Origin of the sequence: Paenibacillus spiritus (assembly GCF_008710135.1) — a bacterium.
In the GTDB taxonomy this organism is placed as follows: Bacteria; Bacillota; Bacilli; order Paenibacillales; family Paenibacillaceae; genus Paenibacillus_AQ; species Paenibacillus_AQ glufosinatiresistens.
On record NZ_VYKK01000013.1, the window covers coordinates 1 to 57,671 of the forward strand.

Here is a 57,671-nt window from a genome sequence, read left to right on the forward strand (position 1 = left end):
GGGCTGTCTCTCAGGTCATTTTATGACCCTTTTGAGACAGCCCCTTGTAGGTATGCCGCTATAGGAAGCGGCAGGGCGAATCAGCCCAGATAAGCATTCAGCATCCATACATGCTTCTCGACGTTCGTCCGAATGCCGATCAGCAGATCTCCGGTCGGCTGGTCGCCGGACTCTTCCGCAAGTGCAATCAGCGTCTTCGCTTCTTCGGCAATCTGAGAGAAGTCCTTGATGAGCTGGGATACCATAGCGGCGGCATCTTCGCTTCCCTTGGCTTCTTCCAGGGTCGACAGTTCCAGATATTCCTTCATCGTCGAGGCCGGACGGCCACCGATGGCCAACAGGCGCTCCGCCAGCTCGTCCACATAGCCTGCGGCTTCGTTGTAGTATTCCTCGAATTTCTCATGCAGGGTGAAGAAGTGGCTGCCTTTGACAAACCAGTGATAGTGATGCAGCTTGACGCCCAGCAGGCTCCAATTCGCGGTCTGGCGGTTCAACCCGGCGTGCAGTTCGGTCTGGCTCTTCAGTTCGGTACTCATTATAATTTCCTCCCAACTATTTAATTTAGACTTATTCTAAATATATATTTAATTTAGCATACTTCCGCCGCATTTACAATGCCGCGAATGAATTTCGCATAGTTTATCATGCCCGTTAAGCTCCAGGCTATTAGGTCGGTCACAATTTCTTAAGATTCTCGTTCTCTTCCCCCAGCGTCTGAACCGAGCCAAGCGGCGACGCTTGAAGCGGAAGCTGTCCGCCGGCCGCCGAACGCCCTTTCTCGGCGCGGAACAAAGCCCGCATTTCTTCCCGCTTCGATTTGGGACTCAGCACATAGAGAACATCGCCAGGCTCGATCACCGTTCCTCCTAGCGGAGTGACAATCCGGTCACCGCGGATAATCGCCGTGAACAGGATATCCTCCGGCAGCTCCATCTCGGCAATCTGCAGGCCGGCAATCGGCATATGGGGCTGAATGACGACATGGTTGAATTCGGAGCTTGTTCGGCCCAGGGCGACCAGTTCCATCAGCGAAGGCGCTTCTCCCTCCTTGCCGACCAGCTTGAGCCGGAAGGCCAGCGCGGAAATCGTCGTACCCTGAATGACCGCGGAGGTCAGCACGACGAAGAAGACGACATTGAAGAACATCCGCCCATGGGGAAGATTCGCCATCAGCGGATAGGTTGCCAGTACGATCGGCACCGCGCCCCGAAGTCCCGACCAGGCAATCAGCGTCTTCTCCCTGACATTGAATTTGGCGAACAGGAGACTCAGGAAGACGCCGGCGGGCCGGGCCACCACCATCAGGATCAGCGACAGCAGCAGGCCCTGCCAGGCGATATCGGCCAGATCCTGGGGGAATACGAGCAGCCCGAGGAGCATGAACATGGCGATCTGCATCATCCAGGCAAAGCCGTGGTTGAAGTTCATAATGGTCCGGTGATAGACCACTTCCGAGTTGCCGAGCACCAGCCCGGCTACATAGACCGCCAGCAGGCCGCTGCTGTGAAACATCGCCGCCAGTCCATAGGTCAGCACGGCCGCGCCGACCGCAAGCACCGGATACAGACCGGTGGAATCCAGGTTGATCCGGTTGATCAGCCAGACGGCTCCTTTGCCCACGACCAGACCGGTAACCAGGCCCATGCCCATCTCCCAGATGAACAGCAGGATCAGCATCCAGATTGCAGTATCGGGGTGCTGAATCCATTCAATGAGCGTCACGGTCAGGAAGACCGCCATCGGATCATTGCTGCCTGACTCCGCTTCCAGCGTGGAGGTCAGCCGTTTGTCGATATTCTTGCCGCCCAGCACGGCGAAGACGGCCGCCGCATCGGTCGAGCCGACAATGGCGCCGAACAGCAGACTATCGGCCCAAGGAACATCCAGAACAAGCCGGGCAAAAAAACCGACGATGACGGTCGATACGATCACGCCTACGGTGGCCAGCGAGAGCGCCGGGCGGATGATCGGGCGAATCTCCCGGAAGCTGGTCTGCATGCCGCCTTCAAACAGGATAATGACAAGCGCAAAAATCCCCGCAAGCTGGGTCAGCTTGATGTTGTCGTAATAAACGAATTGGTTCAATACCATCCCGGCCGCGATGAAGAGCACCAGCGAAGGCATGCCGAAACGCGAGGAGAATTTGGTGGAGAATACGCCAATCAGCAGGAGAACGGCCAAGAGAAGAATCATGGTGTCGGAAAAATGCGTCATGTGCATCAATCACGCCTTTCCATTTGGACTGGTTTTGTTATGTTCGTTATTACCCATGTTATACTGGGTTGTGCCAAGAAATTTTACTCATTGGGAGGCTACACGCAGATGCAATACCGGCTTATTCGCCCAGAAGAGCTGCCGCAGGCGGCCGCGCTCGCCGACTCCGTATTCCGCAAGGAGGGCGACCGCTCGATGGGCGAACTCTTCCCCTCTATATTCCGTCCGGGTCTTGTCCACTCTTACGCAGCCTGGGACGAGGACGGCACGCTGGCCGCCTTCATGGGCTTGGTCCCTTCCACGGTCCAGGCCGGCCCTGTCGCGCTCCGCGCCTTCTCGATCGGCTCGGTCTGCACGGCGCCCGCCTACCGCAACCGGGGGCTTGCCGGAACGCTTCTGGCGCTCTGCCAGAAGCACGCCCGCCGGGCAGGGGCGGCGCTGATCTTTGTCTCCGGCGAACGTTCGCTCTATGAGCGCGCCGGATGTGTGCCGTTTGGCCGCGCCGCCCGCGTGCGGCTGCATCCGGAGGCGGCTGCGTCCCTTGCGGCGGCCGCCGAGGACGAAGACCGGCTGCTGCGGCCGATGCAGCCGGAGGATCTGCACGCCGTCTGCGAACTGCTGACGGCGCGGGAGGCGGGGTTCGCCGCCTCGGCGGGCGAACTGGCGGCGGAGCTTGGGGCCGGAGCCCTGGCGGGTGCGATGGGTCTGACCCCGCGCACCCTGGTGGCCGTCCGCGAGGGCCGCGTGGAGGGCTTCCTCGCCGCCGCGCTGCCGGCGGCGGTTCCGGGCGCGCCGGCTGACCCGGCGCGCGGCGATGCCGCCCCTTCGGACGGGGCGGCTGTGGAGTGGGCGGGCCGCCCCGAAGCGGTGGCGGCCCTGCTGGCGAAGGCCGCGCTGTGCAGCGGCGCGGCGTTGGAAGTGCCGGTGCCGTGGCACGAGCACCGGCTGCTTGCGCTGCTCCGCGAAGCGGGCGCAGCGGCCGCCTTCGGCGGCAACGCCGGCACGGTCTGCGCAGCCAGCCGTGCCGAGCTGCTCCGCCAGGCCGTGCCGGCGGAGGCGGACCGCGCCGCAGTGGAGGCGGCGGCGCCCGGTGACCGCGAGCTGCTGTCGGTGCTGTTTGACCCGGACAGCCCCCTGCGGGCAGCTGCGGACGGACTGCCGCCCGCGCTCCCGCTGCCTTACCTGTACGGCCTGCATTTTGTATAGCGGCCGGCCCCGGCCGCAGCAGCGTCTCCTTCGACAACAAAGCCGTCCCTCGGCATCGGGACGGCTTGTTTTTTGGGATAAGAAATTCAGGGTTGGAAGACCGGGCGGATAGAATGCGCGGCCCGTCCCGTCCTTGGCCTATTCTCTGGAATAGACCTGCAGTTCATAGATGGACCAGTAGTTGCCGCCCGAGCCGGTCTGGCGGATGCGGATATATCGGCCGCGGGTCTCCCCAAGCGGATACAGGCTCTGTCCCTTCCGGCCCAGGCCGGACTGGATCGTCCTCCAGCTTGAACCGTCGTCGGAGACCGAGATTTCATAGCGTCGCGGGTAATCGTAGGGGGCTGGCGAGAGACTCATCTCCAGCGCTTCGAAGCTGTGCACAGCGCCGAGATCAATCTCGTATCTCTCGTCGGGCTTCTGGTTGACGCCGGTATCCCAGCGGGTCTGGCTGTCGCCGTCAATCGCTTTGCCGGGATACCCGTTCTCGCCGTTGACGTTCGCGCTCACCTTCCATTCCGAGCGGTCCAGAGGAACCAGTCCGGTAGCGGTAATCTGCACGGTCTTGGACATCTGCTCCGAACCGGTCCGCCGGACCGCGTACGTGTACAGCGTTCCTTCCCGAACCGAACGGTCGGTGTAGGACGTAGCCGTCACTCCTTTGGCAATCGCCTTGAAGGCCGTGCTGGAGCCGTCGGCCCGGAGCACTTCGTAGGAAATGCCCGGCACCTCCTTCCAGTTCAGCCGTATGGCCGACCCTCTGACGGCTTCCGCCGTCAGCCCGGCGGGAGCCGTATCCTTCACCCGGGCAGAGGGCTCCAGGATATATTGCACCGCCTCTCCCGGAGCCAGCTTTTCCCGGAAGGTGATCGACGGGGAAGCCTTGAGGCTGCCGACATACCGGCGGGCCGTCTCATAGGTGTCGCCGCTGCCGAAGCGTTCGCCTTCATAGACAACCGCTTCCGGCATTGTGACCGCGACCTCCACCGTCTGCTCCGTGGATTCAAAATTCACCAGGTTGACCAGCACCTTGTCGGACGTCGCGCCGCTGACCGGAAGCGGGTCCAGCTTCGAGGTATCCACGGCCCGGACATACACTTTCTTGTCGGCCAGCTCATCCCGGTTGGCAAGGACATAGGTCAGAGGCGCGCCGTGTGTGGCATAGGCCAGCGTAAGCCGGCGCATGATGCTGACCCGGGATTCTTCGCCTTTCTTGGTGTAGTAAATTCGGGTCTTCGCAGGGTCATGATCGTTCAGATTGAAATTGTACTCGAACAGACTGAAGTTCTTAAAGAAGGCGGCATGCTGGACGAACATATCGGCATAGCCGATATGAGCCCGCATAATCCGGTCAAAGACGGCCGAAGTCTTCTGATCGGCCCCGTACTGCCAGGCATCGACATGGCTGTCGGAGGTGCCGAACTCGGTGGTCAGCATTTGTTTGGGCAGTCCGTCTGCCGATCCCCCGAACGTCTTCAGGTTCTCGGTGAAGCTGCCGCCATCCCTGGACACATAGGATTCTCCGTAGGAATGGCCGTTCGTCAGATCGGTAACCTCCTCCAGTTCCATTCGCTGCTTCGGATCGCGCTCCCAGCCGTCCGGATCGCCGCATTGCTTGGCGCTGCCGCGCTGGTTGCCGCAGGATTTGGCGCTGTAGCCCGGCCAGTACGCCCACCCCGGAGCCACGCTCTTCATCTCCGGCGAGATAGTCTTGCCTTGCTTGTTCAGCCACTGGGCAATGGCCAGATCGACCGCTTGCGAACGGTTGAACAGGCCCGGTTCGTTGTCCACCTCGAAATACTGGAAGTAGGAACCGTATTTCTTGAAATAATCGGACAGCTTCCCCGCGGCCTCATCCGAGAGGCTGCCGTCCTTCTTCAGCTTGATGTCGGCCGTGTAGAGATACAGCACAACCGACTGCATGTTGTAATCCTTGAGAACCTTGTAATATTCCTCCATCTTGGAGCAAGCGTTCCCGACATCGCTGGCGCAGCTGGCCCGCATGACGTTGCCGCTGTAAGCCAGACCCAGCCATTTCAGAATATAGGGCAGGTGATCCACGGCGCCTTGATCGTAATAGAACTGCTTGTTCGCCACCATCGTTCCCGTCTCGATATAGCTTCCGTGGATCGGCTCGCTGATCGGCGCATTCAGGGCGCTGAGCGACAGGTCATCCCAGGTCCACCACAGATAAGCGTCTTCCTCCGAAGAACAATAGAGACAGCGCTCGGTGCGAAGCTTCAATTCATTGCTTCCGGCCCGAAGCTGCTCCTTCGGTATGTAGAGCTCATACGTCTTGACAAAATTATAGTCGATGCCCGTTCCGGCCACGCCGGCGATCTGAATGATCCCCGACAGCTGCCGGTTCGAGAAGACGCTCATCTGCGGAACGGATTTGTACGCATCCAGGATGCTCACCCGGAACAGCACGCCATGCTCCGGCACCCGGTTCAGGTTGTATTGAATCTTCAATTCGGGACGCTTCTTGCCGTCCAGACCCGAAGGTACCCGGCTAAGCGTATCCGCCGTCAGCGCCTCTCTGCCAACCGCAAGCTCCGCCGCTCCAGCGGCGGGCTTGGCGAATTCGGCAGCGGAGCCGTTATGGGTCCCCAGCTTCCAGATCGTCGTTCCCTTCGGGATATCCGCCCGGGTTACGCTCGGAGCAGACAGCTTGCTCATATCGACTGTCGTCCTCCCTTTCTCGTCCTTGGGCCCTCCCAGAAAGGAAAGGGTCATCAGAACCAAGAGCCCCAACCCTGCAAGCTTGGCAATCAGAAGGAAGTAGCGGTTCATGTTTCGGCTGGTTCTCATTTCGTCGCCCTCGCTTTCTGCCGGTTATTGGTCTCGAACGAAACGGTTCTTCTCACCGGGGAACGAACGAGATGGTAGAGGGCGCTGCGCTCTCTTTCTGGCCCGCGCTCTTCCAGGTCAGGGAGAAACTTGCATTGCCTCTGTTCTCAAAATACTCGACGGTCAGATTGTATTTCTGCCCCGGCTTGAGGTAGATGGTTCCCTTCCGGCTCTTGCTGCTCTGTTTGATCCAAGCGTCAATGACGGTCGTCCCGCCGATCTTCACCCGGCTTCCGTCATCCGAAGACGCCTTGATCTCGTAGAGGCCGCCCTTCGCCGAAACGATCGTCCCGCTCCAGCGGATGGAGAACAGATCCTTGGAGACCCCCGCCGCCGGGGAACCGGTGTGCCAGTTGTGCTCCAGCTTCTGCTCCTTGCGCGTCAGCACGGGCTTCCCGGAGAGTGTCGCATTGTTGAAGTATTCGGCAGTCAGCCCCTTCTCCGCCACCGCCGGCGCCCCATTGCGGATCAGTTCGGTTGCCGACTTCACATCCTCGCGCGACAGCGTGAACGGATTGCTCATGAACTTCCGGATGGCCTGTGAACTGTTGTTCTCGGTCAGCATCTTGCCCCATGTCATCATGTAGACCCAGCGGCTCTGCGTCTTTGCCAGCATGCCCGGATCCGGCAGCTCGCCGTTCTCGCCGATGGCGATCGGTTTGTCTCCCGCGAGTTCCAGAAGACTGTCATAGTAATATTGACGGAAATCGTTGTTATAGATATCTGCGGCCAGGATATCGACCTTATCCGCTCCCGGATAATAATCTTTATACGCCCCCGAAGACTCGTTCGGGGCGTTCGGATTCCAGACCCACAGCAGATTGTTCAGACCATGCGTTACGGTGAAACGTTCATACATGAGGTCCCAGAGCTTGGAGAATTGCTCTTTCTGACCCCACCAGAACCAGCCGCCGTTCATTTCGTGGTATGGACGCCATAAGACCGGAACGCCTTCATCGCGAAGTTCTTCCAAGTATCCGGCGACATCGTCAAGCTCTGCGATCAGGTTCTTGTATTCCGCGGTTCCCGGCGTGATATAAGCATTGAACTTATCCGGGTCGAGCGTCATATGTACATTCGTCCACTCCGGCGAGGTGCCGGGCAGATTCTGGTGAAAGGTCATGACGACAATGCCGCCGCTCTTATACCAATTCTCGGCACTCTCCACGACAGCCTGCCGCTGCTTGCGGATCGTGGCGGTGGACTGGTTGCCGATCGCACCCAGCTCATAGCCGTGAATGACCGCCGATTCACCGGTGTACATACGCAGCTTGCGGTTGAACTCATCGGGACTCTCCAGATAATCATGCTGGCCGGACAGAATGCCCTTGCCTCCAAGGTTCACCAGATAGTCGTAGAGCCGCTTCGCTTCCGGCGAAATATTCGCATTGACCGGAGACGGAGAAGGCGCCGCGGGAACGGCAGACTTACTGGTCACCTCATTGCGGCCCAGCAGCACCAGCAGCAGAATAGCGGGCAACAGCGCAGTGAATAACCGATATTTCCGACTCGTTCTCAAATCCCATCTTCCTCTCAGGTGCATATAGCTCAGTAGCCCTGCCGGTGAGAGCAGGGCATACCTGGCGGTTAAGATTTCATGCGGTCGATTGCAGGAGGATGAAATTCGACGCCCGAGAGTCCAAGAGAGGACAATCGCTTACGGCAGGAACAGCGCGCCTGCCGGAACCACTTCTTTCTTCTGGCTTGCGCTGCTCCACATCAGCGTCGCTTTGGCATCCCCCTGATTCTCATAGTATTCCACTTTCAAGTCGTACATCCGTCCTGCTTCCAGCGTAATGGTGCCATTGCGTTCCGTTCCGCTCTGTTTGACCCAGCTGTCGATTACGGCCACGCCGTTCACAAAGACGCGGATGCCGTCATCGGACCAAGTGGAGAACGTATAGGTTTCACCGTACTTCGGCTTGATCTTCCCTGTCCATCGAACGGAGAAGAAGTCCGCCGGTACGGCCGCATCCGGAGATTTCAGGCGCCAGTTGTAATCCAGAACGCTCTCCTGTCTGGACATTACAGGCGCGCCGGAAAGATTCATGTTGTTGAAATACTCGCCGAGAAGTCCGTTAACCTCCGCCGCTTCCTTCCCGTCCGCTACCGTTAATTCCCCCGCAGAGGCCGGTTTTGAAACAACTGTCACCGGTTGTTCGATTATCGAAGCCGCGAGAGCAGGGAGGGCGGCAGGAGCAGGAGCCGCCGACTGTGCCGGCGCAGGCGTACTTGTCGGCGCAGGTGTGCTTACCGGTGCAGGCGTACTTGTCGGCACAGGTGTGCTTACCGGCGCAGGCGTGCTTGTCGGCACAGGCGTGCTTGCCGGTGCAGGCGTGCTTGCCGGCGCAGGCGTGCTTGCCGGTGACGATGCCGCCGGCGCGGCCAGAGAGGCAGGAGCGGCGGTCTGTACGGTAAAGAATGCGCCGGACGGAACGCTCTGCTTCGCCTGCTTGGCGCTCTGCCACATCAGGCGGAGTTTCGCATCGCCCGTATTGTCATAGTATTCCACTGTAAGATCATACAGCCGTCCCGCTTGAAGCGCGATCGTGCCGGAACGTTCCGTTCCGCTCTGGTTGTACCAGCTGTCGATTACCGTCTTGCCGTCGATACAGACTCGGATACCGTCGTCCGAGGCAGTGTAGAAGGTATACGTCTCGGAGTAGTTCGGCTTGATCTTACCCGTCCACCGGGCCGAGAAGTAATCGGACGGAACGCTGCCGCTCGCCGGGGACAGCTTGCCCCAGTTCATATCGATCTTGTCTTCGCTGCGAACCAGCACCGGCGATCCGGACAAGGTCATATTGGCATAGTACTGGGCTTGAAGACCATTGACCGTCACCGGATTCGCAATGCTCTCCGGAGCCGGTACAGCTGTCGGTGTAGCCGACGGCTTCGGGGTCGCGGTCGGTGCGGGCGCGGCAAGTGCAGGCGTTGCTGCCGGTGTCGGCGTGACTGTTGGTGTCGGCATTGCTGCCGGTGTCGGCGTGGCTGCCGGTTTTGCAGCCAGCGCGGCCTCGGCCACATTTATATATTCGTCCCGCGTCAGCGTATAGCTGTGATTCATAAAGTTCTTGATCGTTGACGCAGTGTTTTTTTCGTTCAGCAATTTGCCCCAGTTCATCATGAATACATATTTGTTCTGGGAGGCGGACAGTACGGACGGATCGGGCATTTCCCCGTTCTCGCCAATGGCAACCGGCTTGCCGTTCGCCAGGCTGACCAGACTGTTGTAGTAGCTCTGCTTGAAATCATTGTCGTAAATATCAAGGGCCAGAATATCGACCTTGTCCGCGCCCGGATAGGTCTTCTCGATCGGATCGGACCAGGCGTTCGGTGCGTTCGGGCTCCAGACCCACAGCAGATTGTTCAGGCCGTGGTAATTAACGAAACGGTCATACATGATATTCCACAGGGCGGCAAAGTTGCTCTTCTGTCCCCACCAGAACCAGCCTCCGTTCATCTCATGATACGGACGCCACAGGACAGGAACGCCGGCATCGCGGAGGCTCTTCAGCGATACGGCTGCTGTGTCCAGGTCGGCGATCAGGCTGTTGTACTGACTCGTGCCTGGCGTTACATATTTATTGAATTCGGTCTGGCTGATCGACTTCTGGACATTGCCCCAGTCATTGCTGGTGCCCGGAAGCTTCTCGTGAAAGGTCATGGCGACAATGCCGCCCTTCTTATACGTCTGTGTCGCGCTCCAGACGATGTTCTTGCGCTGGGCCGCCGCCGCGGCTTCGCTCTGGCCGGAAATGGCGCCGAGCTCATAGCCGTGCAGCGCGGCGAACTGGCCGCTGCTGCTCTGCAGCTTGTTCAGGTATTCATCGGGGCTCTCGAAATAATCGTGCTGGCCGCTCAGAATTCCTTTGCCGGAGATGGCGTTCAGGTAGCTGAGCAGTTTCACTGCGGCGGGGGATGCAGCGGAGTTGACCGGGTCCTGCGACGATGCGGCCCAGGCTCTTCCCGGGCTTGCCGGCGAGACCGGCAGCATGGACAGCAGCAGGACGATCGACAGCAGGGCAACGGACAGACGACGAGTACGGTAAGACTTCATTTCACTCTTCCTTTCGGTAACCAGGCTGTCTTCTTATAGAGAAGACCCTTGGCTTTGCGTCCCTACCTCGCGATAGGTTTGCCTTTTCGTTGTGGAAGGAGAATCCCTTCTTACCGTACTTATCGACAATCTTTTCGACCGCTTGAACCCTTCACGAACATACCAAGCCAAAATTGAATCTTAAGCCCTGTTTGAACGTTCTCCAAATCGGTTAAATTAGTTAGTTTGGTCTAAGAGATGAACTGTTGGAGTTCAATGTCTTCCCAGTCCAGCGTAATCCGGATATTGTCTTCTTCGACAAGCTCCGAGCCTCTCTGCACCTCGATCAGCTCGACGTCGGTCAGAGCCAGAATGCTGTGCTTGGTCCCCTCCGGGATGCGGACGACATCGCCTGCGCGGACCGTATGCATCCGCTCGTTGAGAATCACGCTCGCTTCTCCGCTGACAATCGTCCAGATCTCGCTCCGTTTGCGGTGCAGCTGGTAGCTGATGTTCTTGCCTTCCCCGATAAAAATCCGCTTCGTCAGCACTTCGCTGCCTTCGTCGTATTTGACATAATCAATGACGCGGTAGTGTCCCCAGCGCCGCTCTTCGTACATGGGACGCTGCTCGCTGCCCTTCAGCACTTCCTTGATTCGCGGACTCTCGGACTTGGAAGTGACCAGAATACCATCGGGGCTTGCCGCTACAATCAGGTCCTTGGCGCCGATCACGGTGATCGGGATATCCAGTTCATTGATGAGGCAGCTGGATGCGGAATCCTCCGTCAGCAGGCCCCGGCCAAGCTGATTGCTCGCCATCTCCTCAGTCAGCGTATTCCAGGTGCCGAGATCCTTCCAGAAGCCGTCGTACGGGCGAACCACGATATTCTCTTCCTTCTCGACCACTTCGTAATCGAAGCTGATGGACGGCAGCAGCTTATACTGCTTCTGCATCTCCTCGTAGTTGAGCGGAAGGCCCTTGCTCTGGAGGATATCCAGCAGATACCCGAGTTTAAAAGCAAAGACGCCGCAGTTCCACAGCGCGCCCTGCCCGATCAGCTCTTCGGCCTGCGCGCGTTCCGGCTTCTCCTGGAAGTGGCTAACTCTCCGGTAGGCGTCGTCGGCCGCGCCCTCGGATACGGGGATAATGTAGCCGTATTTCTCGGAGGCGAGCTCCGGAACAACCCCCATCAGCGCCAGGTTGGCTCCGCTGGTGTCCATCGTCTGCTGGAGACTTGCCACCGTCTCGAAGAAGGAAGCCTCGACGTAAGGGTCCACGGGAAGAATCGCCACGGTCTCATCCGGCATCACGCCGGCCACCGAGTACAGATAAGAAGCGGTCAATGCGATGGCAGGGAAGGTATCCCGGCGCTCCGGTTCGACTATGATCGGCACCTCCGGCCCGAGCTGGCTCTGAATCATCTCCACCTGCCCGCGCCCCGTCGCCAGGAAGGAATGCTCTGCGAGTCCCGTCTCGGCAAGCTGGCGCCAGACGCGCTGCACCATCGATTCGGGCTCGCCCTGCGGACTGCGCAGCACCTTAAGGAATTGTTTGGACCTGGAGTCGTTGGACAGGGGCCACAGCCGTTTTCCCGAACCGCCAGACAAAAGTACCAGTTTCATAAGTGAACCCTCCCCTTGGAATATGTGAATGCGGATAAATTACAGCGCGGTTGCCATCGGCGAGTAGCCGCTAAGACCGCCGAGCGACGGACGGCCGACGGAATGATACTCCAGGCCGGTGCCTTCGATCTGCGCTTTGGTATACAGGTTGCGGCCGTCGATCAGGATCGGGCGGCGCATGGTGGAGGCCATCTTGGCCAGGTCAATATCCTTGAAGACACTCCAGTCGGTCAGCAGCGTTACGGCATCGCTGCCCTCCGCCGCTTCTTCCGGAAGGGTGCACCAGCGGATCTGCGGGTGGTCATACTGCTTGCGGAAGTTGTCCGCGGCGATCGGGTCGAACACCTTGACGATGGCGCCTTCCTTGACCAGCGCTTCGACAATCTCGCGGGCCGGCGATTCGCGCACGTCGTCGGTGTTCGGCTTGAAGGCCAGCCCCCAGACGCCGACCATGGCGCCCGCCAGGGAGCCGATGGATTCGTGCAGCTTGTCAAGGATCATGAACCGCTGGTCCGTATTGACCTCGACGACCGATTTCAGCAGCTTGAATTCATAATCCACGTTGCCGGCGATCTGTATGAGCGCCTTCGTGTCCTTCGGGAAGCAGGAACCGCCGTAGCCGATGCCCGCCTGGAGGAAGGAAGAGCCGATGCGCTTGTCGAGCCCCATGCCCTCGGCGACTTCGGTTACATCGGCGCCGACCTTCTCGCAAATATTCGCGATCTCGTTGATGAATGAGATCTTCGTCGCGAGGAAGGCGTTCGACGCGTACTTAATCATCTCCGCGCTGCGGATGTCGGTAACGACGATCTTGTCCGTGAAGCCTTGGTGCAATTCGCGCATCACCGGCTCCACTTTCGGATTGTCGATGCCGATGATAATACGGTCAGGATGGAGCGTGTCGCGGATCGCGGAGCCTTCCCGCAGGAATTCCGGCGCGGAGACGATATCGAACGGATGCGGCGTATTGGCGGCGATGATCTGCCGGATCTTCTCGTTCGTGCCGACCGGCACGGTCGATTTGGTCATAATGATTTTGTAGCCGTCCATGGCCTGCCCGACTTCCGCCGCGGCGTTCTCGATGTATTCCAGATTCGCTTCCCCGCTCGGCAGGGAAGGCGTTCCGACTGCCAGAATGACGATATCGGAACGGCGAACCGACTCTCCGAGATCGGAAGAGAAGGCCAGGCGCCCTTCGCGGAGATTCATTTCGATCAAGGCCTCGATGCCCGGCTCATAGATGGGGGACTCCATCTGATTGAGCTTGGCGATCTTCTCCTCGTCCTTATCGACACACACCACATGATTGCCATTGAGCGTAAAGCATACGCCGGACACGAGTCCTACATAACCGGTACCGATCACCGTCAGCTTCATACCCTCATCCTCCTTTTAGAAAGTTCACATAAGCCTGCTCGACGTACTGCTTGAACCGGACCCGGAAGGCCCCTTCGTCGAATTTGCGGGCATGATTGATGATTCCACCGATATCCCACGGATACCGCTCCACCTCTTGAATGGCCTCGAGCAGATCCTCCACTTCCTGGCGCTTGAAGAATACGCCGTTGACATGGGGAACAATGGTGTCCAGCGCCCCTCCCGCCTGGTAGGCGATTACCGGACGTCCGGCTGCGTTCGCTTCCAGCGGCGTAATGCCGAAATCCTCTTCGCCCGGGAAAATAAAGGCGCGGCACTGGGCCATCAGCCCGGTTACCTGCTCATCCTCCAGCCGGCCCAGGAAGGAGACATTGCCTTTGGCCATGCCTTCCAGTCGCTTACGGTCCGGCCCGTCTCCGACGATGTACAGCTTCAGCCCGTTGCGGTTGAATGCTTCTACCGCAAGGTCGATCCGCTTGTAGGACACCAGCCGCGAGACGATCAGATAGTAGTCTCCGATGGACGAAGAGCTGCTGAACCGCGAGGTGTTGATCGGCGGGAAGATGACATCGGCGTCGCGGTGATAGTAATTGCGGATCCGGGTCTTGACGACCGAGGAGTTCGCGACGAACTGGTTGACGTTCTTGGAGGTCCGCTGATCCCACATTTTGAGCTGCTGCATGTAGAGCTTCAGCACTCTTTTGAACAATCCGGAATTGGACTGGCGCTCCATGTACGTGTCATAGTCCCAGGCAAAGCGCATCGGAGTATGACAGTAGCAGAGATGGAAGGTGTGCTTGGGCACCTGAATGCTCTTCATGAAGGCGCTGCTGGAGCTCAGAACGATATCGAATCCGCTGAAGTCCAGGTCCTTGATGGCCATCGGGTACAGCGGCAGCACATTCTTGAAATTGCTCTTCACGCCCGGAATCTTCTGCAGCCAGGAGGCCCGGATATCCGCGTCCTTCAGGTTCTCGGTGAGGCGGCTTCCGTTGAAGACGGTCGTATAGATCGGAGCCTCCGGGTACATGTGATGGAAGACCTCCACCACCCGTTCCGCTCCGCCCATCTGGATTAAATAGTCATGCGCGATCGCTATTTTCATGTAAATCATCCTCAATGTTTGATGGAGCAATGGGCTTAAGAAGATGCCGCCAGCAAACCTTTGTAGTAGTCGACGATATCCCGGACCGTATTCTCAATGACAAAATGCTCCTTCACCCGCTTCATGCCGTTCTCCGCCATGACCTGCCGTTCTGCCGGATGGTCCAGCATCCAGCGGATCGACTGCGCCAGCACCTGCGGATCGCCGGGGGTAATCAGCATTCCCGTCTCGCCGGGCACGACGGTCTCCCGCGGCCCGCCTTCATTGGAGGCGATGACCGGCAGGCCGGCCGCCATGCCCTCGACAATCACCTGGCCGAACGGCTCCGGCGTGATCGAGGTGTGCACGAGCAGATCGGCCTTCTGCATCAGCCCCTGGATGTCTTCGACATGGCCCAGGAGCCGGACATTGCTCAGGCCGTCCCGCTCGATCTGGTCGAGCAGCCGCTGCTTGTAGGCGTCCTCGCCGAACAGCGCATCCCCGGCCAGCCAGAAATGCACCTCCGGCCGGTCTTTGAACGATTGGGCCGCTTCCAGCAGAACGTGCTGGCCTTTCCATTCGGCGAGCCGCCCTACGAGCAGGACGTTGAAGTTCTCGCCGCTGCGGCTTGGCACGGCCGCGCCGATTGCCTTGGCGAAGGCGGAGTAGACGACCAGCGTCTTCTTCGTCTTCGGCAGCTCAAGCGCGCTGAGCGTGGACTGGCTGTTCGCGATGACGCCGTTCGGAAGCATTCTCGACATCAGCCGGATGCCCTTGGCGACTGCGGGCTTCAAATACGGAGCGCCGATATGATCCCGGATATGCCAGATCAGCGGCAGTCCCGCGGTCTTCGCTGCGACGGCTCCGTAAATGGCTGATTTCAGCGAGTTGGTATGCACGGCCGCCACTCCCTCCTGCTTCAGCAGCGGAGCCAGCCGGCGTCCGTAGGCGAGCAGCTTCAGCGCAGCCGCCGGCGCTCCGAAATTAACCGCATTGCGGTTCCGGTTGCGGATCTCGTCGTCCAGCGGAACGATGCGGACGTCGATGCCTTTCTCCCGCAGCCGGTCGGCGAGCGCGCCTTCCTCCGCCAGAATGACCAGCGGATCTACCTGACTGCCGATATGGGTCAGGATGTTGAACAGCGCGACTTCCCCGCCGCTCCATCTAGCCGTGTGATCGATATACGCGATCCTCATCATCCTGCATCCCTCCTTTTCCCAGAACTTCTGCGAATATTTCTTCCACACCGTCGGCCACATGCGGCCAGGTGTATCTCTCCAGCACATGCTCCCGGCATTCGTCCCGGCTCGGGAGCTGCTTGCGGTTGCCGAGCATCTTCAAGATGCCGGCCGCCATGTCTTCCGCCTTCAATCCGTCGAAGAGAAGCTCCGGCCGGAAATTCCGCAGAATCTCCTTGTTGCCGCCGATCGGCGTCGCCATGACCGGCAGTCCGCTCGACAGCGCCTCGACGGTGATGAGTCCGAAGCCTTCCAGCGCCTGGGAAGGGACAACGAACAGGTCGGCTGCCTGGTAATACGCCGGCAGCTCATGGTCCGGCACATAGCCGAGCAGCCGAACCTTCCCTCTAAGACCGTAATCGGCGATGCGCTCTTCCAGCTCTCCCCGAAGCGGCCCCTTGCCGCCAATCAGGAGAATGGTATTGGGGAAGCGCTCCGATACGGTGCGCCAGGCTTCGAGCAGTTGCAGCAGCCCCATCCGGTTGACAAGCCTTCTTACGGTCAGCACCGTAGTGGCGCCTTCCGGCAGGTTCAGCATGCGGCGGGCCGCCAGCCGGTTCGTCCCGGGTATGAAGCGGTCCACATTGGCTGCGCCCGGTATAATCGTAATCCGGTCGAGCGGAATGCCGTGCAGGCGGTGGAGAATGTCCCGGAAGGTCTCGCTCAGCACGATAAAATGATCCGCCAGCTTGTAAGCCTTCCGTTCGATACTCTTCGCGATGGTCGTCTTGACCCGGTGCTTGATGCCCTGGCCTTCAATCTTCATCTCTTCATTCCAGGGGCCGTGGAACGTCATCACCACCGGAATGCCGCGCTTCTTCGCTTCAATCGCCGGTCCGATGCCGTAAGGGGCAAAATGCGAATACAGGATGTCGATCTGTCCCGCGTTCATCAGGTCCGCCGCTTTGCGCTGAAAGGAATCTCTGCGCTTCCAGATGCTCTCCCGGGGATCGCCGGCATTATGGATGGTCAGACCCTCCGGCGTAGACGGCGTCTCCGGACTGCAGATCAAGGCGTGGACACGGGCCCGCGTAGAGAGCTCTTCGCAGATGGACTTGAAATAGGTATTCAGTCCGCCCGGCTGCACCGAGGGCCAGCTCAGTCCGGTTGCCATGATGTTCAGTTCATCTTTGTACGGCATAGCTTCCCTCTCCCTTCTGTTCGGTCCCGGCCGTCTGCGCCGCGCCCTGCGGAAGCAGCCGCTGGTTCCGGGTCCTTTCGTAGTGCTTAAAGCCGACCATGAATTCATACATCACCCAAAATACGGATACCGCGAAGCCTGCCAGGCCTTTGCGGTACAGCCGGTGAACAAAGTACTTCTGGACGAACCGGGCCGGAGCCCGCAGCAGCATGCGGCTGAGCTTGAACGGCCGTCCGCTCTCGAACGCGGCCTGCGCCTCGAGATCGGTGTACTTGTTGAAGCGGGCGACATGGTCCTGGATGCTGCGGAAGCCGTAATGCCAGAGCGTTCCGTTCAGCCGGACAATCTTCTCTTCCGGCACTTCCGGGATCTCATGCACCAGACTGTCCTTCACCCGGTAGGCCCGGCGGTTGTAGAGCCGGACGAGATACTCGCCCCGGTCCAGCCAGCGTCCCAGAAAATCGCCGATCCGGTACAGCGAGTACGCCATCGTCACATCGGCCAGATTCGGCTTGCGGGCCAGGAGATCGGCGGCAAGCTCGTCGCTGACCACCTCATCTGTATCCAGCAGGAACACCCAGTCGTGGGCAGCATGGGTCACGCCGAAATCCCTCTGCTTCGCGTAGCCGGGCCAGGGATTCTCATAGACCGCGCAGCCTAGGCTCCGGGACAGCGCCACCGTGCCGTCCTTGCTGCCCCCGTCCACGACGACGACTTCGTCGGCGAAGAGACGGCAGGACTCAATCGCCTTGGCAATCCGGACTTCATCGTCCTGAGCGATAATCACCGCGGAGATCGGGTAGCTTCCGGGACCTCCAAGTACGTTAGTTATTGAATCCATGCGGGTTCCTCCTTTTAATCTGCCGCCCGCTTCCAGGGCATGCGTTACTTGCGGATGTAAGAATTCATCGTCGTCTTCACCCAGCGGATGTCTCCGCCGTTAATGAGCAGGCTGGGAATTCGGACTTTCAGGTTGAATCGGATGTTCAGCAGAATGAAGCTGAACCGGAGCAGCGCCGAGCCGACCATGGCCGCGCCTGCGCCGAGCAGTCCGTAGGTTGGAACCAGCAGGAACAGCAGCGGAATGACGAGCAGCAGGCCGACGCCCTGAAGCATGGAGACGAATTTCGGCTTCCCGAGCGCCATGAACGCCTGCGCCAGAATCAGGGTGCCGCCGCTAATCGTGACTTCCAGCAGCAGAAGCCGGAATACCGTCAGCGCCTCGCTGAAGTCCTTGCCGTAGAGCAGCGGAATGACCAGCGGCGCAAGAGCCATAAGCAGGGCCGCGCCGATCAACGTGCAGGTCGTGCTGATCCGGAACGCCCGGAAGGTAAGTTCCAGCGCTTCTTCCTTGCTCAGCTCCGAGGCTTTTGGAAAGAGCACAATCTTGATGGAGCTGGAGAAGAAATTCACCATTCGCGCCAGACTCACGGCCACCGCGTATAATCCGAGCTCCGCCGGCTTCAGCAGCGCCGCGATCAGAATCTGGTCGATGTAGCCGGAGAACTGGCCCAGCAGATCGTTCCCGTAGGAGCCGAGGCCGTAATTGAACAGCCGCTTGAACTGCTTGCCGCGTTCCCGGATGCGGCCCGGGTACGTCCGCAGAAGCTGCACGGTCATCCAGATGAACAGCGGAACCGCCGGCAGCAGATACGCCAGCGCCGTCGTATACGGATTGACAGTGTGGGTGGCGATCAAAATTCCGATGACGGCCAGCGTCAGCAGCGGAACGAGGTACCGCTGCCAGTTGAACTTCTGGTACTCGCCGCGGAATTGAAAGGCGGCGTTGTTGACCTGGGAGATCACCACCAAGGGACAGAGCAGCATGGACACCTGGGCGAACAGGACGACCTGGTCGTTGAAGGATTTCAGCCACATCGGCAGGAGCACGATGCCGATCACAGTCGCGGCGATGCCGGAGACCAGGCCGATCAGCAGCGACATCCGGTAGAGCGAACCGGCGTCCTCCGGATTCTTCTTGGCGTGATAGATCAGCGCCGACGGAATGCCGAGGCTCATGCTGAACGCCATGAACTGCGACCAGTTGACCATGGCCGTCTGCTCGCCCCGGCCGGTGGGACCGAGATAGCGGGCGGTCAGGATGCCCGTAAGCATGTTGAGCACGAGGATCAGAATGCTGACCGCCATCGTCTTAACGGCGGCGGAACTGTTGTCCTTTGCTCTGGCGAAGCGCAGGATGGATGCGCGGAGCGAGCCCCGTGAAATCGAATTAGCGCTCTGTGGCTGCATGGGCCGCTCCTTCCTTTCTGTCAATGGCTTGTGTGATGCCGAGTCCGAGTCCGACCAGCATCCAGACGAGATAGCCTTTCATTCCCGGGAAGCCGTTGTCCGAGATCAGACTCGCTACCGCCCCGGCCCAGGCCGCCAGCGCCAGCCGGGCATAAATGCCGTTCTCGCCGCCGCGCCGGGCGCCCTTGTAGACCGACCGGAGCGCCGCGCCGAGACCGCCGAAGAAGAGCAGCCCTCCGGCCAGGCCGAAGGTCAGGAACAAGGCGATAAAGCCGTTGTCCATAATGCCGTATTCGCCGAGCTCGCCGCCGTTGCCGAGCTTCGTGCTCTGCCCGACGCTGCCGATGCCCTGGCCAACCGGGTTGCCCATGACGGCCGGCACCATCGTATTCAGCAGGTTCAGCCGGTCATTGTAGGAGCGGTCCTCCTTGATGGAACCGAGCGTCTCCATCCGGGCCGTCAGCCCTTCCGCTCCCGGCAGCTTCGGAACGATATAGAAGAGCGCTGCGGCTACGAACAGAATCTGCAGCAGCGTCTTCCATTTGCCCTTCGAGCTGGAGGAGCCGATGTAGACCAGGAGCATCACGATCAGGATGAGCCAGGATGCCCGGACCAGCGTCGTCAGAAGCGCAACGACCACGAGCAGTACGCCTAACCAGCCGAGCGCTCCCCGCCAGCGCTTCTCCAAAATCATGGGCACCAGCGCGAAGGTCAGGAAGGTCGCCGCAGGACCCGGAGAGTTCAGCGAGGAGAACACCCGGATTTCCAGCGGAATCGGCTTGCCGATGGACATCATGCCCGCGCTGTCCATCCAGAAGGCGTCCCAGGCGGGAACGGTCAGATACTGGATGATTCCGTAGGCCGCCACCAGAACGGCCAGATTGGCGAATGCCCTCAGCATCCGGTCCAGATCGGACCGGGAGAACCGCAGCACCGCGAAATACGGAATCAGCAGCAGCGGGATGATGTAATTCATCAGATCATAGATGGAGCCCATGCCGTTCTTCGCCAGCCCGATCAACGAACCGTAGCCGAGCGCCGCTATGAAGAACATCATCACCCTGGAGGAGACCCGATGGATCTTGTGGATCTCCGCCATCACCGGAATCGCCGCCGCCGCTCCCGCCAGAAGCGGAGCCAGACTGACCAGCGAGACGGAATGATAGGTTCCTTCCGACCAGTCAATCAGCCGCCGCAGCTCCGGCGACACCGCCCAGACGAGCAGGGTATAGGCGACGAGCAGCTTCGGTCTCAAGACGGCAATCAGAAAAGCCGGGAACACGAGGCCGCAGAGGACCGCCCCCTGCAGGCTGACGCTCGGGCTGAGCGTCGCGCTGATGAAGCCGATCATCAGCGGCAGAACCATGCCCGCCGCCGCGGCCAGCGCCAGCAGAGCCGGCCGCACCGGGCGCCGTATAGAGAGATAGAGATTCGGATTACGGCTGCTCATGGTCTCCTCCTTGCCTTGTTCCAGAATGGTCGGCCGTCTATTCCAGCCTTGTCTTCGCCTTATCCCGGTCCCGCTTGCGCAGCTCCTTCAAGAGCAGCAGCAGGAACTGGGCATCGTCGACCAGATACCTCTTCCAGAGCCGGCCCGGCTCCTGGCTGAGCCGCCAGAACCATTCCAGCCCGGAGCGCTGCATGAAATCGGGCGCCCGCTTGACCGAGCCGGACAGGAAATCAAAGGTCGCTCCTACACCGATGGACACCGGGGCCCCGTAGGACAGGTAGTGGCGGTAGATCCACTTCTCCTGCTTCGGCGCGCCTACGCCGACGAACACGATATCCGGCTTGGTCTCGTTCAGCATCTGGATAATCCGCCGGTTCTCCTCCTCGTTGTGCTCGAATCCGTAGGACGGCGAGTAGCAGCCGACGACATTGATGTCCGGGTACGCCGCCTTCAGGTTGGCGGTCGCTTTCTCCGGAACCCCCTGGGCCGAACCGAGGAAGAACAGCCGGTACTTGCGCTGCTGGAACGCATGGCCGAGACGGTGGAACAGATCGGCTCCCGATACCTTCTGCTTCAGCGGCTTGCCGAGCATCCGGGACGCCCAGATCAGCGGCATTCCGTCGGCTACCACCGCTCCCGCCTGGGAATACACGGTCTGAAATTCCTTGTCCTTGCGCAGCTTGATCACATGATCGACGTTGCAGGTCAGGATGTAGGAATGGTTCTGCTCCCGGATGGCGGTATCGATATAGTCCAGCAGATCCATAAAGTCATAATTGTTGAAATTGACATCGAACATATTCACTTGATTCATCGTATCACTTCTTTTTGTGGAGAATCGGTTGGCTGAGCAGATCGATACAGGCAGTTCAGGTACCAGCAGAACGGAATGATGAGCTGAACCGTTGAGAGCGTGTTGTCCGAGAACGAATAAATCATGAATGCAGCGATGAAGAGTACGTAATACGGCCTCACCCCCCGCGGCAGAACCCGGTAGACCAGGACAAAGACCGTCAGCATGGACAGCAGCAGCAGAATTCCTCCGATATACCCGCCGTCGAAGTAGAAGCGGATGTATTCATTGTGAGGAACGACGAACCCCGCGTAGAGCGTACCGTCATTGGCAATGGTGACCGAACCCAGGCCTCTGCCGGTCCAGGGCGAGACGGAAGCGAGCTTCAGGAAATACGCCCACGCCTCCGCCCGTCCCGAGAGGTCAATCCCGGTATCGGTCGTTCGCTCGAACGAGCGCTTGGCGAGATTGTCGAGCTGCATATAGACGGCGACGGCAATGACGGCGAAGGACCCGAGCAGCACCAGAAGATAGCGGTTCTTGCCCTTCAGATACTGCCGGGCGATATCGAACAAGTAGTACAGCACCAGCAGCGAGAGGGCCAGCAGAGGACCCCGGGTCCCGGTCGCGAACAGAATGAACAGGTTGACGGCCAGCACGGTATAGAAAAACCGCGCCTGCGCCGGACGGCGCTTCAGCTCGATAAAGGGAATCGCCACGCCCAGAAAAGCCAGCATGGCCAGATGCGGCGGAATGTTCGCGCCTTGCAGCCGGACCGCCCCGTTGAACTCCACGTTCGTCATCGGGTGAAGCCCGGCGGCCTGAAGCAGCAGACCCGCCGCCAGACTGAAGGCCGGAAGAAGGCAGATCAGCCGGATGTGCATCTCGGCGACTTCCTTTTTCCAGTTGATCAGCATGAACATGAACGGCAGCGACAATCCGATAAACGCCTTGACCGCAAGCGACGAGCTCATTCCGGGCAGCCAGTCGGACCAGCCGAAGGTAATGATCAGCATCGCGGCCATGGCCCATACCGGAGGGCTGAGGCGAAGCCGCACCCCGTTGACCAGAATGCACGGCACCAGCAGCATCAGGACGGCCAGCTTGTAGAGAGACAGGATCTCAATCCCGAAGAAGCTGCCGGGGAACAGAAAGTTGATCGAGATGGACGTCGTCAGCAGTGCGAAGTAGCTGATCCATTCCGGCCGCGTCAGCGAGACGGCGAGCAGAAGGATGAAGCAGACCAGGCCCACCGCAACGATCGGCTGATAAATCACCGTCGTCCCGATGAAGAGCGCCGACAGCAGGAAGACAAGCGCGGCGGCCGGCAATAATGTGAATCTGGAACTCCAGTGATTAGTCATCGCTTCTTCACCCCGTTGCCGACTCCCGCTTGCGGCCCGACAGCATATGGAGAGTTCCCCGGATGCTCTCCAGCCGGCAGCGGTTCAGCAATCGTCTGCCTTGGCTTCGGGATACGGCCGCAATGGCCGAGTCAACGATAATGTAGACCATCTTGGCGGCTGTCTTGCCCAGCAGCAGCAGCCGGTCTTTGCCGCTCTGGCGGCCAATCGCATTGGTGATGCCCTGGCTGTAATACCGCTTCAGAATCCAGTCCTCCGTCAGCCGGCTGGCCGGAACGAAATGATCGACCGCCATCCGGGGGTGATACAGGATCTTCTGCCCCCGGCTGCGAATCTGGTCGAACAGCCAGGTCTCTTCGCCCGACAGCAGCGATTCGCCCTTGCGTCCGAGGTCCAGCGGGAACAGCCGCTCGTCGAACACCGATTTGCGCATCGCCATGTTGGCGCCGCACGGATGCAGCCGGCCGGGGTACTCGCGCACCCGGTCGCCCAGATCGACGATGGTGTACGGAAGCTCGAACGGCTTGATCAGCCACTCGGGACGCGAGCTCTCGAAGTTCGGAGCGACCTTCCCGCCCATGGCCATCACATCCGGCCGGCTCTCGAAGGTCGAGAGAATTGTCGTAATCCAGGGCCGTTCCGGCAGTGCGTCATCGTCGAGAAAAGCGATCAAACCCGATTTGGCGGCCAGAATGCCGGCGTTCCGGGCGGCCGAAAGGCCCTGTACCGGCTCCAGCATATAACTGACCCGGAGAAGATGTCCGCTGGTCTCGATGAAGCGCTTGGCGACCGCTGCCGTATCGTCCGTCGATTGGTTGTCGACCACAATAATCTCCGCCTCGTCCAGATCGTCCAGCGCGAGGAGGGAATCCAAGGTTTTGGACAGCAGCCGGGCGCGATTGTAGGTACAGATTACAACGGAAACCTTGGGAACATCTCCGTATCTACCCATTCGCATTCACCCATTTTCCATAAATGATTAATAAGCGTTCTTGGAGCCCAGCAGCATCAGCCCTGTCTTCAGAATAATCTTCAGATCCAGTCCAATGCTCCGCATCCGGATGTAGGCCAGATCCAGCTCGACCATTTCCTCGAATCCGACGCTGTTGCGGGCGCTGACCTGCCAGTATCCGGTGCAGCCCGGTGTTACCGTCAGGCGCTGCTTGTCATACTCGGAGTAGAGCGCCACTTCCTCGGGAAGCGGCGGCCGGGGACCGACCAGGCTCATGCTTCCGTTCAGCACGTTCCACAGCTGAGGCAGTTCGTCGATGCTGGTCTTCCGCAGAAAACGGCCCACGCGCGTGATGCGCGGGTCGTTTTTGATTTTGAACATGGCGCCGCTGACCTCGTTGTAGGCCATCAGGTCCTTCTTCAGCTCCTCGGCGTTGTGCACCATGGATCTGAACTTGTAGATGTAGAACGGCTTTTCGTCCTTGCCGATCCGGATTTGCCGGAAGAATACTTTGCCCTTCGGGTCTTCCAGCTTAATCAGCACCGCAACGAGCGTGAACAGGGGAAGCAGCACCAGGAGACCGACCGCGGAGAAGAAGACGTCGATCATCCGTTTGACCAGCAGATAGGAGTCGGATTCGTTTCCTTCGCCCGCGTGAAGCGTGTAGGGATTCGGCATTGCATACTCGCCGTCTTCCGGCAGATTGGGCATGCTCATTTCCTCCTCATCCTCCTTCGCTTGTATAGTGTCTTAACCGGCCGTCTGTTCGGCCTTGCTGAGCCATTCCGACATTGCGTCCATCAGCGGATAACGCAGATCCTTGTTCTGAAGAGCGAATTCCAGGGTAGTAAGAATATATCCGAGGCGTTCGCCGACATCGTATCGGGTGCCGTCGAAGTTGTAGGCGTATACCCGCTCGCTCTGGTTGAGCTTCTGAATGGCGTCCGTAAGCTGAATCTCGCCGCCGGCGCCGGTCTCTTGCAGATCGAGGTACTTGAAGATCTTCGGCGTGAACACGTAGCGGCCCATGATGGCCAGGTTCGACGGCGCCGTGCCGGGAGCCGGCTTCTCGACGAAGTTGTTGACCCGGTAGAGTCTGCCGTCCTGCATGTCCGGCTCGATGATGCCGTAACGGTTCGTGAACTCGTCCGGCACTTCCTGAACGCCGATGACGGAGTTCTGGGTCTCTTCATACTGCTCGATGAGCTGCTTCAGGCAGGGCGTTCCGCCCGCGACGATGTCGTCGCCCAGCATGACGCCGAACGGCTCGTCGCCGATGAAGCGGCGGGCGCACCAGACCGCGTGGCCCAGGCCTTTGGGTTCTTTTTGCCGGATGTAGTGAATTTCCACCTTCGAGGAGCGCTGAACTTCCTTGAGCAGCTCCAGCTTGCCGTCCTCCAGGAGACGCGATTCCAGTTCGAACGCATTGTCAAAATGGTCCTCGATCGCGCGCTTGCCCTTACCGGTTACGATGATGATGTCCTCAATGCCGGAAGCGATCGCTTCCTCCACGATGTACTGGATGGTCGGCTTGTTGATAATGGGGAGCATCTCTTTCGGCATGGCTTTCGTCGCCGGGAGAAAGCGAGTGCCAAGACCCGCTGCGGGAATAATGACCTTCTTTACTGTTTTCATCGCACTAGCCTCCTTGGAATGATGGTTGGTTCTACTTGGCCTGGTTCAGGGTGATGCCGAGAATAGGCGTTCCGGTCTTCTCGATCAGCGTCTTGACCTTCTTCAGGGCATCGCGCTTGGATTTGCCGTAGCGGGCAACGAGGATCACGCCGTCGCATTGCGGCGCAAGCACCCGGGCGTCGCTGTAGTCGACGGCCGGCGGTGAATCGACGAAGACGAGATCATGCGTGCTTCGCAGTTCTTCCAGCAGTTCGGCCATCTTCTCTCCGCCGAGCAGATCGGGCGGGCTGGCCGTTGCCGTAGAGCCGGCCGTAATGACGGTCAGATTGGCAAGTTCGCCGTACACGCTGATCTTCCCCGCTTCCTTGCGTCCGGACAGATAGGAAGCCAGTCCTTCGCCTTCATCGACTCCAAATACGCTGTGAAGTCCGGGAGACCGAAGATCGGCGTCGACGACCGCCACCCGCTTGCCGTCCTGTACGAACGAGACGGCCAGATTGGCGAGCACCGTCGTCTTGCCCGCGCCGCTCTCACCCGAAGTGAAGAGCAGCACGCGTCCGCTCCCCTGCATAAGGTCGAGCTGGCGGATATAGGTACGCAGCGAACGGAACGATTCCGATACATGGGAGCCCGGGTTGCGGTCTGCAACCAGACTGTTACTCAACCGTAGCATAAGCGCCCTCCCCTACTCTGGCTTTGGAGCCTGCGCTTCCGACATCGCGGCCCCGGATAACCGGAATGCTGCCGATGACCGGCAATCCGAGCAGCGCTTCGGCCTCTTTCTCGGTGCGCAGCGTCTGATTGAGGCTCTCCATCAGCAGAATGACAGCCAGAGCCGCCATCAGCGAGACTACGAAGCTAATGACCAGATTCATGGCGTACCCGCCGGTTGCGGGAGCCGGATTGGCCTGCGGATCGGCCGGCGTCAGGAAGGTGACGTTATCCATCTTCATGAGAGCCGGCAGACTGCGGATAAACGTCTGCGAGACGGCGTTGACGATTCCGGCCGCCGTCGGATAACTCTCGTCGGTGACGCTCAGGTTGATTACCTGGCTCTTCTCCGAAGTCTTCAGTTCAATCTTGCCGGCCAGCTCGCCTTCCGTCAGTCCAAATTCGGGATGCGCATCCACCACGGCTTTCATGATGGTCGGCGACAGCAGGATGTCTTTGTAGCTCTCGATCAGGTTCAGGCTGAAGTTCAGGTCGTTGAGGCTGTTGCCCGCCACGGGTGTCGAGGCGTTCACCAGGAGTTGTCCGCTCGCCCGATACTCCGGCACCACCACATTCTTGCTTACGTAGTACGTCGTGGCGCAGGAGATCAAGACGAACAGCACAACGAGCCACAGCCGTTTCTTGATGAGGTTGAGATAATCCAGAATCGTCCTTTCCACAGCGATCCTCCTTCCGGAAATGTTGTTCTTTGAAAGAAAGTTTTGAAACTTTCAGCTTCTTACTTGTATTCTAGCAATCCCTTTCACCGCTCACATGCCACCTCCCTTTACTTTCCCTTTCACTTTGGTAGCCACTTCAGTAACGCTGCGGGTGCAGGCGATGGTATACTTTTGTACCAGAGGTTCCCTTGAGAGCGTTTCCATCAATTCCCGGGCTGCCTGAACGCCGCAAAGCCGCTTCCGGGCAGGAGCAATTCCTGTCCGAAAGCGGCTTTGCGGGCCGTGCAAGCTGTTCAATTCGCAATCAATCGTAAGACATTTCGTATTTCGTCAGGCCGACTGCATTCGCATAGAGCGCCGCCTGGGTGCGGTCCGCCACCTGCAGCTTCGCCAGGATCTGGCTCACATGCTTCTTGACCGTAAATTCGCTGATGAACAGTCTGGAAGCAATCTCCCGGTTGCTGGAGCCCTGTCCCAGCTCTATCAGCACTTCCTTCTCCTTCGGCGTCAGTTCGTCGGTCGGACTGCTGCCGCTCATCCGCATTTTGTCCTCCATCAGCCCGGGATCGTAATATTTGCGTCCCTTATGTACAAGCTGGATGGCAAACAGCAGCTCCTCCGGCAACGCCTCCTTCAGCACATAGCCGTCGACCATGACCTCTTCCGCCTTCAGAAAGTCTTCCCGGCTTGCGGAAGAAGTCAGCAGGATGAACCGGCTGTCAATGCCGCGGGCCCGTGCGGCCTTCACGACGTCAAGACCGGACTCATCGGCCAGCTTGAGGTCCATCAGCGTCAGATCGGGACGAATCTCCTCCAGAACGCGCAGCGCTTCTTCTCCGTTCGTAGCCTCTCCCGCAAATTGCATGTGGGGCTGCATTGAAATGACGGCCGCCAGACCTCTTCTTACCAAGGGATGATCATCCACAATGACAATTTTCAAGTTCAACGCCTCCTGTCCTGAATGTTATGCGTTCTTTAACTCCGCTACGCCGACCGGTATCGTAATCAGAATCCGTGTCCCTTCGTTCAACCCGCTCGAGAGCTGAAAGTCTCCCCCAAGCGATTGGGCTAAATACTGCATATTCTTCATTCCAAGACCGCCCGCTCCGTCCTCCGACGGGGATACAAGCCGCGCGGTATCGAAGCCTTTCCCGTTATCGACGATAGACAGCCGAATCCACCGGGGCTTCAGAGAGAGCTCCACCTGGATGCTGCGCGCCGCCCCATGCCGAATGGCATTGCCCGTCGCTTCGGAAATAATGCGAAACAGCGCTTTATGATACGGATACGGGAGACTGAAGTCGTCTCCGGTAATCTGAAGCTGAATTTCCACGTTGTTCAATCTCGACAGGCTGTTCAGATGGGAACGGACCATGCCGAGCCAGGTCGGGCCGCCGCTCTTCTTGGAGCTGAGACTGTAGATGGTGATCCGCAGTTCCTTGGCGACGTTCGTCGCCGACTCATGGATCAGACCGATCTGCTCTTCCAGCTCCGAGTCGCTCATCTTCCGCCACAGCTGCTTCAGCGAATGGGTCGCATAGACGATGCCGAACAAGCTCTGCGAGACGCTGTCGTGCATCTCGTCGGCAATGCGGTTCTGCTCGTTCGTGATGATGAGCCGGTTCTCGATAACCCCGAGTTCGTGCCGCTCCAGAATAATGGCGCTCAGCTCCGCCAGGAACGCAAGCTGCTGAATGTACCACCTCCGGCCTTCAAGCCCTTCTGAAGCATCGAGCCGAACGCCGATCAGTCCGACGAACCGGGTGCTCATCCGCACTGGCATCAGCAGAAAATCGCCGAGACCCGGCAGGCTTCGAAACAAGGGGTCGCGCTGACCCCGCCACTCATCCTCCCGGCTCTCCAGCTCGGTGAAGAGAAAGGTCTCCTGTTCCGGCAGCCAGCCCGTCTGGCGGCTCTCCGGAGCCGGCTCGCCGCTCTTCTTGGCGAACCAGAACAGCGCTTTGTCCAGCTCGGTCAGCTTCACCACATAATCGGTAATGACCTGGCCGATATTCCGGAAATCATGCTGGCTTGAGGTTTCGACGATGTGGTACAGCGATTTGATATGCTCCAGCGTCTCGTCCGTCCGGGCCTCCGCTTCTTCGCTGCGGCTTCTGTAGCAGGCGACCGTCCGGACAAAGGTTGCCGCCAGTACGAGAACGAGCAGCAGATTCCCGCTGTCGTTCAGATCCAGGGAAGGCGACTCGCCCGAAGAAGCATAGAACGCGTAGCAGCAGCCGATGAAGGCGGCCGCATACCCGAACAGCAGACTCCAGCTGAACATCAGGGTCAGCGATCCTGCGGCCACCAGCACCGGATTCAAGGCATACAGCTTGAAGGGACTTTCATACCCTCCGGTAGCGACGGTCAACAGCAGAATCAGTGCCGCTTCCGCTCCGATTGCTGCCAGGAGCAGCCCTGGACGGTGTTTGCAGCGGCGGTACATTCGCAAAAACATCCACGCACTCACGCATAAGACGGCAACTACCGGAAGCTTGCGGACCCAGGACAGCCCGTCGTACGACAATAAGAACATCAAAGACGTCAACCCTAAGGAGAACCAACGGTAAAAGAATTGCATCCTGTCTTCCGCAGTTTTGATACCCATCCCACCACCCTATTCCCCAAGTTTTGTGGAAAAAAAGCGAATGTGACTGACCCGAGGATCGGCAAGACATTCCGTGAAAAAAGTATTTGACAAACCGGTTGCCTATATGAAATCGAGAATTAATACCAGCAATGATACATGAGAATAAGGCTTTTCTCAAGTTAACTGCCGCCTTGTGAACGGTTACACCCAGAAAAAGGTTAAATTTTAGGACTTTGGAACTCCTTTTCCCCTGCCATTAGCCTGAATAAATCCACACTAAGTGGAAGCTAAGCTGACAGTACCCTGCAACGGAACGTAAGACAGCCCGTCCGCACGCGGCGGCGTGCAGAACGGGCTGTCTTTGACAGAGGGCCGGCAGGGACAATGACGGCCGGGGCGGCCGGGAGACGGTCAGCGGGACGGAGGCTCGGCCCACGGCTGCCTTGCCGTAATGACCGCCCGGTCCTCGGCCGCCGCCCGGCGCATCGCAAGCGCCAGGTACTGGTCCTGGCAGCCTTCGGCCAGACTGTAGAACGGCGGGCCGCCTGCGGTGTAGCTTGCCATGCGCCTGAGGCTCTCGGCTACGGCAAGCTCATCGTCGGACAGGCGGGCCGGTCCGAACGGATTGCGATACAGCCACTCGGACCCGCCGACGATGCCCTGGAGGAAGAAGCCCTCCAGATTGCCGCCATGCCCGGCATCAATCCGGCGCAGTTCGGCATAAGCGGGAGCGTCGAAGGCCTCCAGCCAGACGGCCCGTTCGTCCGTAATTTCGCCCCGGTCGCCCCGGATCAGCATCCGGTTCCCCCGGACCCAGGAGAAGTACTGATCCTTGGCAAAATCATATACGCCCAGCCGGTCCCCGAAATCCAGCGTCGCGAGAAGCTGCTTCGAGAGAACTTGCGTCTCCGAGCGGGGCGGGCCCGAACGGTCCGGACCCTGAATGAGGGGGAACGCAAATTCCCTTGCCCGGATTTCGGCGTCCTCGAACCCGATGCCAAGCAACCTTCGGATCAAGCTGACGCCATGGTAATCATGGGCCGCCGAAATCTGGGCCTGCGTGACTGCTCCCAGCCGCCCCGATCCGGCAAGCGCGAGACGGGCGGCATGCATCGGCTGGTAAGCATACTGCTCCGCCACCTGAATCCTTGCCGCCGGTCCGGTGCGGGACCACAGCTCCAGCAGTCCCGCCAAATCCGGAGCAGGCGGAGTCTCCGCAAGCGCAGGATGCCCCGCTTCGGCGAGAGCCGCCAGCAGCCCGCCGGAGGCATCCCGGCTGACGCAGACGACGCTGAAGGCGCAGCCCGCAGCCCCGGCGCGCTCCAGATAGGCCGAAAGCTCCGACACCGCCGGAACGCCCCACCGTTCCGTGAACGCCCGCGCTTTGGCCGGTTCCCTCAGCAGAGCAGCCCCCACAGCAAAATGCCCGGGGAGCGCCCGGGCAATCCGCATATAAAATTCGGCGCGCCAGCCTCCGCCGATGATCCCGAATACCGTCCGATTCATCTCGTCTTCCTCCCCTGCCGGTCTGCATCACGGCCAAGCCTTAGCCTTAAGGCTCCTCCGATGCTTCCCGGCGCTTCTGTTCCCGGTAATCCGCCAGCCATTCCTCGTACTGGTTCACAATCATTTCCCGTTCGCGGGCCCAGGCCGCTCTTGAGTCCCGGGACGTGCGCGAACGGCTGTCTTCCTCCCCGGAGAAGGTCCAGAGGTCGGAGAACAGCGGATCGCGCAGCTCCACGAGCCGGCCGTTCTCCCGGCCGCCGGACCATTCCAGCCCGCGGTCGGTCCTGACCACGGTCCGGCCGTCCGGCGTCGAGGCCTTCTGCCCCGGACGCATCACCGCAAGCAGCTGTCCCAGCGTATACCACTGCATCCCGGCTCCGCCTCTCCCTTCCCGTCCTTGGGTTTCTGCGCCTGCCCCTCAGGCTCTTGCCGCCGGAAGCTTGACGATGACCTCCGTGCCTTCTCCCTTGGTGCTCATGTACTTGATGGTTCCGCCCATGGCTTCGATAATTCGGAACGTGACCATAAGTCCCAGACCGGTGCCCTTGGTCTTGTTCGAGTAGTACGGCTCTCCCAGCCGGGCCACCTCGCCCGGCTCCATTCCTTCCCCATTGTCCTTGATGCTGACCACGACATGGTTCCCGGAACGCCAGGCGATGATGCTGACCAGGCCTCCGGCGCGCAGCGCCTCGATACTGTTCTTGACGATATTGATGAACGCCTGCTTGAATTTCGGCGAGCTGCACGTAATCATCAGATCGGGTTCAAGATGCAGCTCCAGCCGTCCGCCCTGGAGATTGGCCATCGGCAGCAGGATGCCGGCCACATGCTTCAGTTCGCCCGAGGCGTCCAGCACCTCGACCTTATCCATCTCCGGCTTCGCGAACGTCAGGAAGTCGTTGATGATCAGAGAAGCCCTGTCGAGCTCGGACATGGCAAGCTTGAGGTACTCCTTCTCTTTGTCGGTGGTCCCTTCTCCGAGCAGCTGGATGAATCCGCGGGTCACCTGGAGCGGGTTGCGGACTTCATGCGCGACCGAGGCCGCAAGGTCGCTGATCATCTCCATTTTCTCGGAACGCTGCAATTCGTTGTTGAATTTCTCGAGCTCTCTGGAATACATGACCACCTGTTCGTGGTTCTGCGCGAATCTCCGGCCCAGAATGACGATCAGAGAGACCAGGAACAGTACGATTCCCCATTTCCACCAGTAGAGATGGTAGATGCCGGACGTCAGGTAGAAGAGCAGCAGCTCGGCAACGACGATCAAGGTCAGAATCGCCAGTCCTGCCGTGAAGATAATGGCTTCTGTATTGCCTTTGGCGACATCTCTCACCGCCACCGCCAGCAGAGTGACGAACAAGGTAATGATGAGCAGACCCACCATGTAGACGGTGAACAGGACATAGATCCGGTCCCATCGCCCGTCCATCAGCAGATGGGCTGTGCTCAGCATAACGGCAAGCACGGCGTAGACGGTCAGGAAGCGCCGCAGCCGGAGAACGATCCGCATCGGTCCCGGGCCGAACAGCTGCTCGAAGTACGAAGCGAACGCCGGAAGCAGCGTGAAGATCCCCAGATCAAACACATAATTGACCCAGGGGCCTTTCTCCACAAGGACCGGCAGATAGGACGAATGAATGATAATCAGAATGCCTGACGAGAGGATAACCAGAACCAGCAGAAAGGCGCTGGAGAACATGTCTTTTCGCAGAAAAAGCGAGCACACCGCCAGTACGGTGGCCGTGAACACCAGGGCTCCGCCCAGAATCAGGTCAATCAATCCCTGCTTGGTGTAATTGGCGAGCAGATCGACATAGCTGCCAATCTCCATGCCGCCGAATACGCCGTATTGATCCTCTTGTCCGCCGATATAGATTAGCAGCGGCTCGCCCGAGAGGCGGTCGTTCAGAGGCACAATGAGGTTCCCGCCTCCGATGATGCGGTCAGGCGAGCGGAACACAAGCGTCCGGTCGGCATAGGCGGCTACCTCGCTGCCGTATGTCTTCTCCAGCAGCAGCGCGCTGCTGCCTTCAAGCCGGGGCAGCCGGACGCGCAGCCAGACGCCGGTGACCTCATCGGGCTTGGGCGGAATCGTGTCCGGCGTGACATCCAGCCAGCCCGTATCGGAGAGCGCCCGGTCCAGCTCTATGCCGTGCGCAGCCGGATCGGCCCATTTCATTTCCCACTCGGGCAAGCTTTCGCCGCCGTGCTTCCCCCATTCCATTTCAATGCCGATTGGCACAATCACCGCCAGGAGCAGAAGGATGAGCAGGACTGCGGATGTTTTTTGCAAAGGACCTTTCATGAGTGCACCTCGGCAGATCTACAGGATAAACATACAGGTTGGAAATTAATTCATACCCTACCTTACTTATTTCGACATCATTCGCGTTCTTCCCTTTCCGGGCTTGGCCCTGAACACAAAAAAAGCCTCCGGCTCGCGGATAGAGCCGAATCTCCGGAAGAACACTAGCTCTGGCGGACTCTCCCCCGGCCGGACCTGCCGATGCCGGAATTGCAGGACGATCGGATTCGCCCTGCGCTCAGGCGGGTAAACTTTATTAGACATGCACTATGGCGGCGCAGCCGACCCTAAGGAGGCTGGATTCCATGAGCACACAGAAAGAACCGGAAGACGACGGCTTGGTCACGGAACGCGATATCGACGAGGAGTTCGGTCTCTTCCGGGAAGGAAGCTATGAAGACAGCTTATCCGATGAGGATCAGCGCGATGCGATCCGACACGGACTGCCGGACGAGCAGAAACTCCGGCGAGAAGACCGGCTTTAGGGCCTGGGCCATCCGGATCAAAAAAGGAGCTGAACAACATGTCCGATTCTTTTAATAAAACGACGGCGGATTTCGCCTATGAACGTTATGTGACGCTGGGCGACACGGATCCCGACAGCGGGATTCCGGCTGACGATCTGCGCCCCGCCGGCACGATTACCGCGCAGAGCGCAAGCGGAACCGGAAATACGGAGGCTGCTGTCGAATCGCCGTTCACACGCCACGAATCGGCGGGCGCCGCTTCGATCGGCATTGACGGCGTGCCGGAACCCGGCACCGATCCCGCGCTGGTCGGCGACCCCCATCTGGCCGCCGATACAGGACTCGGCATTGCCGGTACCGGACCGGCCCCGGCCGGCACCGCTTACGGAAGCGGCGCCGATCCGGCCGAGCCTTCTGCCGAGGAGCTGGACTCGCCCGGCCTACTCTCCGGTCCGCCCGCTTACCGCGATGAGTTGGCGCATTCGGATGCGGCGCTGGCCGCAGACGCTTCGGGCCTGACCATCGGCGCAATTGACTATGCCGACGAGGAGGAAGAAGGCGTGACCGGCGGCCTGAACGAAGAAGATCCGCTGCCCGATGTCCCGGACGCGGACGAAATATCGGCGGACTCGCCGGTGGACCCTGCGGCTCCTCCGGTGGACGTCATGCCGGGTACGGATATTCTGAACGGCTCCACGGGAGAAGAAGACTAGGCTGCCCCTGCAAAAACCGGGCGGCAGGCTTGTTTTGCAAGAGCCGGCTCTGCCGGGTTATGATGATTCGGGAAGCATCCGACTGATTCTGACCCATAAGGAGAGACTGAAACGTGAAATTCAAGCTTCAACCCCTGCCGCTGATGCTGGTCGTGCTGGCCCTGCTGATGCTGGCGGGCTGCGGCAACAAGCCTGACGGCGGCGGCAAGGCCGCGAGCGCGGCCCCTTCCGCAGCCGCCTCCGGCGCCGACGCGGAGCAGGGTCTGCCTTCCGCAGATGCAAGCCATCCGGTCGTCACCATTGAGATGGAAGACGGAGGCGTGATCCGGGCCGAACTGTATCCGGAGGTCGCCCCCAACACGGTGAACAACTTCATCTCGCTGATTCGCCAGGGCTTCTATGACGGAACGATCTTCCATCGGGTCATCCCCGGATTCATGATCCAGGGCGGCGATCCCGACGGAACCGGCGCGGGCGGACCCGTCTACACAATTGCCGGTGAATTCGCGAACAACGGGTTCGCCAATTATTTGCCGCATACCGAAGGCGTTCTGTCGATGGCCCGCTCGGGCGATCCCGATTCGGCCGGCTCCCAGTTCTTCATTATGACCGATGCGGCGCCCCATCTGGACGGCGATTATGCAGCCTTCGGCAAGGTAACCGAAGGCATGGATGTCGTCCGCCGCATTGTCAGTCTGGAACGGGACGACAATGACCGGCCGCTGAAGCCGCCGGTCATGAAGAAGGTGACGGTAGACACGCTTGGCGTAACCTATCCGGACCCGGTCAAGAAGCAGTAGCAGCCAAGGAAGCCCCTCTCCGGGAAGAGCCCAGTCTCTTCTCCCGGGAGCGGGCTTCTTGGTCCTGTGTTCAGGCGCGCGGCCGCGGCCGGCTCATTACGTGATGTTCGCTGCGCAGGAAAGTGCTCCGGGCATTCTTCAGCTGGGCGATCCGTTCCTGGGCCATACGGTCGGCGGCTGCATAAGACGGAATGTCTTCCGTCCGGGAAATCTCCAGAATGCGGGCCACGCTGTCATAGATTCGGGCAATTTGCTTGTAGGCCCGCTCCTTGTTGTAGCCGTGCAGCTCGTCGGCCACGTTAATGACGCCCCCGGCGTTGATGACATAATCGGGCGCATAGAGAATTCCCCTCCGGTGAAGCTCGTCTCCATGCCGCGGTTCCTTCAATTGATTATTCGCCGCCCCTGCGATTACCTTGGCCTTCAGCTGCGGCAGCGTCTCATCGTTGAGGGTCGCGCCGAGCGCGCAAGGCGCGTAGATGTCGCATGCCGCCGCTGTAATCTCTTCCGGATCGGCCAAGGCCGCGCCGCAGGCATCCGCCACCCGCTGCGCCGCTTCCCGGTTGATGTCCGCCACCTGCAGCAGGGCACCCTCCTCCTTCAAATATCCGCATAAATGGAAGGCTACATTGCCTGCCCCCTGGACCGCAATCGTCCGTCCCTTCAAGGAATCGGAACCGAAAGCTTCCCCGGCCGCCGCCTTCATCCCCCGGTAGACGCCGTAAGCCGTTGCCGGAGAAGGATTGCCCGATGATCCGTATGACGGGGACGTCCCCGTAACAAAATCGGTCTCCTGATAGATAAGGTCCATATCCTCAACCGTCGTTCCGACATCCTCTGCCGTTATGTACCTTCCGTTCAATCCCTGCACGAACCGTCCGAACGCCCGGAACATCGCTTCATTCTTGTCCGTCCGGGGATTGCCGATAATGACCGTCTTGCCTCCCCCGAGGTTGAGTCCCGAAATCGCGTTCTTATACGTCATTCCCTTGGCCAGCCGCAGCGCGTCGGTCAGCGCCTCTTGTTCGGAGCCATACGTCCACATCCGGGTGCCCCCAAGCGCCGGGCCCAGCGTCGTATCATGAATCGCAATAATCGCCTTCAGCCCGGAATCCCGGTCCTGGCAGAACAGCACCTGCTCATAGTCATCCATCGCCATTGCTTCAAAAAGCTTCATACTCTCCGGCTCCCGTCTTCTATATTGGATAGAGTGTTTTTCTTGCTCTTATTTCTGCTCTTATTATAGAGGAAAAGCAAATTTAATTTCCAATGACAGGAAAACTTTTTGATGTTCATTCCGCATGTTTATGAGAATTGTCATAAATTGGGCACGATCCGATGGCTTATAGTGTGGACAATCTCCTTCTCCAAGGAGCACTCCTGCAAGAAAGGTGTGTTGAGAATTATGGAACCTGCATCGCTGGTCAGTTCCGCCTTCGCTCTGTTCGAAAAGGAGGCCCCCGCTCACCGCAAAGCCTGGCTGGAGGCCGTTCAGGGTCTCGAAGCCGCCAGCCGGCTGGACCCGAAGACGGAAGCGCTGGCCTATCTTGCCGTTCTGGCGGCCGCCCGGCTGGATAGCGGCCTGCCCTTCCACGTGAAGCAGGCGCAGCACGCCGGCGCTACCCGCGAAGAGATTATCAGCGCAGTCCTGGTGGGCCTGCCCGCCGTCGGCAACGGCGTCATCTCGGCGCTTCCGGCCGTGATCGCCTCGCTGGAGGAGTCCTAGACCTCCGGCATCCTGTCGTTCCCCCGGGCCATGAGGTCCGGGGTCTTTTTTTGCGATGAAGAAATAAGGGGATGGGAAACGCTGCATCTCTAATTCTCCGGGGAATCCGGTTCCTAAATGATGACAAAGTGGAATTTATAGGGGAAAAGAGGTGAAATCCTGGGGGTGGAACGCTGATTTTGTCAACTATATGATAATGTAAGCGCTGACATTAGTCGCGCTGGATATCCCATTCTTTCTATACGAGGAGGAAAAGGAATGAAGAAGAAGTCCAAGTACATCTCGGTTCTGCTTGCCGCCGTCGTCGGTGTGTTCGCCTCTGTATCCGTCGCTTTTGCAGCGACCTGGTCATCGTCCGACCAGTACGGCAATTGGGCGAACGGCGGGTATACGGTCTATAACAATGTATGGGGAAGCGGCGCAGGAGCCCAATCTATCTGGGCGAATTCCTACAGCAACTGGGGGGTATGGGCGCAGCATCCTTCCACGGGAGGCATCAAATCCTACCCGAACAGCACCCGGGAAATCAATCTGAAGCTCAGTGCGCTGAAGAGCGTAACCAGCAGCTTCAATGTAAGCGTACCTGCAAGCGGAGCCGCCTACGAATCCGCCTACGATATCTGGGCAGGCACGAACAATGCCTATGAAATTATGCTCTGGATGAACTATTACGGCGGCGTGAAGCCGATTGCGGAGAACTGGAGCGCTGCCGGCGATCCCGTGGCGGCTTATACCAATGTAAGCGTAGGCGGCCATACGTGGAATGTATATAAAGGCAGCAACGGTTCCAACGCCGTCTATTCCTTCGTGCGCACAAGCAATACCAATTCCGGCACGGTGGATGTGCTGGCGATTATGAACTGGATCAAGGGCAAGGGCTGGTTCTCCGATGTGACCCTGAACCGCGTACAGTTCGGGTACGAAATTACCTCGTCCCCGGCGGGGCTGAACTTTACTACGAACAGCTACTCGGTCAGCTACTCGAAGTAGACGTCCCAGGGGTACCGGAGCCCTCTACCCGGAATCTGAACTCTGCCCGCTTCGTCGGCGCGGGACGGTATTCAAAGAGAGAGCGCTTCGCCTGGCGGCGAAGCGCTCTTGATTCGTATTCGCAGACTTTGGGATTACCGCTTCGCCATTGTCTCGGTCAGTACCGGAACGATCTGCGATTTGCGGGATACAACGCCCTTCAGCACAGCCTTGTTGGCGTCCAGCTTGACGTTATAGGCTTCTTCGACCGCCTGGGCTTGCCGGCCCAGGGCTACGCCTACGGAGTCGTTGTTCAGAATGTCGGTGACGACGAACAGGAACAGATCGAGACCCTTCTCGTCGATAATCGCGTTCAGCGCCTGTTCCAGTTCCGTCTGGCGGCTCAGCACATCATTCGTATCCACCGCGTTGACTTGGGCAATCTCCACCTTGTAGCTGCCCATGGCGAATTCCTTCGCATCCAGGGAGACGAGCTGGGCAATGCTCTTGTCGCTGAGGTCGGCCCCGGCCTTCAGCATATCCAGGCCGTAAGTGTCCGGATCGACGCCGGCGATCTCCGCCAGTTCCTTGGCGGCGGCGATATCTTCCTCGGTGCAGGTCGGCGATTTGAAGAGAAGAGAATCGGAAATGATAGCGGACAGCATCAGACCGGCGATATTCTTCGGGATCTCGACGCCGTTCTCCTTGTACAGCTTCTTCAGAATCGTCGCGGTGCAGCCGACCGGCTCGGCTCTGTAGTACAGCGGAGCAGCCGTCTGGAAGTTGGCGATCCGGTGATGGTCGATGACCTCCACGACCCGAACCTGATCAATGTCGGAAGCGCTCTGCTGGCTCTCGTTATGGTCGACGAGAATAACCTGCTTCGCTTCTCCGGCGACCGTCTCTACCAGGCGCGGAGCAGCCGCGCCGAATTGGTCCAGCGCGTACTGGGTTTCGCCGCTGATCTCTCCGAGGCGGACCGCTTCCACATCCCAGCCCAGTTCCTTCTTCAGGTGAGCATAGGCGATTGCCGAGCAGATCGTGTCGGTATCCGGATTCTTGTGTCCAAAGATCAAAGTTTTTTCCATATCCAAGCTCCTTAGTGTGGTTTATTTGTGTTACCAATATAACACACTTGGACAGGGGCCGCCAGCCGCGGGAGAGGTACGGCGGAAGCGGACACCGGCTTAGGGAAGAGGCAGCGGAATTCGGAAGAAACGGCCGCTGTCCGAGCCCAGATACAGGCGGTCGCCCTGTGTGTTCACCAGTCCGCGGCGGACAGCGGCTTCGCGCCCTTCCGGAATGCCGGCGGAGACGCCGGAGACGCGGTACAGCGTCTCGCCGTCATCAGCCCGAGTGATCCGAATACCGCCGCCGGTTCGAACTTCAAGCAGCCGGTTCCCCGGCAGGGCGTAGACCGCCAGTCCTGCCGATTCCGCATAGCCTTCCGGATTATAGAACGCCCGGTCCAGCGGCTGGCTCCAGCGGATTTCTCCATCAGCGGCATCCACCGCAGCCAGCGGGCCGTTCAGATACAGATACAGCGTATTGCCCGCAAAGACGGCCGGTCCCCCGCTTCCCTTAAGCCGCCAGCGCTCCCGGCCGGTCGCCGCATCGGTCAGCACGATCTCCGGCCGTGTCCGGTCCGAGGCAAAGGGACCGGAAAATTCCCGGGTCAGCAGCAGGTTCCCGCTACTGCCGATCAGGTCGCCGCGCGCCTGGATCCGCGCCTGTACCTCTCCGGAGGACAGATCGATCCGCAGCCGCTCGCCTCCAAGGCGGAACCAGCGGACCGGCTCTGCCCCCGCTGCCGGATCGGCCGGAAGCGGCGCCGGCTCCAGCAAGGGATCGTACGGGGCTGTCTCCAAGGCGGAGTCCGGCTCGTCCTTTCCGGTCAGGCTCCAGCGCAGGCTCCCCGTTCCTGGTTCCAGCCCGGTCAGCTTCGGGCCGCTCTTCAGCAGGACCACGTCTTCTCCGCCCTCATTTACTACCGCCCGGTCGCCCTTCAGCGCTTTCTTCCACAGCGTCCTGCCGTCCTTCTCGTTCAGGGCGAGCAGTCTGGCCGTCTGCGAATCCGGCTCATAGCCGTACAGCAGAATGATTCCCTTGGCAGCGTACATCTCGGTGTAATCGCTCCGCCCGTCCGCCTTACCCAGCTTCTGTTCCCAGATCGTTCGGCCTGTAGCGGCGTTCAGGTGGCGCAGCCGGTACTCATAGCCTTGCCCCGGTGTATAGGGATTCAAGACGGTCAGTTCCTGACGGCTGCGGTCGAGGGCCGTTCGGCTTCCGCCGAACCCGCCGTCGATCTGCCACAGCGTACGGCCCGTCTCCGGACTGACCGCATAGAGATTATCGTTCATATGCATCCCGCTCAGACCTCCGTCGTCTCCGAACAGTATCAGCGCTTTTGGGGTCACGTACCGGAGATACATATAGGCCAGGCTGCCCCGGTTGACCCAATCCGGCTCCAGGCGGCGGACTGCCGCCGGCTTCTCCGTTACTGGCGCGCACCGGACGGGAGCGGAGCCGTAACAGGAAGTGAAGGACCGGAGCGGCGCGGCGGCCGCCGGCGGTGTCCGCGCCCCGGCTTCGGCTGACGACGCGCCGCTCTCCCCGGTTCCGCGCGGATCTGCGCCATCCTGTCCGCCGGCTGCTTCGCAGCCGGACACCAGGGCAGCCAGCAGCAAGGCGGCAATTCCCTTGCGAAGACGAATAGACATGCCAACCCCTCCTCTTGTTCCCGCAGGCGAAGCAGCGGGAATTCTCAAGCATTCTAAGGGGTTAGACGTTTTTGCCAGCAAGAAGTTTCCATATTCACCAGCACCTTACCGCCGAACGGCGGCTTAGGCGCGTTCTCCCCTGATGATCGGCGGCAGCTCTGCCAGTTCCCGGATCTCATAAGTGGGCGCGATATCGCTGCGCCCCGGCTTGCCGAGCGGATTGAACCAGCAGGTGTCGATGCCGTAGCCGTTGCCGCCTTTGATATCGGAAGTCAGCGAATCGCCGACCATCAGCGTCCTTGGCTTGTCCGCCGCCGTCAGACCCAGTTCGCGGAACGCATAATCGAAGATGCCGGGTTCGGGCTTCTGGCTTCCGGCCAGTTCGGAAATAATCACCTGCCGGAACGTGCTGTGGAGCGGAGATCCCTGAATACGGGAGCGCTGAACCTCGGTAATTCCGTTCGTGATGACGGCCAGCGTACAGCCTTCCAGCTCGCGACACAGCTCCTCCGCTCCCTGGATCAAATACGTTCCGGCTCCCAGGTGCCGCAGATAAGCCTCGCTGAAAGCCGCAGGGTCCAGCTCCAGCCGATGCTCGGTGAACAGCCGCTGGAACCGCTCGACCCGCAGCGCCGCCGATGTGATGATCCCTTGCTCCAGGTCTCGCCACAGCGCCGAATTGATGGTCTTGTAGCTCTCTCCGTATTCCTGCGCGCCTGCGGGCAGGCCGAATTGAAGAAAGGCGTTCTCCAGAGCCCGGCTCTCCGCCAGTCCGTAATCGAACAACGTATCGTCCGCATCCAATAGAATAATGTCGTATTTCATCCTTGTCGCTCTCCTTTTGATTTCACTTGAACTGCGCCCAGCCTTCACTTCAGCATACCTTCTTCCGCCCGGCTGCGCCAACGGGCTCTTCCTTTCTCTTCCGTGCCCCAAGTTCCCCAGTGCGCGGCTGCCGGGCTGCGGCTGTCGACAGAACTCCCTCTGCGGCGTTATAATCGGAGGAAGAGAGACAGACAGCATATCCTCTCCACACCAATTTAATGGCGGTGATTTTCATTCTTTACGTATTGGCTTTTCTGTTGTCTTACGCAATTGTCTATTTCCTGATTCCTCCACTTCGCCGCCTGGCTTTCCGGCTTGATTTTGTAGACAAGCCCCGTCAGGATGTCGAACGCAAAATACACAGGGAGCCGATCCCGCTGACGGCCAGCTACGCCATTTTTGCCGGATTCTTCATCGTCTATCTGCTGTTCTCCCGCGACTTCTCGCTGGAGACGCTGGCGCTGTTCGCCGGCGGCATTCTGCTGCTCACAATCGGTACGGTCGACGACTGGTACAAGACAAAGGGCAAAGAATTTCCGGCGCTGCCGAAGATGGTGGTTCAAATGTCGGCTGCGGTTCTCGTCTACGCTGCGGGAATTTCATTTACCGGCTTCTATAACCCTTTCTCGGGCGAGTATTTCACCCTGCCGGTCGTTCTGCAATTCCTTCTGACGATCCTCTGGATCTTCGGCGTCACAACCGTCATCAACTTCACCGACGGAATGGACGGTCTTGCCGCCAGCCTGACGGCCATTTCCGGCACAACCCTGTTCATCGTCGCCTTGGTCAAGAACCAGTCGCCGTCTGCGATGATGGCCATTATTCTGATCGGCGTCACGCTGGCCTACTTCCATTTCAACAAGCCGCCGGCCAAAGTCTTCATGGGCGACGCGGGAGCGACCTTTCTCGGCTTCATCCTGTCCGTTATCGCGCTGGACGGCGCCTTCAAGCAGGCGACCCTGCTGTCGCTGTTCATTCCGATACTCGCCCTGGGCGTGCCGATCTTCGACAATCTGTTCGTCATCATCCGCCGCTTCATGCAGGGCAAGGCCATCTATCAGGCCGATGCCAGCCAGGCCCATTACCGGCTGCTCCGGTCGGGGCTGAACCACAAGCAGGTCGTGCTTGTCCTCAGCCTCATCAGCGTCTGCCTGTCGCTGTCCTCGATTATTCTGCTGCTGATGCAGAGCTAGCGCGCGGACGCCGGGCCGCAGGGCTAACCGGGAAGCAGCCGGGTGCTTCTCATGGCAAAAAGCGTTCTTCCTCCTTCAAGGGGAAGAACGCTTTTTTTGATTCGGGCCCCTTTAGGCCCCGGATGGGCGCTTCACTCAGGATGCGCGCCGGTTCAGTCCGCTTCCAGCCCCTCGCGGAGCTGCCGGTAGATGCCGACAATCTCTTCCATCGGCATCCGGACCAGCCCGCTGGACGAAGGCGCGACGAACTCCCGGACGCCGTCGACCGCCGGCTCGAAGCCGTCCTGGAATCCCCACTCCGCCTTCGGCTTGCGGGTAAACTCCGTATAGACGCCCTTGCCGACAAAACAGGCCACCTGCGGCCGGTACCGCTCCAGCTTCTCCTTCAGCGCCCGCCGGCCTTCGGCGTACTCCGGCCGGGCGATATCCTCGATTCCGCGCGTCGGGCGCGCCACAATATTCGTGAAGCCGTACCCCAGCTTCAAGAGTTCGCCGTCCTCCGAAGCCTCGTAGAGCCGGGGCGTCAGACCGGCCCGGTGCAGAATCCGCCAGAAGCGATTCCGCGGATTGGCATAGTGATGCCCGAGTTCGCCGGACCGAAGGCTCGGATTGAAGCCGATGAAGACGACCTGGAGCCCCCGCTCCAGATGGTCGGGAACCGGCGGAAGCTCCGCCTGCCGCTCCTTCTCCGCTCTTCCGGTTACCTCTGCCATGCCGCTTCCTCCTTTCGATCTGCTGTTCTTCTCTCTCCAGCCTGTCCTCTCTCTTCCTTAACCGGCACTGAAGCGGGCCAACCATCGCGAATGCTAGGGAAGCAGCGCTTTGACGCGGGACGTCAGATCGCCGGCCTTCAGACGATAATAATTGCTGTCGCCGTTCTTCAGCTTCATCAGCACGAGGCAGGAGCCGGCTTCGGGCTTATAATCGCGGTAATGATCCAGAATATCGCTGAACACCGCCTCGCTCTGGCTGGTGACGGTCTTGCCCTGGCTTCGGGCCTGCCCGAAGTAGGCAGCCGGGTCGTAGGCGTTCCCGGCCGGAAGAGCGGACGAATCAGACTGCCGGACCAGCTCCACCGATTCGATGTCCGCAGGCTGAATGCGGACCCGGTCGCCATAGCCCTTTTGCTTCAGCCAGGCTTCCAGCTTCCCGTAAGACGGCTTCCAAGCCACATTGGAGAAGAACTGGTACGGCTTGCCGACCGATTCTTCGGGAATAAGTTGAATTAGCGCCCTGTCCACACGGTCGTCGGTCTCTTCCGCCAGACTCATCTCCAGGACCTCTTCCTTCAGCAGGGCAGTGAACTCCCGGATATCCTGCGGGTTCCAGATCGATACGCTCTTCTGGTTCGCCGACAATTGAACGCTGGCCAGCTGCTTGTCCAGCTCGGGAAGCATATATTCCAGTGTCTTGAACGGCACGGCTTCCATCACAGCGGCAAGCTCCGGCTCAAAGCCCTTCAGCGGAATCCAGTAGCTGCGGACGAGCGTTCTGCCGTTCTTGAGCTTGTAGGCAATCTTATAATTGAAATTGCGGTCTCCCGCCGAATAAGTCCCGTTCTGTTCTCTGTCCGGCCGCGTATTGACGAGGGCCGCATGCAGGCGGCGAACGGCTTCGATGTAGACCGGGTCGTCCGAGAACGGACTTACGTCCTCGAAGGGACTTCCCATCTCCGTGCCGGAAGCGGCATGATAATTGCTCCGTCCGTCCGTGAGGTAATCTTCATAATAACTGCCCGCATAGACGGCTTCGATCCGGTTCATATCCGGGATGCGGTTCTCATAGCCGTTCAGCGGAGACACACAGAAGTATAATAGCCCGCCGATGACGGCGGTATACCCGGCAAAACGCAGCAGAAGCTTCCGGCCAAAAACCTGAAAGGACCGCTGAAGCAGCATTTCTGCCGCGATGCAGCCGAGTGCGGCGCCGATGCCGAATCCGGCGATCGTCCATCCCGCTCCTCCCTGGCGCTGATCTCCCATATAGGAGCCCGCCAGCATCATGGAGCACAGCATCACGCTGGCCCTGAAGGGCGGCCGGAGAGCGGCAAAGACAATGGCTTGCCCGGCCCGTTCCACCGGACGCTTCCGGTACAGCGCTCCCGCCAGGATGATACAACAGACGGCAAGCGCTAGGTATACCGTCAGCTCTCTCCAACCGAACGGTGAAGAGGAATTATTAACCATATGAAGGACGGGAGACCAGAGACTCCGTTCCCGCCACCACCAGTCGTATCCGAAGCCGTAGAGATAATTGGACAGCAGCGAACCGAGCAGTTCCGCGAGCGCATCGGGCAGAATGAGCAGGGCATAGACCACCAGGCCCTGAAGCAGGGTCTGGCCCACGCACATGCCTGCGAACACCGTGAAGCTGAACAGAAAGACCGTGAGAATCGTAAGGGCTGCTCCCCATTTCCATACCTCGGCCCATCCGTAGAGGTACAGGCCGTCGGCGGTATTCTGTGCGAGCCCGGCGGCCAGCGTGGTCAGCCAGACGGTTTTGTCAATAGTATCCGGGTTGCCGGGCAGCAGACAAAAAAACCGCGCCGTTAAGCGCGGGAATTGCCGAATCCTCTATTCGGCCGGCGGGGAACCTTCGGCAGCCGCTCTTCCTGTCGCTGACGCTTGCTTGCGGCGCGGACTGCGATCGCACAGCAGCGCAGCGGGAATCCCGGGAAGCAGCAGCCAGGCGGCTGCCGCGAACGTATCGCTGTAGGCGTCGTACGTTGCCGTCTTGGCCGCGGCCGCTGCCATGCCGGTACCCGCAGCCTTCCCGTTCTTCGCCTGAACATCCGAGAGCCTGTCGGTCAGATTCTGCTGAAGCATCGTCACGATAATCGCCACACCGAGCACGCTGCCTATCGCTTTGGCCATGTTCACTATGCCTGACGCCATTCCGATCTTGGCTTCCGGGACATGGTTGACCGCCGACGTCATCACCGGCGCCATCGTCATTCCGATGCCAAGACCGGCCGCGAACAGCCGCAGCGCCACGTCTCCGGTCGAGGCATCCGCTCCGAGACCGGACAGCGACCAGGTCATCAGCATCAGCAGAGCAATGCCTGCGGTTGCGGGAAGATGCGAGCCCCATCGAACCGCAACCGGAGAGGATAAGGCGGAGGTGACGATGGTTCCAAGCGCCATGACCGACAGAATCAGTCCGGCCCGCAGTTCGGATACTCCCATAACCCGGGTAAGAAAGAAGGAAGTGAGAATCGCGACGTTCGTCAGCCCTGCTCCGACAATCAGAAGCGCCAGAGAAGAGGCGCTGAACGGCCCGCTACGGAACAGGGACATGGAGAGCATCGGCGCCTTCCCCCGAAGCTGCGAGACGGTGAATACCGCGAGCAGCAGGGCGGCGCCCAACAGCAGAAGCAGTACGGACCGGGAATGCCAGCCCTCGTCGCTTACCCGGATCAGCCCGTACGTCATACTGAACATAGCTCCCGAGATCGCAAGCATCCCCGGCCAGTCGAGGGCAGTGCCCGCGGTCGGGTCCTTGGATTCGCCGATGAAGATCCAGGTCAGGACAAGGCTGAGCGCGGCAAGCGGCACATTGACATAGAAAATCCATTCCCAGTTCAGCTTGTCCGTAATCACCCCGCCCAGCGCCGGTCCGCTGGCGGCAGCCAGGCCTGACAGAGCGCCCCATAATCCGATGATAAGACCATGCTTCTCCTTGGGAAATGCCTGAGTGACAAGCGGAATGGACACCGGGACGATAATGGCTCCGGCCAATCCTTGAACAAAACGGGCTCCAATCAGGAATTCCAGATTCGGCGCAAGTCCCGACAGCAGAGAGGCCAGGCCGAAGACCGCCGTTCCAAGCAGGAAGACCTTCTTCCGTCCGAACTGGTCCGCCAGACGCGACGCGCTCAGGATAAAGACTGCGAACGCCAGATTATAAGCGTTGACCACCCATGAGATGCGGTCCACTCCGCCGTCGAAATAGCGGGTCATTTCCGGCAGCGCAATGTTGACGATCGTACCGTCGAGAAGAGCCATGAAGAAGCCGAGAACGATTGCCGTAAACGATAAAGCAGATTTCCGGTTCATAAATAATCTCCCTCCAAAACTGAACTGTAGTTCACTTTTGGATTATATGAACTTCAGTTCAGTTTTGTCAACGACAAATCTGAACCAGAGTTCACATTCGTTGACACGATGCGTTTTCTTTTTTTACAATATAGTATGATGAGGAGGCGTCAGACATTGACTGATTCCATGGATGGCATGCCGCGCAGAGCGCAGAGCACTGCCGCAGACAAACCAAGAACCCCCCAGCAGGACCGGGGAGTTCGTACAAGAGAAGCCATTATCCGGGCAGCGATGGAGTTGTTCGCAGAGAAGGGCTACCTTCAGACGAACAGCAAACACATCGCCGCCCGCGCCGGCGTAAGCACCGGCAGCTTCTATTCCTATTTTGCGGATAAAAAAGCCGTATTCCTGGAAGTGCTCCAGATATACAGCGAAGAGCTGGTCGGCAAGATGGAGGCGACGCTGCTTGAGCTGAACCGCTCGGCCCTGGACCGCAGAACGCAAATGCTCCTGCTGATCGACAATCTCGTCCAATCGCACGACGTCTTCATCCGGTTCCACAAAGAACTGGCTGTTCTCGCTCTGAGCGACGAAGAGCTGCAGCAGATGATTGAACGGCAGCGCAGCGCAGGACAGGCGATTACGCTGAAGTACCTGCAGCAAATGCCGGAGAAGCTGCTCGTCCGCAATCTCGAAGCCGCCGCCGCCCTTATTTACGAGACCTTTGACGTAGTCGTAGACCGGATGGCTTTTGCCCCCGAATCCGTTGATGTCCATTCCCTCAAGGAAGAGCTGGCGGACATGCTGGTCCGCTATCTGTACCCGTAACGTCTACCGGATATCCTTCCAGAAATTCAGCGGCGCCATATCCCGGGTGATAATTCCGTATGTATATCCCTTACGGTCCAGGGTGTTCAGTACCCGCGGCAGCACCTTCAGCGTCGCCGCCTGGTCGTGCATCAGAATGACGGGCGGAGTCTTGGCGCCGAGGTCGTCGATCTGGGTCATAATCCGGTTGTAGATCCGGTCGCTGTCGGTCTTGTACTTCCAATCCAGGGAGTCGACGTTCCAATCCCACAGCAGAAAGCCCTGCCCCAGCAGCGCATCGCGGTAGGCCTTGGTCAAATACGGCTTGCTGCCGTAAGGCGTGCGGATCAGCGGAGTCGTGATTCCCGCCGCCGACTGAAGCGCCGCGTTGTCGCGGTTCATTTCGTTCAGTGCCGAGGCCGGCGAGGCGTAGAACTTGCTTTTGACATGGGACATGCCGTGCAGGCCGACAGCGTTGCCCGCCTTCACCATCCGCTTTACCTCGCCGGTATGGGCAGCGATATGCGGCCCCAGCATGAAGAAAGTCGCCTTCGCCCCGTGTTCGTCCAACAGATCAAGCAGCCTGTCCGTTGTCGCCGACGGCCCGTCGTCAAAGGTCAGATAGACGACCTTGCCGGAGGAAGCCGACTTGGTTCCTCCGTTTGCGGCGGAAGACGCAGCGCCCGGCTTCGCGCCTTCGGCAGACGGAGCGGGAGATGCCGCCGGGGCGGCGCTTGCCAGCTTCTTCGTGTCATATTTGGCCGCGAACTCGGCGTCGCTCAGCTTGGCTTCCCCGTCTTTTACCCGCAGCAGCCCCAGTTCGGGCCGGTAGGAGACCGAATATCCGAACTGCGTTGCCACCTTGACCGGCAGCATAAGGCGGCCGTTCGCCGTATACATCGGCAGCGTGCCCGCGCTTGTGGCCGTCATGTTGACGGCAAAGCCGCTGCCCGGCAGCAGCCTCAGCTCGCCGCCGCGGCCGGCCAGCGTCAGATCAGACGCACTCCCCGTCAGAGTCAGCTCCAGCTGCTCTGCCAACTCTTTTACAGGCACAAAGAAACTTCCATTCTTCTGCTCCGCCGGGATTCCGCTCAGCTTGTCGTTAATCCCCAGCCGCCACGCCGCCTTCCCCGCAGCCGAGGCTTCCCCCATGTTCCAACAGCCCCATGCCGCCACAAATACCAGCAGCGCGAGACATCCTCTTCCCATTCTCATCCTCTCTCGAATCTCCTTCTCCTGATGTGGTTTCTATCACCATAACATAGATGCCCGCTTCCAGTATTGGACAGTTTGTAACCGGCAGTTAAAAAACTGTTACCCGGCTGTATAAGGGTCCACACATGCGCAGCTGCTTCAAAAGAGAGAGTCTTTCGGGCGAATCGGGCTGAAAGCCGTCTTTGACGCATGAAATCGGGTACTTCAGGGAATTTTAATTGTGACAAACTGGGTAATTTTTTTAATTCGTGAACGAATTATGAACTGCTCAAAAAATCCACAAAACAGCGCTGTTACAGTGATCTTTATCATATCGCGCCTCTATTAGTAACATTAAGTTCACATAAAGTTCATACATTGTACAATTTTATAGCATTTAATATGCTATTTTCTATAATATGTCTTTTGCATTATCCCATCCAAATTTTTAATATAGATACAGGTCATTGATTTTCGGTTAACTTGTTTAATAAGCACAGTAATGAAGGAAAGGAGTTCGACATGAACAAAAGAGGGCCGTTATACGCATTGTTTTTCAGCCTTTTCCTGCTGCTTCCGGGTTGCAGCTCGCTCACCGTGCTGAATCCGAAGGGGCCAGCGGCCAAGACGCTCTCCGACACGATTATCCTCTCGATTCTCGTGATGCTCGGCGTTCTTGCCGTCGTCTACATCCTCTACATCTTCGTGCTGGTCAAATACCGCGCCAAGAAGACCAATGAGGGCTACATTCCGCCTCACGAACCGGGTAACAAATGGCTGGAAGCGACCTGGATCGCCATTCCGATTATTATCGTGGCGTTCCTGTCCGTCGTAACCGTCAGAACAACGAGTGCCGTAGAGAACGTAGCGAGCGACTACAAAGATCAGAAACCGCTCGTCATTTACGCCTCCTCATCCAACTGGAAATGGCATTTCAGCTACCCGGAGGAAGGCATCGAGACCGTCAATTACGTCAATTTCCCGGTCAACCGCCCGATTGAATTCCGTCTGTACTCGTTCGGACCGATCAGCAGCTTCTGGATTCCGCAGCTTGCCGGCCAGAAGTATGCCATGAGCGACATGACTACTTATCTGAATCTGGTGGCGGAGACCCAGGGAGACTTCCTGGGACGCAACTCCAACTTCAGCGGCAAGGGCTTCGCCCAAATGGAATTCACCGCGACTTCGATGAGCAGCAAGGATTACGACGAATGGGTCAAGGATGTCAAGGATACCGCTTCTCCTCTGACCGAAGAGAAGTTCAAATCGCTGCTGGAGACCGCCCATGTCGGACGCGAGACCTTCTCCACCAACCATCTCGAATTCAGCCCGCCTCCGGGCGAACACAGCGAGCACATGGATATGGATAAGGACGACGATATGGACAACGGCAACATGGATCATCAGGAGAACAAGGATATCCATCCTTCTCCCGCTCCGGAGGAAGAAACGGAGTTTGACGACAAGCCCGCTCCGGTTGTGAACTCGCCGCTTCCAAGTTCTCCGGCGGATGAATCCGCACACAATCATTAAACAAATTGCTGCTGAACATTCCCTGAAAGGAGTCATCCCAATGGATTTGGATAAATTCAAGGTTCACGGCGAACCTCTGATCTACGGCGCTATGGTCAGCATCGTGCTCGTATCGATCGGCATCCTCGTCGGCCTGACCTATTTCAAAAAATGGGGCTATCTCTGGCGCGAATGGCTGACGACCGTGGACCACAAGCGGATCGGCGTTATGTACATCCTCGCCGCGCTGCTCATGCTGTTCCGCGGCGGCGTCGATGCCATGATGATGCGTCTGCAGACCGCTGCCCCGGAAATGAAGTTCCTGGACGCCCAGCATTACAACGAGGTCTTCACGACCCACGGCCTCATCATGATTCTCTTCATGGCGATGCCGTTTATTATCGGCCTTATGAACGTCGTGGTACCGCTGCAGATCGGCGCGCGCGACGTCGCCTTCCCCCGGCTGAACGCCGTCAGCTTCTGGCTGTTCTTCTTCGGGGCGATGCTTCTCAATATTTCCTTCGTCGTCGGCGGCTCTCCCGACGCCGGCTGGTCGGCTTACTTCCCGCTGGCGAGTCTGGAATTCAGCCCGACGGTAGGCAACAACTATTACTCCTTGGCGCTGCAGATCTCCGGTATCGGTACCCTGATGACCGGGGTCAACTTCATCGTCACGATTCTGAAGATGCGCGCACCGGGCATGAAGCTGATGAAGATGCCGATGTTCACCTGGTCCGTGCTGATCACCAACGTCATTATCGTCTTCGCCTTCCCGGTTCTGACCGTCGCTCTGGCGCTGATGATGTTCGACCGCCTGTTCGGTTCCCAGTTCTTCACCATGGCCAACGGCGGCATGGATATGCTCTGGGCGAACCTCTTCTGGGTCTGGGGCCATCCGGAAGTCTATATCGTTATTCTCCCGGCCTTCGGTATCTACAGTGAAATTATCGCGACCTTCGCGAGAAAGAATCTGTACGGCTACAAATCCATGGTTGCCAGTATGGTCGTTATCTCCCTGCTGTCCTTCCTCGTATGGGCGCATCACTTCTATACGATGGGCCAGGGCGTTATGGTCAACAGCTTCTTCTCCATCTCGACGATGGCCATCGCCGTTCCGACCGGCGTCAAGATCTTCAACTGGCTGTTCACCCTCCGTAAAGGGCGAATTGAATTTACGACACCGATGCTCTACTCGCTGGCCTTCATTCCGATCTTTACAATCGGGGGCGTTACCGGCGTTATGCTGGCGATGGCCAGTGCGGACTACCAGTACCACAACACGATGTTCCTGGTCGCTCACTTCCACTATGTGCTGATTCCGGGCGCCGTCTTCGCCGTCATCGCGGGCTTCCACTACTGGTTCCCGAAAGTGTTCGGCTTCCGGCTTAACGAACGTCTCGGCAAGCATGCGTTCTGGTGGATCATTATTTCCTTCAATGTTACGTTCTTCCCGCTGTTCATTCTCGGTCTGAAGGGAATGACGCGCCGGATGTACACGTACTCGGAAGAGACCGGCTTCGGGCCGCTCAACATGCTGTCCTTCGCAGGCGCAGTGGGTCTGGCTATCGGCTTTGTTATTCTGGTGTACAACATTTACTGGAGCACCCGCTACCAGCCGCGCGACAAGACGGGAGATCCGTGGAACGCGAGAACGCTGGAGTGGGCAACGCACAGTCCGATCCCGGCCTACAATTTTGCCATTGAACCGGAAGTCGAGACGCTCGACCCGTTCTGGGAAGCGAAATACGGCAACAAGCCGATTTTCAAGAAACCGTTGGCCAAAATTCACATGCCGAGCAATACCGGCAAGCCGTTCATTCTCGGCGTTATCTTCTTCTTCTTTGGCTTCTTCATGGTATTCAGCATGTGGAAATCGGCCATTGTGGCAGGCGTCGGCATCCTGATTGTCATGGCAGCCATGTCGTTTGACCGGGATCACGGCTTCTATATCTCGGCGGATGAAATTGCCGCCACCGAAAAGAAACTGGGGGGTAAGCAGATATGAAGGTAGACACCTCCAAACCGCTGGAATATTCAACACATGAGAACAGCAACAAAATCTTTGGCTTCTGGGTGTTCCTTGGAGCGGAAATCGTTCTGTTCGCCACCCTGTTCACCGTCTTCTTCGTGCTCGTGAACCGCTTTGCCTCCGGGCCAAGCGGGGAGGAGTTGTTCGAGATCGGTCCGGTGCTCTGGGAGACCTTCCTGCTCCTGACCAGTTCTTTCACCATTGGCCTGGCGATCCATGCCATGCGCCACAACTACAAGAAAGCAATGATGGTGTTCCTCGGCCTCACGCTGCTGATGGGCCTCGGCTTCCTTGGAATTGAAATTACCGAGTTCTTCACTTACGTGGATGAAGGGGCAACGCTGCAGACCAGCGGCTTCCTCTCCAGCTTGTTCGTTCTGCTTGGAACGCACGGAGCGCACGTAACCTTCGGTTTCCTCTGGGGTTCGGCAATCTTTATCCAGCTTCTGCGGGAAGGCATCAACCCGGCGACAGCCAACAAGTCGTTCATCTTCTCGCTGTACTGGCACTTCCTGGACGTGGTCTGGATCTTCATATTCAGCTTCGTCTACCTGAAAGGACTGATGTAGCATGCTGAAACAGTTATTTCCGATTCGTCATGTGCTGGGATATATCGCCTCCCTCGTCCTTTCGGCGGCTGCGCTGGTTGTCATCTACGGCGATTTGTCACACACCGGCAATGTGATCGTGCTGAGCGTAACGGCCATCATCCAGGCCGCTCTGCAGCTCTTCCTGTTCATGCATATCGGCGAAGATGCGAACTCCAAGAAGGAACTGTACGTCAACATCGCCTATGCGCTGTTCGTCGGTCTTGGCACCATCTTCGGTACGCTGTTCATCTTCATCTGGGGCTGGTACAGCTAAGTTCATTCCTGCACGCAAAAGGGGTCGTCCCAAAAGACGGCCCCTTTCTTTTGTCTAGGAGTTCAACTTGTGTTCTAAAGGCGGCCGCTGCCGCTTGTCCGCAATCGTTCGTCTCTCCGCAGGCGTCGGCGAAATGTTCAAAACCCAAAGAAACATGCGTTAGACCAAACAAGAAAGCTCCAGTCCAAGGATACCCATGGGCTGGAGCTTTTGCTTACTTTTTAAAGAAGGACTTCCTGCAAAGTATTAAAATTCGGACGTTTGGGACGTCCTCTTTTGAATTGCCGGGCAGTCCGCCCGCTTACAGCTTGAAGCGTTCCAACTGCTGCTGCAGCTCCTCCGCTAAGGTTGCCAGATACTTGGCGGAGACCGTCATTTCCTCCATGGCGGAAGTCTGCTCCTCGCTGGAGGCGCTGACGTCTTCGACGCTGGCTGCGCCCTTGGAGGAGATATCGGCCAGCACTTCCATCACATCCACCAGATCGCCGCTCTCGCCGCTGATCTGTCCTACCGAGCGCGCGATGGCTTCCGTCTGCTGGATGGCATCTCCGATCGCCGCGACAATCTCCTGAAAAGCGCCCGAAATCTCGCGGCTGCCTTCAACCCCTTCCAGCGCCAGCTCGGCGCCGACCGCCATCGCTTCTACGGCTTGCCCGGTCTGGGTCTGAATCTTGCCGATGATATCGGCGATATGCAGCGAACTCTGGGCCGTCTCGTCGGCAAGCTTGCGGATCTCTCCGGCCACCACGGCGAAGCCGCGCCCGGCCTCTCCGGCCCGTGCCGCCTCGATGGAGGCATTCAGCGAGAGCAGATTCGTCTGTCCGGCAATGTCGTTGATTGTCGTACTGATGACCCCGATCTCGTCCGACAGCCGGGCCAGCGTGCTGATGACCTCCCGGGTCGAAGACACGTTGGCATTGATCTCGCTCATTTGCGAGCTGACCTGTCCCACCTTGCCGCTGCCCTGGTCGGCCGATTGCGCCGCCAGATTCATCAGCTCGTACATCTTCACGCTGCCCTGCTCGACAGATTGCAGGTCTTCGGCCATCGTCCGCACTGAAGCATTCGTCTCGGCAATGCCGCTCTTCTGCGTGACGAAGCCCTCGGCCATCTCGGATGCCGCTTCCGCGATCAGCCGGGAGGCCAGCGAGGTCTGCTCGGCGCTGGCCGTCATCTGCTCCGAGGAGGACGACAGCGTCATCGCCGTTTCGGTAACTCTCCGCATCATGCTGCGCAGGCTCTCCAGCATTGCATTGAAAGAGCTGCTGATCTGCCCGATCTCATCCCGGGAGCGATACGGAACCGAAGCCGTAAGATCGCCGGATTGGGCTTCCTGAATGGATTTCTTCAGAATCGACAGCGGCTTCGTAATCAGACGCGAGGTATACCACACCGCCAGCACACTCAGCAGCGTAAAAATAACAATGAGGGCAATGCTGATGCTGCGCACCTGGTCCGCCTTCTCGTTCGCATCTTTATAATTGGCAACGGCAATCTGTTCAAGCTTCAGAGAGATCCCGTCGAGGAAGCTGTGCATCTGTTCCTTAAGCGTGGTGAACTCGCTGGTGTACGTTTTGTAGGCGTCCTCCTTCCGGTCGCTCTTGACCAGACTGATAATTTCATCCCGCTTGGCCTGATAGCGGCCGACAATCGTCTGGAACTGCTTCATGCTTCCCTCGACATCCAGCGAGTCCGACCGGATTCCGGCGAGTCTGCCTACTACGGTCTCATTATCCTTGCTCCGGCTCTCAATGTCGCTCAGCAGCTCATTCTCCTTGGAAGAGTCGGAATTGAGCATGAGCGACAGTAAATCCGACTCCATCACTTGAGTATTAAGCTGAATGCGGTCGACCCATCGTCCCGGAAGCAAATTCTGATTGTACATACTTGTAGCACGGCTGGCCAACTGCTGGCCGGAGGTAGTCCCGTATACACCGACGCTGATCAGCGCATACAAGATGATCATCACCATGATGGCAAGCTTGTAGGTAATCTTCAGGTTCTTCAAACTGCTACTCACTCTCCTGCTGCGTAAATTACAAATCCCCTCTCATTATCGGTCGTTTCATGAAATATTTTAGTTTTTTCAATCACTAATTTCATTCCAATTAATTGAATCAACTGACAAAATCCCGGGAAGGTTCCTTTGAAATAAACAAAAGACCGGCGAATTCGCATCCGCTGCGAATCCGCCGGTCTCTGTCAGGTTGGAGCCGTCCGCTTCGGCGCGCCGGTTCCAGTTGCCGCTCTAGCGGGTCTTGCCAACGTCCTTGCCTCCGTCCAGGGTATACCGCCACTCCACGATATCTCCCGGCTTCAGCGTGTACGCCCCGGCGCTCTTATCCGGGAATTCTCCGTTGACGCTGAACAGCCAGCCGCTCTCGGGACCCTCGTCCAGCTCATACAGATTGTCGATGCCTTCGACGTACCCGAGCGCCCCGCTTCCCCGGAACTCCATCTGAATCCTCTTCTTGCGAGTCAGCTTCTTCAGAACTTCAAGAACGCTGTCGCCCTCCTTGATCTCCACTTCGGTCGGCGGCAGAATCACGCCCCGGCCGCTGCCGCCCGTGACCGACAGCGTAACGCTGCGGGCTGCCGGCGACGCGGCTGCCGGGCTCGGGCTGGCCGCCGCACGCGGGCTATCCGCCCCGCCGGCCGGCGCAGCCGTCTTCTCCGCCGCCTTCGGTCCGGCGGCGGACTTCTGCGCGGGCTTCGCCGACGCCCGCGGCTTGGCGGCGTCCGGCTTCGCCGAGACGCCGGAAGCAGCCGGCGCGGCCGCTGGCGCGCCGGACGGGCGGGCCGCCGGTGCAGCGCCTGCGGCCGCCTTCCCGGCGCCGCTGCCTGCCGGCGCCTTTCCGGCCGCGCCAACCGCGGCTGACGCGGCGGGCGCCGCCGCAGGCGAGGCGGCGGACGATGGCGACGCGGCGGACGTCCCTGCCGGCGAAGCCGGCAGGGCAGAGGCCGCAGCCGATTGTCCAGCTGCGGACGGCTCGTCCGCCGGCGACGAGCAGCCGGCCAGCAGTGCAAGCGCAAGCGGCAGGGCCGCAAGCGCCCGGCGGGGACGCAGGCGCGCCGCGCCCCGGCGATGTCCAGGGTATGTCTTCTCAAGCCGCATAGCGTCCTCCTCCTCCTCCTCCTGTTCAGTCTGAACCGGGTTCATGCCCCGCTTCCGTTACCCGGTTAATCGGCATCCTGCTGAAGACGGTCGGCCACGACAGCCGCCATTTCCCGCGTCACCGGCGCATCCGGCAAGAACTTGCCGTACGCGCCCGAGAGATAGCCCTTCTCGGCGGCGGCCCGAACGGCATCGCGCGCGTAAGCGGCGATCTGCTTCTGGTCGCTGAAGCTTGGCGCAGACGCCGAAGCCTTGAGACCGTAAGAGCGGGCGAGCATAACCGCCATATCCTGGCGGCTGATCGGAGCGTTCGGCTGGAAGCTCGTGGCCGTAACGCCGCCCACGAAGCCCAGCTCCTTGGCTTTGGCGACATAGCTGTAATACCAGGCTCCCGGCTTCACATCCGTGAAGCCCGGTTGGGCCGCGCCTTCAGCGGACACGCCCGACAGCCGCACCAGCAGCGCGGCGAACTGGGCCCGCGTCAGGGAAGCCTTCGGCGCGAAGCGTACCTTCCCGCCGTCCGAAATGCCGTCCATCAGCTTGCTTGCGTACACCTTGTTCACCGAAGCTGCGGCCCAGTCGGCTATCTGCGCGCTGTCCGCATAGAGCGGCAGCACGGCCAGAGTTCCCGTATACCGAACCACGTCCGGCGCCTGGCCCTTCCGGTAACCGTTCACTTCAAGCGCATATTGTCCGCCCGACGGGATAGCGGCAAAAGCGGCATTGCCGTCTGCGTCCGTTACCGCCGCAGCACTTCCGACCTTGACCGTAACGCCGGCGGCCGGAGCGGTCTTCGCCTTCCCGCTCTCCCAATCCATCGCCGCCTTGGTCACATGCACCCGGAACGGCTTGCCGTGCTCCGGCAGCGCCGGCTCGGCATATACCGCATCGACCACCTGCGTATCTCCGCCGCCGTAATAGACCACCGCGCGGTCGCCTGTCTTCAGCTCGAACTTATCCATTCCGACCGACGGGAAGATCCATTCTCCGGCCCGCTGAACCGCGTAGCTCCAGCCGTCATAGCCGCCGTACAGTCCGTTCTGGACTCCCTTCACGCCCGAGACATAGTCCCCGAACGAAGCATGGGAGATCTCCAGTCCAATCCCGGGCGCTTGATTCAGCGCCTTCAGGGCATCCAGGACGTTCGCGGCTGCAAGCTCCGATTCCAGAACCGGCTTCTCCGGTCCTTCAATGACGATTTGGACGCGCGGCTTCCCGGCTGTGTCCGCCGCCGAAGCGGCCTGGGATACCGGGAACCGATACAGCGCTCCCTTGCCTTCCTTCAGCATCGTATAGGCATCCAGGGCAAGCAGAGCCTGCTCGGTCGCCAATTCATCCGACTTGGCCTTCAGCGTATGGCCGAAGCCGCCGTCTCCATTCCGGTAGCTCAGCAGCCGGTCCACGAGGCTGACGCCCGATTTGGTGAACCGGGCTTCGGTCGGATCGATGCCCGCCGAGGTCAGGGCGATGATGGCCTGCGCCACACTCTCGCTGCTGTCGCCGTAGCCGCCGCCGGCCTGCTGCTGGACGGACAGCCAATCGGCTGCCTTGTCCACCGCCGCAGCGGCCGCCGTCTGATCGCGGTGGGCAGACAGCGCAGTCAGCGCCATTGCCGTAAGATCCGGATCGCTCTTATCTCCCGTCAGAGCGAATCCGCCGTCCGGAAGCTGCTTGGACACAATCTCGGCAA

48 protein-coding genes and 1 riboswitch (1 of these 49 running past the window's edge) are annotated in these 57,671 nt (G+C 59.3%); of the genes, 12 read left to right on the top strand and 36 right to left on the bottom strand.

Features of this window, described 5'->3' with window-relative positions; translation table 11 throughout:
* Positions 1–80: 80 nt before the first annotated feature.
* Both F4V43_RS10100 and F4V43_RS10105 read right to left on the bottom strand, forming a co-directional pair.
* Positions 81–536, bottom strand: a complete 456-nt coding sequence (locus F4V43_RS10100) for a Dps family protein (RefSeq protein ID WP_150458128.1) — start codon at positions 534–536, stop codon at positions 81–83.
* Positions 537–675: 139 nt separating this feature from the next.
* On the bottom strand, positions 676–2,220 hold the full coding sequence (locus tag F4V43_RS10105) for a potassium/proton antiporter (RefSeq protein WP_408638343.1): 1,545 nt from the start codon (positions 2,218–2,220) through the stop codon (positions 676–678).
* 102 nt (positions 2,221–2,322) lie between these two features.
* Here F4V43_RS10105 and F4V43_RS10110 point away from each other — a divergent pair, with 102 nt between their 5' ends.
* Complete coding sequence (locus F4V43_RS10110) at positions 2,323–3,420, top strand: GNAT family N-acetyltransferase (protein WP_191089551.1); 1,098 nt, start codon at positions 2,323–2,325, stop codon at positions 3,418–3,420.
* Positions 3,421–3,558: 138 nt separating this feature from the next.
* On the opposite strand, the gene F4V43_RS10115 is transcribed toward F4V43_RS10110, so the two are convergent.
* The 23 genes from F4V43_RS10115 to F4V43_RS10225 form a co-directional block, all read right to left on the bottom strand.
* Complete coding sequence (locus F4V43_RS10115; protein WP_223879852.1) at positions 3,559–6,099, bottom strand: discoidin domain-containing protein; 2,541 nt, start codon at positions 6,097–6,099, stop codon at positions 3,559–3,561.
* Between the two features lie 184 nt (positions 6,100–6,283).
* Positions 6,284–7,789 (bottom strand): glycosyl hydrolase, encoded by a 1,506-nt coding sequence (locus F4V43_RS10120; RefSeq protein ID WP_223879847.1) that lies wholly within the window; start codon positions 7,787–7,789, stop codon positions 6,284–6,286.
* Positions 7,790–7,927: 138 nt separating this feature from the next.
* Positions 7,928–10,330, bottom strand: a complete 2,403-nt coding sequence (locus F4V43_RS10125; protein ID WP_150458132.1) for a glycosyl hydrolase — start codon at positions 10,328–10,330, stop codon at positions 7,928–7,930.
* A gap of 12 nt (positions 10,331–10,342) precedes the next feature.
* Positions 10,343–10,423, bottom strand: a riboswitch (cyclic di-GMP riboswitch).
* A 137-nt stretch (positions 10,424–10,560) separates the two neighbouring features.
* On the bottom strand, positions 10,561–11,934 hold the full coding sequence (locus F4V43_RS10130) for a sugar phosphate nucleotidyltransferase (RefSeq protein WP_150458133.1): 1,374 nt from the start codon (positions 11,932–11,934) through the stop codon (positions 10,561–10,563).
* Between the two features lie 39 nt (positions 11,935–11,973).
* Entirely contained in the window at positions 11,974–13,311 is a 1,338-nt protein-coding gene (locus F4V43_RS10135; protein WP_150458134.1) for a UDP-glucose dehydrogenase family protein, read from the bottom strand.
* Positions 13,312–13,315: 4 nt separating this feature from the next.
* Positions 13,316–14,416 carry a glycosyltransferase gene (locus tag F4V43_RS10140; RefSeq protein WP_150458135.1) on the bottom strand — a complete coding sequence of 367 codons (1,101 nt, stop codon included), beginning with the start codon at positions 14,414–14,416 and terminating at the stop codon, positions 13,316–13,318.
* A 35-nt stretch (positions 14,417–14,451) separates the two neighbouring features.
* Positions 14,452–15,594 (bottom strand): glycosyltransferase family 4 protein, encoded by a 1,143-nt coding sequence (locus F4V43_RS10145; RefSeq protein ID WP_150458136.1) that lies wholly within the window; start codon positions 15,592–15,594, stop codon positions 14,452–14,454.
* Complete coding sequence (locus tag F4V43_RS10150; RefSeq protein WP_150458137.1) at positions 15,560–16,774, bottom strand: glycosyltransferase family 4 protein; 1,215 nt, start codon at positions 16,772–16,774, stop codon at positions 15,560–15,562. Before F4V43_RS10150 ends, F4V43_RS10145 begins: the two co-directional genes overlap by 35 nt.
* The gene (locus F4V43_RS10155) at positions 16,758–17,615 is read right to left on the bottom strand and encodes a glycosyltransferase family 2 protein (protein ID WP_150458138.1); all 858 of its coding nucleotides are present in this window, start codon (positions 17,613–17,615) and stop codon (positions 16,758–16,760) included. The genes F4V43_RS10150 and F4V43_RS10155 overlap by 17 nt, the downstream gene beginning before the upstream one ends.
* Positions 17,616–17,659: 44 nt before the next feature.
* Positions 17,660–19,024: a lipopolysaccharide biosynthesis protein gene (locus F4V43_RS10160; RefSeq protein WP_150458139.1), complete on the bottom strand. Its 1,365-nt coding sequence runs from the start codon at positions 19,022–19,024 to the stop codon at positions 17,660–17,662.
* Positions 19,005–20,474: an O-antigen ligase family protein gene (locus F4V43_RS10165; RefSeq protein ID WP_150458140.1), complete on the bottom strand. Its 1,470-nt coding sequence runs from the start codon at positions 20,472–20,474 to the stop codon at positions 19,005–19,007. The genes F4V43_RS10160 and F4V43_RS10165 overlap by 20 nt, the downstream gene beginning before the upstream one ends.
* A 37-nt stretch (positions 20,475–20,511) precedes the next feature.
* Complete coding sequence (locus F4V43_RS10170; RefSeq protein ID WP_150458141.1) at positions 20,512–21,288, bottom strand: WecB/TagA/CpsF family glycosyltransferase; 777 nt, start codon at positions 21,286–21,288, stop codon at positions 20,512–20,514.
* Complete coding sequence (locus F4V43_RS10175; RefSeq protein ID WP_150458142.1) at positions 21,285–22,631, bottom strand: O-antigen ligase family protein; 1,347 nt, start codon at positions 22,629–22,631, stop codon at positions 21,285–21,287. The genes F4V43_RS10170 and F4V43_RS10175 overlap by 4 nt, the downstream gene beginning before the upstream one ends.
* A gap of 7 nt (positions 22,632–22,638) precedes the next feature.
* Positions 22,639–23,583 carry a glycosyltransferase gene (locus tag F4V43_RS10180; RefSeq protein ID WP_150458143.1) on the bottom strand — a complete coding sequence of 315 codons (945 nt, stop codon included), beginning with the start codon at positions 23,581–23,583 and terminating at the stop codon, positions 22,639–22,641.
* Positions 23,584–23,610: 27 nt separating this feature from the next.
* Positions 23,611–24,300: a sugar transferase gene (locus F4V43_RS10185; RefSeq protein ID WP_150458144.1), complete on the bottom strand. Its 690-nt coding sequence runs from the start codon at positions 24,298–24,300 to the stop codon at positions 23,611–23,613.
* Between the two features lie 33 nt (positions 24,301–24,333).
* On the bottom strand, positions 24,334–25,218 hold the full coding sequence (gene galU / locus F4V43_RS10190; protein WP_150458145.1) for a UTP--glucose-1-phosphate uridylyltransferase GalU: 885 nt from the start codon (positions 25,216–25,218) through the stop codon (positions 24,334–24,336).
* A 31-nt stretch (positions 25,219–25,249) separates the two neighbouring features.
* Positions 25,250–25,891: a CpsD/CapB family tyrosine-protein kinase gene (locus F4V43_RS10195; RefSeq protein WP_150458146.1), complete on the bottom strand. Its 642-nt coding sequence runs from the start codon at positions 25,889–25,891 to the stop codon at positions 25,250–25,252.
* On the bottom strand, positions 25,875–26,609 hold the full coding sequence (locus F4V43_RS10200) for a YveK family protein (protein WP_150458147.1): 735 nt from the start codon (positions 26,607–26,609) through the stop codon (positions 25,875–25,877). The genes F4V43_RS10195 and F4V43_RS10200 overlap by 17 nt, the downstream gene beginning before the upstream one ends.
* Before the next feature lie 304 nt (positions 26,610–26,913).
* Positions 26,914–27,549 carry a response regulator gene (locus F4V43_RS10205; RefSeq protein WP_150458148.1) on the bottom strand — a complete coding sequence of 212 codons (636 nt, stop codon included), beginning with the start codon at positions 27,547–27,549 and terminating at the stop codon, positions 26,914–26,916.
* A gap of 24 nt (positions 27,550–27,573) precedes the next feature.
* Positions 27,574–29,055 (bottom strand): sensor histidine kinase, encoded by a 1,482-nt coding sequence (locus F4V43_RS10210; protein WP_223879848.1) that lies wholly within the window; start codon positions 29,053–29,055, stop codon positions 27,574–27,576.
* Between the two features lie 555 nt (positions 29,056–29,610).
* Positions 29,611–30,705, bottom strand: a complete 1,095-nt coding sequence (locus F4V43_RS10215; protein ID WP_150458150.1) for a Gfo/Idh/MocA family oxidoreductase — start codon at positions 30,703–30,705, stop codon at positions 29,611–29,613.
* A 46-nt stretch (positions 30,706–30,751) separates the two neighbouring features.
* On the bottom strand, positions 30,752–31,075 hold the full coding sequence (locus F4V43_RS10220; protein ID WP_150458151.1) for a hypothetical protein: 324 nt from the start codon (positions 31,073–31,075) through the stop codon (positions 30,752–30,754).
* Between the two features lie 48 nt (positions 31,076–31,123).
* Entirely contained in the window at positions 31,124–33,010 is a 1,887-nt protein-coding gene (locus F4V43_RS10225) for a sensor histidine kinase (RefSeq protein ID WP_150458152.1), read from the bottom strand.
* A 305-nt stretch (positions 33,011–33,315) separates the two neighbouring features.
* Here F4V43_RS10225 and F4V43_RS10230 point away from each other — a divergent pair, with 305 nt between their 5' ends.
* From F4V43_RS10230 to F4V43_RS10240, 3 genes are all read left to right on the top strand, one after another.
* Positions 33,316–33,495, top strand: coding sequence for a hypothetical protein (locus F4V43_RS10230; RefSeq protein ID WP_150458153.1), 180 nt, complete (start codon positions 33,316–33,318; stop codon positions 33,493–33,495).
* Between the two features lie 38 nt (positions 33,496–33,533).
* On the top strand, positions 33,534–34,190 hold the full coding sequence (locus F4V43_RS10235) for a hypothetical protein (protein WP_150458154.1): 657 nt from the start codon (positions 33,534–33,536) through the stop codon (positions 34,188–34,190).
* A gap of 143 nt (positions 34,191–34,333) precedes the next feature.
* Positions 34,334–34,990 (top strand): peptidylprolyl isomerase, encoded by a 657-nt coding sequence (locus F4V43_RS10240; protein ID WP_150458217.1) that lies wholly within the window; start codon positions 34,334–34,336, stop codon positions 34,988–34,990.
* Between the two features lie 70 nt (positions 34,991–35,060).
* Here F4V43_RS10240 and F4V43_RS10245 read toward each other — a convergent pair whose 3' ends face one another.
* The gene (locus F4V43_RS10245; protein ID WP_150458155.1) at positions 35,061–36,167 is read right to left on the bottom strand and encodes a Glu/Leu/Phe/Val family dehydrogenase; all 1,107 of its coding nucleotides are present in this window, start codon (positions 36,165–36,167) and stop codon (positions 35,061–35,063) included.
* A gap of 228 nt (positions 36,168–36,395) precedes the next feature.
* Here F4V43_RS10245 and F4V43_RS10250 point away from each other — a divergent pair, with 228 nt between their 5' ends.
* The gene (locus F4V43_RS10250; protein WP_150458156.1) at positions 36,396–36,716 is read left to right on the top strand and encodes a carboxymuconolactone decarboxylase family protein; all 321 of its coding nucleotides are present in this window, start codon (positions 36,396–36,398) and stop codon (positions 36,714–36,716) included.
* Positions 36,717–36,974: 258 nt separating this feature from the next.
* Positions 36,975–37,706 carry a GH12 family glycosyl hydrolase domain-containing protein gene (locus tag F4V43_RS10255; RefSeq protein ID WP_150458157.1) on the top strand — a complete coding sequence of 244 codons (732 nt, stop codon included), beginning with the start codon at positions 36,975–36,977 and terminating at the stop codon, positions 37,704–37,706.
* A 134-nt stretch (positions 37,707–37,840) separates the two neighbouring features.
* Here F4V43_RS10255 and F4V43_RS10260 read toward each other — a convergent pair whose 3' ends face one another.
* The 3 genes from F4V43_RS10260 to F4V43_RS10270 form a co-directional block, all read right to left on the bottom strand.
* Entirely contained in the window at positions 37,841–38,773 is a 933-nt protein-coding gene (locus tag F4V43_RS10260) for a manganese-dependent inorganic pyrophosphatase (protein WP_150458158.1), read from the bottom strand.
* Between the two features lie 99 nt (positions 38,774–38,872).
* Positions 38,873–40,405 carry a PQQ-binding-like beta-propeller repeat protein gene (locus tag F4V43_RS10265; RefSeq protein WP_150458159.1) on the bottom strand — a complete coding sequence of 511 codons (1,533 nt, stop codon included), beginning with the start codon at positions 40,403–40,405 and terminating at the stop codon, positions 38,873–38,875.
* Positions 40,406–40,528: 123 nt separating this feature from the next.
* Positions 40,529–41,230 carry a YjjG family noncanonical pyrimidine nucleotidase gene (locus tag F4V43_RS10270; RefSeq protein WP_150458160.1) on the bottom strand — a complete coding sequence of 234 codons (702 nt, stop codon included), beginning with the start codon at positions 41,228–41,230 and terminating at the stop codon, positions 40,529–40,531.
* A gap of 218 nt (positions 41,231–41,448) precedes the next feature.
* On the opposite strand from F4V43_RS10270, the gene F4V43_RS10275 reads away from it, so the two are divergent.
* The gene (locus tag F4V43_RS10275) at positions 41,449–42,423 is read left to right on the top strand and encodes a glycosyltransferase family 4 protein (RefSeq protein WP_150458161.1); all 975 of its coding nucleotides are present in this window, start codon (positions 41,449–41,451) and stop codon (positions 42,421–42,423) included.
* Positions 42,424–42,575: 152 nt separating this feature from the next.
* Here the strand turns inward: F4V43_RS10275 and F4V43_RS10280 are convergent, their stop codons facing one another.
* The 3 genes from F4V43_RS10280 to F4V43_RS10290 form a co-directional block, all read right to left on the bottom strand.
* Positions 42,576–43,136 (bottom strand): mismatch-specific DNA-glycosylase, encoded by a 561-nt coding sequence (locus F4V43_RS10280; RefSeq protein ID WP_150458162.1) that lies wholly within the window; start codon positions 43,134–43,136, stop codon positions 42,576–42,578.
* A 93-nt stretch (positions 43,137–43,229) separates the two neighbouring features.
* Positions 43,230–44,768 (bottom strand): MFS transporter, encoded by a 1,539-nt coding sequence (locus F4V43_RS10285; RefSeq protein ID WP_150458163.1) that lies wholly within the window; start codon positions 44,766–44,768, stop codon positions 43,230–43,232.
* A 228-nt stretch (positions 44,769–44,996) separates the two neighbouring features.
* Complete coding sequence (locus F4V43_RS10290) at positions 44,997–46,478, bottom strand: MFS transporter (RefSeq protein WP_150458164.1); 1,482 nt, start codon at positions 46,476–46,478, stop codon at positions 44,997–44,999.
* Positions 46,479–46,634: 156 nt separating this feature from the next.
* Here F4V43_RS10290 and F4V43_RS10295 point away from each other — a divergent pair, with 156 nt between their 5' ends.
* On the top strand, positions 46,635–47,288 hold the full coding sequence (locus F4V43_RS10295; protein ID WP_191089552.1) for a TetR/AcrR family transcriptional regulator: 654 nt from the start codon (positions 46,635–46,637) through the stop codon (positions 47,286–47,288).
* Positions 47,289–47,291: 3 nt separating this feature from the next.
* Here the strand turns inward: F4V43_RS10295 and F4V43_RS10300 are convergent, their stop codons facing one another.
* Positions 47,292–48,482: a polysaccharide deacetylase gene (locus F4V43_RS10300; RefSeq protein ID WP_150458166.1), complete on the bottom strand. Its 1,191-nt coding sequence runs from the start codon at positions 48,480–48,482 to the stop codon at positions 47,292–47,294.
* Positions 48,483–48,983: 501 nt separating this feature from the next.
* Between F4V43_RS10300 and qoxA the strand changes: the two genes are divergently transcribed.
* From qoxA to qoxD, 4 genes are read left to right on the top strand one after another with little or no spacing between them, the layout of a single operon-like run.
* Positions 48,984–49,994, top strand: a complete 1,011-nt coding sequence (qoxA, locus tag F4V43_RS10305) for a cytochrome aa3 quinol oxidase subunit II (protein WP_150458167.1) — start codon at positions 48,984–48,986, stop codon at positions 49,992–49,994.
* A gap of 40 nt (positions 49,995–50,034) precedes the next feature.
* Positions 50,035–51,978 (top strand): cytochrome aa3 quinol oxidase subunit I, encoded by a 1,944-nt coding sequence (qoxB, locus tag F4V43_RS10310; RefSeq protein WP_150458168.1) that lies wholly within the window; start codon positions 50,035–50,037, stop codon positions 51,976–51,978.
* Positions 51,975–52,571, top strand: coding sequence for a cytochrome c oxidase subunit 3 (locus F4V43_RS10315; protein WP_150458169.1), 597 nt, complete (start codon positions 51,975–51,977; stop codon positions 52,569–52,571). The genes qoxB and F4V43_RS10315 overlap by 4 nt, the downstream gene beginning before the upstream one ends.
* A gap of 1 nt (position 52,572) precedes the next feature.
* On the top strand, positions 52,573–52,866 hold the full coding sequence (gene qoxD / locus F4V43_RS10320; RefSeq protein ID WP_150458170.1) for a cytochrome aa3 quinol oxidase subunit IV: 294 nt from the start codon (positions 52,573–52,575) through the stop codon (positions 52,864–52,866).
* A 301-nt stretch (positions 52,867–53,167) separates the two neighbouring features.
* Here qoxD and F4V43_RS10325 read toward each other — a convergent pair whose 3' ends face one another.
* The 3 genes from F4V43_RS10325 to F4V43_RS10335 all read right to left on the bottom strand — a co-directional run.
* Positions 53,168–54,886, bottom strand: a complete 1,719-nt coding sequence (locus tag F4V43_RS10325) for a methyl-accepting chemotaxis protein (protein WP_150458171.1) — start codon at positions 54,884–54,886, stop codon at positions 53,168–53,170.
* A gap of 228 nt (positions 54,887–55,114) precedes the next feature.
* Positions 55,115–55,981: a DUF4430 domain-containing protein gene (locus F4V43_RS10330; protein ID WP_150458172.1), complete on the bottom strand. Its 867-nt coding sequence runs from the start codon at positions 55,979–55,981 to the stop codon at positions 55,115–55,117.
* A 65-nt stretch (positions 55,982–56,046) separates the two neighbouring features.
* Positions 56,047–57,671: the 3' portion of an S-layer homology domain-containing protein gene (locus F4V43_RS10335; RefSeq protein WP_150458173.1), read on the bottom strand. 487 nt of this gene lie beyond the right edge of the window; only the last 1,625 of its 2,112 coding nucleotides appear in the window; its start codon lies beyond the right edge, outside the window — the gene reads right to left on this strand; its stop codon occupies positions 56,047–56,049.

Coding starts and splice junctions, on each gene's coding strand:
- F4V43_RS10265 (WP_150458159.1), bottom strand. CDS start 40,405: ATGTCTATTCGTCTTCGCAAGGGAATTGCCGCCTTGCTGCTGGCTGCC.
- F4V43_RS10145 (WP_150458136.1), bottom strand. CDS start 15,594: ATGATGAGGATCGCGTATATCGATCACACGGCTAGATGGAGCGGCGGG.
- F4V43_RS10220 (WP_150458151.1), bottom strand. CDS start 31,075: ATGCAGTGGTATACGCTGGGACAGCTGCTTGCGGTGATGCGTCCGGGG.
- qoxB (WP_150458168.1), top strand. CDS start 50,035: ATGGATTTGGATAAATTCAAGGTTCACGGCGAACCTCTGATCTACGGC.
- F4V43_RS10165 (WP_150458140.1), bottom strand. CDS start 20,474: ATGAGCAGCCGTAATCCGAATCTCTATCTCTCTATACGGCGCCCGGTG.
- F4V43_RS10150 (WP_150458137.1), bottom strand. CDS start 16,774: ATGCCGTACAAAGATGAACTGAACATCATGGCAACCGGACTGAGCTGG.
- F4V43_RS10245 (WP_150458155.1), bottom strand. CDS start 36,167: ATGAAGCTTTTTGAAGCAATGGCGATGGATGACTATGAGCAGGTGCTG.
- F4V43_RS10110 (WP_191089551.1), top strand. CDS start 2,323: ATGCAATACCGGCTTATTCGCCCAGAAGAGCTGCCGCAGGCGGCCGCG.
- F4V43_RS10100 (WP_150458128.1), bottom strand. CDS start 536: ATGAGTACCGAACTGAAGAGCCAGACCGAACTGCACGCCGGGTTGAAC.
- F4V43_RS10275 (WP_150458161.1), top strand. CDS start 41,449: ATGGCGGTGATTTTCATTCTTTACGTATTGGCTTTTCTGTTGTCTTAC.
- F4V43_RS10160 (WP_150458139.1), bottom strand. CDS start 19,024: ATGCAGCCACAGAGCGCTAATTCGATTTCACGGGGCTCGCTCCGCGCA.
- F4V43_RS10215 (WP_150458150.1), bottom strand. CDS start 30,705: ATGAATCGGACGGTATTCGGGATCATCGGCGGAGGCTGGCGCGCCGAA.
- F4V43_RS10105 (WP_408638343.1), bottom strand. CDS start 2,220: ATGCACATGACGCATTTTTCCGACACCATGATTCTTCTCTTGGCCGTT.
- F4V43_RS10240 (WP_150458217.1), top strand. CDS start 34,334: ATGCTGGTCGTGCTGGCCCTGCTGATGCTGGCGGGCTGCGGCAACAAG.
- F4V43_RS10135 (WP_150458134.1), bottom strand. CDS start 13,311: ATGAAGCTGACGGTGATCGGTACCGGTTATGTAGGACTCGTGTCCGGC.
- F4V43_RS10250 (WP_150458156.1), top strand. CDS start 36,396: ATGGAACCTGCATCGCTGGTCAGTTCCGCCTTCGCTCTGTTCGAAAAG.
- F4V43_RS10115 (WP_223879852.1), bottom strand. CDS start 6,099: ATGAGCAAGCTGTCTGCTCCGAGCGTAACCCGGGCGGATATCCCGAAG.
- F4V43_RS10230 (WP_150458153.1), top strand. CDS start 33,316: ATGAGCACACAGAAAGAACCGGAAGACGACGGCTTGGTCACGGAACGC.
- qoxA (WP_150458167.1), top strand. CDS start 48,984: ATGAACAAAAGAGGGCCGTTATACGCATTGTTTTTCAGCCTTTTCCTG.
- F4V43_RS10315 (WP_150458169.1), top strand. CDS start 51,975: ATGAAGGTAGACACCTCCAAACCGCTGGAATATTCAACACATGAGAAC.
- F4V43_RS10300 (WP_150458166.1), bottom strand. CDS start 48,482: ATGAGAATGGGAAGAGGATGTCTCGCGCTGCTGGTATTTGTGGCGGCA.
- F4V43_RS10210 (WP_223879848.1), bottom strand. CDS start 29,055: ATGTACCGCCGCTGCAAACACCGTCCAGGGCTGCTCCTGGCAGCAATC.
- F4V43_RS10255 (WP_150458157.1), top strand. CDS start 36,975: ATGAAGAAGAAGTCCAAGTACATCTCGGTTCTGCTTGCCGCCGTCGTC.
- F4V43_RS10260 (WP_150458158.1), bottom strand. CDS start 38,773: ATGGAAAAAACTTTGATCTTTGGACACAAGAATCCGGATACCGACACG.
- F4V43_RS10195 (WP_150458146.1), bottom strand. CDS start 25,891: ATGCTACGGTTGAGTAACAGTCTGGTTGCAGACCGCAACCCGGGCTCC.
- F4V43_RS10225 (WP_150458152.1), bottom strand. CDS start 33,010: ATGAAAGGTCCTTTGCAAAAAACATCCGCAGTCCTGCTCATCCTTCTG.
- F4V43_RS10330 (WP_150458172.1), bottom strand. CDS start 55,981: ATGCGGCTTGAGAAGACATACCCTGGACATCGCCGGGGCGCGGCGCGC.
- F4V43_RS10290 (WP_150458164.1), bottom strand. CDS start 46,478: ATGAACCGGAAATCTGCTTTATCGTTTACGGCAATCGTTCTCGGCTTC.
- F4V43_RS10125 (WP_150458132.1), bottom strand. CDS start 10,330: ATGAAGTCTTACCGTACTCGTCGTCTGTCCGTTGCCCTGCTGTCGATC.
- F4V43_RS10170 (WP_150458141.1), bottom strand. CDS start 21,288: ATGAATCAAGTGAATATGTTCGATGTCAATTTCAACAATTATGACTTT.
- F4V43_RS10185 (WP_150458144.1), bottom strand. CDS start 24,300: ATGAGCATGCCCAATCTGCCGGAAGACGGCGAGTATGCAATGCCGAAT.
- qoxD (WP_150458170.1), top strand. CDS start 52,573: ATGCTGAAACAGTTATTTCCGATTCGTCATGTGCTGGGATATATCGCC.
- F4V43_RS10235 (WP_150458154.1), top strand. CDS start 33,534: ATGTCCGATTCTTTTAATAAAACGACGGCGGATTTCGCCTATGAACGT.
- F4V43_RS10270 (WP_150458160.1), bottom strand. CDS start 41,230: ATGAAATACGACATTATTCTATTGGATGCGGACGATACGTTGTTCGAT.
- F4V43_RS10155 (WP_150458138.1), bottom strand. CDS start 17,615: ATGGATTCAATAACTAACGTACTTGGAGGTCCCGGAAGCTACCCGATC.
- F4V43_RS10175 (WP_150458142.1), bottom strand. CDS start 22,631: ATGACTAATCACTGGAGTTCCAGATTCACATTATTGCCGGCCGCCGCG.
- F4V43_RS10180 (WP_150458143.1), bottom strand. CDS start 23,583: ATGGGTAGATACGGAGATGTTCCCAAGGTTTCCGTTGTAATCTGTACC.
- F4V43_RS10140 (WP_150458135.1), bottom strand. CDS start 14,416: ATGAAAATAGCGATCGCGCATGACTATTTAATCCAGATGGGCGGAGCG.
- galU (WP_150458145.1), bottom strand. CDS start 25,218: ATGAAAACAGTAAAGAAGGTCATTATTCCCGCAGCGGGTCTTGGCACT.
- F4V43_RS10130 (WP_150458133.1), bottom strand. CDS start 11,934: ATGAAACTGGTACTTTTGTCTGGCGGTTCGGGAAAACGGCTGTGGCCC.
- F4V43_RS10280 (WP_150458162.1), bottom strand. CDS start 43,136: ATGGCAGAGGTAACCGGAAGAGCGGAGAAGGAGCGGCAGGCGGAGCTT.